The following is a 50,481-nucleotide window of genomic DNA, read 5'->3' on the forward strand; positions in this document are numbered from 1 at the left end:
TGGCAGACTGGGAATGAGGTGTTTCCCAAACAAAAAGATATTAAGAAACAGCCCATGTTTACCTGCTTGCAAACAAAAGAATATTGCTACTAGACTAAGAGATACTACATAAGTGTGTTGGTATCTCTTTTTTGTTGCCGTGAAACAGCAGACTATTTCATTTCTGCTTGATTACCTTAAAACTTATTAGTCTATGGTTTGTCAAGGGCTTGTTGCGTGAGAAATGCTGAATATCACCCTTTACAAAACATAGGCTGATAAGTAACTTTTCAAAAGCAGAAAAGAAATGGCAATGCTTATAACAATATGATATAATGCAGATGAAGACAAAAAAGGAATTTGTCGAGCTGGTTAGTTCGAGATAATTTTGAGTTTGTTAAGATGTGGTGCACTTGATGGAATCACAGGTACGACATCATATTATGGAGGATGAAATAGATGATAGGTTTGATTGTTGCGAGGTCAAAGAATAATGTTATAGGCAAGAATGGTAATATACCATGGAAAATAAAGGGAGAACAAAAGCAATTTAGAGAGTTAACAACGGGTAATGTGGTTATTATGGGGCGAAAGTCTTATGAAGAAATCGGTCATCCGTTGCCTAATAGAATGAATATTGTTGTTTCCACCACAACAGAGTATCAAGGAGATAATTTAGTTTCAGTTAAATCATTAGAAGATGCATTATTATTGGCTAAAGGACGAGATGTATACATATCTGGTGGATATGGACTATTTAAGGAAGCTTTGCAAATAGTAGATAAAATGTATATCACAGAAGTAGATTTAAATATTGAAGATGGAGATACATTCTTTCCAGAATTTGATATCAATGATTTTGAAGTTTTGATAGGGGAAACACTTGGTGAGGAAGTGAAATATACGAGAACATTTTATGTAAGGAAAAAATGAATTGAGTAAATTTTGGATTTAGGGTGTTTTCATAAATATATTGCTTTTTATGCATATATAAATTGTTGTAAGACAAATTCCAGTTTGTATGGGGCGATAAAATCAGAATTTGAGAGAGGATTGAATATGAATAAGGAATGGTCTGAACTTAATAAAACAATGCAGGCACAAATAAAAAAGAAAGATACTTATAAGAGGGGTATTGATACTTTACTTACTTTACGAAGTCAGTTAATACAAACCTTAGTATCTTTCAAAGAAGAATTATGCAGAGAAGATTTTAACTCAATCCCCTTCATAAACGCTGATGGTTATCATAGTAAGACGATTGCTTATTCTATTTGGCATATTTTCCGCATTGAAGATATAGTTGTGCATACAGTGATAAATGAAGATGAACAAGTATTTTTTGCAGGCAATTATCAAGAGCGTATCAATTCACCTATCATTACAACAGGAAATGAACTCATGAAACAGCAGATTGCAGACTTTTCAAAACAGCTTAATCTGGAAGAATTATATTTATATATTTTCGAAGTATGGGAAAGCACTGAGAAAATGCTTGAACGGTTATCTTATGATGAATTGAAAAGAAAAATACCGAAAGAAAGAAAAGGATACTTAGAATCGTTGAATGTAGTAAACGACAATGAAAAAGCAATTTGGCTGATTGATTATTGGTGTAATAAAGATATTTGTGGACTAATTCAAATGCCGTTTTCAAGACATTGGATTATGCACACAGAAGCCTGTTTGCGTATAAAGAACAAGATACATTCATAGGCAAAAATTTCAGTTTGTAGAACTAAGGAAATTGGAATTTAAGGAGGAATAAAGTATGGTTAGTGATTTTATAAGAGCAGCATTTCCATGGATTTTAATGGGTTTATTTGTAGCAATCAGTTGTTCCCTTATGAGTAAAAAAGAGAAATAAATTCCTGTTTGTATTTATAAAAGAGAAAAAATGAGAAAAGTAGTTTTATTTATTGCCATGAGCCTTGACGGATATATTGCGGACGGTAATGGTGGAGTAGCTTGGCTAAATGGTCATGGAAATGACAATGAAAACATCGACACTTATACAGAATTTACCAAAGATATAGATACTGTCTTAATGGGGTGGAATACTTCTCATCAGGTTGTTACTGAACTTTCTCCGCAAGAATGGGTATATAATAAATTTACAACTTATGTATTAACACATAAAGAGTGCAATTCTTCCCAACAAATTCATTTTACAAGTGAAAATCCTGTTTTATTATTGGAACGGCTAAAACAAGAAGCAGGAAAGGATATTTGGATTTGTGGCGGAGCAAATCTTGTTCAGCAGTTGGTAAGCAAAAATATGATTGATAAATATTACATTTCTGTTATTCCTACTCTGTTAGGAAATGGGGTTCGTCTTTTGGGCAACATAGACAGGGAAATAAAGTTAAGGCTTTGTAAAACACAGACTTATAACGGAATAACCGATTTGATTTATATGCGTAGATAACTAGAGAGAAACAGAAAAGCTGTTAAACCGACGGAGCGATCCGACCACGTTGGCGGGAAAATCCTTAAGATTTTTCCGCCATGCTTGCAAGGGGGCGGTTCGCTTCGGCGGTTCGGCGAGCTTGCGAGCCGTTCAAAGCCCCCGTTATCTAACAGGGGGGTACTATTACAAAAGACAAGAGCAAAAACAAATACAAAACTGCTGATATGCAACGATTTACAAGGTTATAAGAACTTATTTCACTTCACATCCTATTTTTTCGATCCGACAGGTCTAAAACAGCATATCAATAGCAAATAATGATAAGATACAAGGCGTATGCTTCTATGAGTATATGCCTTTTTTGATTGGAGGAATAAAGCATGAATGATATGAAATTTATTGAAACATTAAAGCAAAAGAGAAAAGACTGTGATTATTCGCAATCACGACTGGCACAGGAATTGCAAATCAGCAGGCAGAACTTAAATGAAATTGAAAACGGAAAAACAAAAGCCAGTAAAGAAATGAAACATATACTTCTACATTATCTTGATTATTGTAATTGTACTCAGCCTTTCACTTTAACGATTGACTACCTGCGTGTTCGTTTTCTCACCACAGACGCATTGGAAATTATAAAAAATGTACTGGCAATGAAGAGCGAATATTTTATCCATGAAGATTACGGAATGTATGGCTATGAAGAACAGTATGTCTATGGGGATATTAGTGTAAATGCTTCTAAAGATAGTTCTATGGGTGTTTTATTGGAATTAAGAGGTATGGGGTGTCGGAACTTGGAATATGTTTTACAGGCAAGAGGGATAGACTGGTATTACTTTTTAAGATGTTGTATAGATTATCAAGGTGTTTTTAAACGCATAGATTTAGCGGTCAATGATATGGGCGGACTGCTGGATATAGAAATTCTAAGGGAACGCTATTATGCCAACAAGGTATGGAAACGTTCAAGAACCCATGAAGCAGTAGACAGCGGGAAATTATCGGGTACACATGGAGATACTGCAAAAACCTTTTATATCGGTTCAAAGAATAGTTCCATCTACTTTTGCCTGTATGAAAAAGAAAAGGAACAAAAAAGCAAAGGTATAAAAACAAACATTAAGAACCGCTTTGAAATTCGTTTAAAAAATGGAAAAGCAGAACAAACGATAGAACAACTTGTTTTTACAAGAAATCCCGAACAGACCATAGCAAGCCTTATCCTCACACAGATAGATTTTCCCGATTATATTTTATGGGATATATTTTTAGATAATGTAACGACCTCACTTCCGTTTATTATGACGCCTGTTGCTGTCAATATGGAGAAAACAAAACGCTGGTTAGAAAGACAGGTCATGCCCTCTTTATTGATGATAAAAGAGATTGAAAAGAAAACAGGAGCAAATTATCTGGAAGAAATCGACAGACATACAAGACTAACAGAAAAGCAGGAATTAAAAATTAAACAAATGACAACAGACATAGCAGATATGATTGAGAAAGATACCGCTGTTCCACAAGGGAATGACGGTATTTTTTAATTTCTTCAAAAAATCTGCAACAAAACGGTTACTTGCGTACAGATATGGTGCAAGGAAAGGAAATCTGACTTTTTTTGAAAACAGGTCATTAAATCGGTGGTTGCTGTCCCTATATGATGTGAAAGAAGAAACGATTTTCAATTTCAACTTAACAATCCGTAGTTTCCATTCCCTATATGGAGCAAAGAAAATCTTTCATTCCATAGTTGGTAGTAATAGTGTTGCATGGGTAGTTAGGGTGTGAAAAGAAAATCAGATTTTTTCATCACCAACTTAGCAGAATGACACTTTCTTTCCCTATATGGTGCAGGAAAAGAGAAAAGTTTTGAAGATTGGTTACGCTTCTGCTCTTTTCCAACGCGGTATATAGGAAAGACGATTTTCTTCTTTCATGTTCTTTGACAACTGAATAAAGCAGTTCAATACGTTTGACAGACAGCGAGCCGTTGAAACAGATACGCCATGACCTTTCCCCTGCAAAAGCGAGCGACAACTTATTTGTGTTCCTGTAAAAGATTTGTTCTCTTTTATCGCCATGACCTGTCCTGTCTGATAATGATACTCCCGTACAGCCACAGCTTGAGCGTTCAGAGCGTCGCACGCAATGGGTACGGCTACATAAGAACTATGCAGAGGTGGAACTCCTGTGGGCTATGACAAAAGCCGTTGAATTGCTTAGAAAAGATTTTTACAGAAAGGGGGTATGTGTTATTGCTGATATTGTAAAAACAAGGCAGGAAAAGACAAATAATAAGCGTGGCATTGGCAACAGAGGAAAAACAAAGATTGTTATAAAAGAGCATTTTTCCGAAAAGGGAAAGACAATGGGAGAACTTCTGACAGATGTTATGCTGGAAAAAGCAAAGCAGACAATCGCATAAAATCGGTGCAGTTGTAAGAAATAGATTGAATGACAAAAAGTACCCGTGTTATACTTTACTTGCAAGCAGGTATTGTAAACACGGGTTAGTTATAAAGGAGGATAACTGACAATGAAACAACAGATTTACAATACTGCACTTTATCTTAGGTTAAGCCGAGATGATGAATTACAGGGCGAAAGTTCCAGCATTACCACACAAAGAAGTATGTTGCGTCTATATGCAAAAGAACATCATTTGAATGTGATTGATGAATATATTGATGACGGCTGGTCGGGAACAAATTTTGAAAGACCGAGTTTCCAGAGAATGATTGAAGATATAGAGGCAGGAAAAATCAACTGTGTTGTAACGAAAGACCTTTCCCGACTTGGCAGAAATTATATTATGACAGGACAATATACAGAATTGTATTTTCCCAGCCATAATGTCCGTTACATAGCGATTGACGACGGTGTAGACAGCGAAAAAGGCGAAAGTGAGATTGCACCATTTAAAAATATCATTAATGAATGGGTGGCAAGAGATACAAGCCGTAAAGTGAAATCGGCATTTAAGACAAAATTTGCAGAGGGTGCGTATTATGGGGCTTATGCTCCGTTAGGATATAAGAAACACCCCGACATCAAAGGAAAACTGCTGGTTGATGAGGAAACAAAATGGATTGTTGAAAAAATCTTCTCCCTAGCCTATCAAGGTTACGGTAGTGCAAAAATCACAAAGGTACTGCGAGAAGAAAAAGTTCCGACAGCGTCTTGGCTGAATTTCACAAGGTACGGTACTTTTGCACACATCTTTGAGGGAAAGCCCGAAAGCAAGCGTTATGAGTGGACGATTGCTCATGTCAAGGCAATCTTAAAAAGTGAAGTCTATATCGGAAACAGCGTTCATAATCGACAATCAACAGTTTCATTCAAGAGCAAGAAAAAAGTGCGTAAGCCCGAAAGTGAATGGTTTCGAGTAGAAAATACCCATGAACCGATTATTGACAAGGAAGTGTTCTATCGTGTGCAGGAACAGATAAAATCAAGGCGTAGACAGACAAAGGAAAAAGCAACGCCGATATTTGCAGGGCTTGTCAAGTGTGCGGATTGTGGCTGGTCTATGCGGTTTGCGACAAATAAGGCAAATAAAACGCCATACAGTTATTATGCTTGCAGTTACTACGGGCAGTTTGGCAAAGGTACTTGTTCTATGCACTATATCCGTTATGATGTGTTGTATCAAGCCGTATTGGAACGATTGCAGTATTGGGCTAAGGCAGTACAGCAGGACGAAGAAAAGGTGTTGAATAAGATACAAAAGGCTGGCAATGCAGAGCGAATACGGGAAAAGAAGAAAAAGGCAAGTGCCTTGAAGAAAGCCGAGAACCGACAAAATGAGATTGACCGCTTGTTTGCGAAAATGTACGAAGATAGAGCCTGTGAGAAGATAACGGAACGAAACTTCATCATGCTGTCGGGGAAATATCAGAAAGAACAGATAGAACTGGAACAGCAGATAACCAACCTAAGAGAAGAATTAAGTAAAATGGAACAGGATATGATAGGTGCTGAAAGGTGGATTGAGTTAATCAAGGAGTATTCCGTACCAAAGGAACTGACAGCACCGTTATTAAATGCAATGATAGAAAAAATCCTTATTCACGAAGCAACAACGAATGAGGAGAACGAAAGAATACAGGAAATAGAGATATATTACCGATTTATTGGAAAAGTAGACTGATAAAGAGGGTTCATATCTTTAACTAAGGGAAACTGGGATATCGCAGGGGGACATAAGAATCACATCTCCTGGTTTTCGGATAGTGACAGTGCTTTTTCCTTTGGAAACATCAATACCAACAGCGTTCATAACAGATACTCCTTTGTAATGTATTAGCAATGGTCAATACCAGTTTTCTCATTGCCTATTCAATCTACTGGGTGTTTCACACGAACGTATCAAGGTTCAACCTGCATAAAACGAATGCTGCGAAAGAGTGGCTGGTTGGCTGACTATTTTACGGACGTAAAGTCCTGAGAGAAGGAGGCCAGACCTATTGCTCCACTCATTCTAACAGCTTAAGCAACAAGATGGATAATTCCTTACTGGCTGTAAGGGATATTAACCATAAATATATTGTAGTAGTAGAAGAGAAAAGGCAGATTATTAAACAGCTTATCAATACAGAAGTGGAGGAATAATCATGAGAATTGAACATGTTGCACTTTATGTAAGTGATTTGGAAAGTACAAAAAAATTCTTTATGAAATATTTCAGAGCAAAATCTAATGATGGATATCACAATCAGAAAACAGGCTTTTGTTCTTATTTTCTCACATTTGAGGATGGTGCACGTATTGAAATTATGAATATACCGGAAATGGCTGATTTACCGAAGAAACCAGCTCGTACTGGATATTCACATATAGCTTTTAGCGTGGGAAGTAAGGAAAAAGTGGATGCATTGACAGCAGAACTAAAAGCGGATGGTTATGAGGTTATTAGTGGACCTCGGATTACGGGGGATGGATATTACGAAAGCTGCATTGTTGTGGTTGAGGATAATCAAATTGAGATTACAGTATAATGGGAAAATGCAGGTATTTGAAAGGACAAAGACATGGCTTCTAGCAAAGAATATTTACAATTTATATTAGAGCAGTTATCTGATTTGGAAGAAATTAGTTATCGTGCAATGATGGGAGAATATATCATATATTATCGTGACAGGATTGTCGGAGGCATATATGATGACAGGTTACTTGTGAAACCGACAAAATCTGCAGTTTCTTATATGGCAACTGCGATTTATGAATTACCGTATGAAGGGGCAAAAGAGATGCTGTTAGTAGAAGATGTTGACAGTAAAGAATATTTGGCTGGACTTTTTAAAGCAATGTATGATGAATTGCCAGTACATAAATCAAACAATAAAATAATGAAGTTTTGATAAGGCATTCACCCGGAATGGGTGAGTGTTTTGCTTTCAAGTATTCAAATAACCGGGAAAATTTTTTCATCAAGAACGACCTACCATTGGTGGCAGGCACAACAGATTTATTAGAGAAAATTAAGTTTTACAAATAAGGTCGCTTACAAGTGTAAAGAAAACAGAAACTTAAATATTCACAAAGAGAAAAGGCTATGGTATAATACAGAGTACTGAATTTAGATAATTATACTGAAAATCAAAGGATTTATAGGAGGAAATAGAGAAAATGAAACTTGGTATCGTAGGATTACCTAATGTAGGAAAAAGTACTTTATTTAATTCACTGACAAAAGCAGGAGCAGAATCAGCCAACTACCCATTCTGTACCATTGATCCAAATGTGGGTGTTGTTACTGTACCGGATGAACGTCTGGATGTGCTTGGTGAGATGTATCACACCAAAAAGATCATCCCGGCAGCGATTGAGTTTGTAGATATTGCAGGCCTTGTAAAAGGTGCATCCAAAGGAGAAGGTCTTGGAAACCAGTTTCTCGCAAATATCCGTGAGGTTGATGCAATTGTTCATGTAGTACGTTGTTTCGAGGATAGCAATATTGTCCATGTAGACGGAAATATCGATCCGCTGCGTGACATTGAGACGATCAACCTGGAGCTGATCTTTTCAGACCTTGAGATCCTGGAAAGAAGAATTTCCAAAGCAGTCAGAGCAGCAAGAAATGACAAGACGATCGCAAAAGAGCTGGCACTGATGGAAAGAATTAAAGCACATCTGGAAGATGGAAAGATGGCAAAGAGCTTTGATGATATCAATGACGAAGATGAACAGCAGTGGCTGGAAAGCTACAATCTTCTGACCTACAAGCCGGTTATTTTTGCTGCAAATGTGGCAGAAGATGATCTTGCAGATGATGGTGCGAGTAATGCAGGAGTACAGGCGGTCCGTGAGTATGCAAAAAAAGAGGACTGCGAAGTATTCGTTGTATGTGCGGAAATTGAGCAGGAGATCGCGGAACTTGATGATGATGAAAAGAGTATGTTCCTGGAAGAACTGGGACTTAAGGAATCTGGTCTTGAAAAGCTGATCAAGGCAAGCTACAGCCTTCTTGGACTGATCAGTTACCTGACAGCAGGAGAACCGGAAGTCCGTGCATGGACGATCAAAAAAGGAACGAAAGCACCACAGGCAGCAGGAAAGATCCATTCTGATTTTGAAAGAGGATTCATCCGCGCTGAGATCGTATCCTATGATGACTTGATGGCATGTGGCACTTATAACGCTGCAAAAGAAAAAGGCCTGGTGAGACTGGAAGGTAAGGAGTATGTTGTACAGGACGGAGATATTATCCTGTTCAGATTCAACGTATAATATTTGTTAAAAAAGTAAGTGATAATGTATGACGAGAGACGGACAGATGTCCGTCTCTTTTGTAATGCAAGATAGTCAAAACTTACTATAGTTTACATAAAACAACCTTCTAAAATGCAGGGTTTGTACGTCAAAAGGAACAATCAGAACATTAAAATGACTGGACTTTTCATATATGAACAGCTATAATAATATCGAACGAAAGTGTAGAAAAATTTTAACACAAGTAAAAGTTTTGACACAATCTAAGGAGGAACAAAGAAAATGGCAAGATCAATGAAGACCATGGATGGTAACCATGCAGCTGCTCATGCTTCTTATGCTTATACAGAAGTTGCTGCTATTTACCCGATCACACCTTCATCTGTAATGGCTGAAGCCACAGACGAATGGGCAACACAAGGAAGAAAGAATATTTTTGGTCAGACTGTTCAGGTAACAGAAATGCAGTCTGAAGCAGGTGCAGCAGGTACTGTACACGGCTCACTGTCAGCAGGTGCGCTTACTACTACTTACACAGCTTCCCAGGGCTTACTTCTTATGATTCCTAACTTATATAAAATTGCTGGTGAACAGCTTCCGGGTGTATTCAACGTATCTGCCCGTGCAGTAGCTTCACACGCTCTTAATATTTTTGGTGATCATTCAGATGTTTACGCCTGTCGTCAGACTGGATGCGCAATGCTCTGTGAATCCAGCGTACAGGAAGTTATGGACCTGACACCGGTTGCACACTGTGCAGCACTGAAAGGTAAAATTCCATTCATTAACTTCTTCGATGGTTTCCGTACATCACACGAAATCCAGAAGATCGAAACATGGGATTACGAAGATCTGGAAGATCTCGTAGATAAGGATGCAATCAAGGAATTCCGTGCACATGCACTGAACCCGAACCATCCATGTGAAAGAGGATCAGCTCAGAACCCGGATACATTCTTCCAGGCTCGTGAAGCATGTAACCCATACTACGATGCTATGCCGGCAATCGTACAGGAATACATGGACAAAGTTAACGCTAAGATCGGAACAAACTACAAACTGTTCAACTACCATGGTGCAGAAGACGCTGAAAGCGTAATCATCGCTATGGGATCTGTTTGTGACACAATCGATGAAACAATCGATTACTTACTTGCTCAGGGCAAGAAGGTTGGCGTTGTTAAAGTTCGTCTTTACAGACCATTCTGTGCACAGGCACTTGTAGATGCAATTCCGGATACTGTTAAGTACATCAACGTTCTTGACAGAACAAAAGAACCAGGATCTCTTGGAGAACCTCTGTACCTTGACGTTGTTGCAGCTCTTAAAGGAACAAAATTCGATGCTGTTAAGATCAACTCAGGACGTTACGGACTTGGTTCTAAAGATACAACACCGGCTCAGGTTGTTGCTGTATTCGAGAACGAAGCAAAAGCTAAATTCACAATCGGTATCGTTGATGATGTAACAGGACTTTCTCTTGAAGTAGGTGCTCCACTGGTTACAACACCGGAAGGAACAATCAACTGTAAGTTCTGGGGACTTGGAGCTGACGGAACAGTCGGAGCTAACAAGAACTCTATCAAGATCATCGGTGATAACACAGATATGTATGCACAGGCTTACTTTGATTATGATTCAAAGAAATCCGGTGGTGTTACAATGTCTCACCTCCGTTTTGGTAAGAAACCGATCAAATCTACTTACCTGATTCATAAAGCAAACTTTGTTGCATGCCACAACCCGTCATACATCAACAAATACAACATGGTTCAGGAACTTGTAGATGGTGGTACATTCCTTCTTAACTGCCCATGGACAGTAGAAGAACTGGACAAACATCTTCCGGGACAGGTAAAAGCATTCATCGCTAACCATGACATCAAATTCTACACAATCGATGGTATCAAGATCGGTAAAGAAATCGGACTTGGCGGACGTATCAATACAGTTCTTCAGTCTGCATTCTTCAAACTGGCTAACATCATTCCGGAAGAAGAAGCTATCGACCTTATGAAGAAAGCTGCAAAAGCTACATACGGTAAGAAGGGTGATAAGATCGTACAGATGAACTACGATGCTATCGATGCCGGAGCTAAACAGGTTAACGCTGTTGAAGTACCGGAAAGCTGGAAGAACTGCGAAGACGAAGGTCTGTTCACACCAGAAGTTAAGGGTGGAAGAGAAGATGCAGTAGCATTCGTTAAGAATATCCAGGCTAAAGTTAACGCTCAGGAAGGTAACACACTGCCTGTATCTGCATTCAAAGATTATGTAGATGGATCTACACCGTCAGGAACAGCTGCTTACGAAAAACGTGGTATCGCAGTAGATATCCCGATCTGGCAGTCAGAGACATGTATCCAGTGTAACCGTTGTGCATATGTATGTCCGCACGCTGCAATCCGTCCGGTAGCTCTTACAGAAGAAGAACTTGCAAAAGCACCAGAAGGACTGAAAGCAATCGACATGATCGGTATGCCGGGAATGAAGTTCACAATGACTGTATCAGCTTATGACTGTACAGGATGTGGCTCTTGTGCAAATGTCTGCCCAGGTAAGAAGGGTGAAAAAGCTCTTGTTATGGGTAACATGGAAGAAAACGCTGGAGAACAGGTATACTTCGACTTTGGTACAGAAATCGAAGTAAAACCAGAAGTTGTTGCTAAATTTAAAGAAAATACAGTAAAAGGATCTCAGTTCAAACAGCCACTGCTTGAGTTCTCAGGAGCTTGTGCTGGATGTGGAGAGACTCCATACGCTAAACTTATCACACAGTTATTTGGTGACAGAATGTACATCGCTAACGCAACAGGATGTTCATCTATCTGGGGTAACTCATCACCGTCTACACCTTACACAGTAAACTCTAAGGGACAGGGACCGGCTTGGTCTAACTCACTGTTCGAAGATGCTGCTGAGTTTGGTTACGGTATGTTACTTGCTCAGAAAGCAATTAGAGAAGGTCTGAAAGCTAAAGTTGAAGAAGTTGCTGCATCAGATAAAGCCAGCGAAGAAGCAAAAGCTGCTTGCAACGAATGGCTTGAAACATACGGATGTGGAGCTACTAACGGAACAGCTACAGACAAACTTGTTGCTGCATTAGAAGGATGCGACTGCCCGACATGCAAAGATATCGTTGAAAAGAAAGACTTCCTCGCTAAGAAATCTCAGTGGATCTTCGGTGGTGACGGATGGGCTTACGATATCGGATTCGGTGGTGTTGACCACGTACTTGCAAGTGGAAAAGACATCAACGTAATGGTATTCGATACAGAAGTTTACTCTAACACAGGTGGACAGTCTTCTAAGTCTACTAAGACTGGTGCTATCGCTCAGTTCGCAGCAGGCGGAAAAGAAACTAAGAAGAAAGACCTTGCTTCTATCGCAATGAGCTACGGTTACGTATACGTTGCACAGATCGCTATGGGTGCTGACTTCAACCAGACTGTAAAAGCTATCGCAGAAGCTGAAGCATATCCGGGACCATCCCTGATCATCGCTTACGCTCCATGTATCAACCATGGTATCAAGAAAGGTATGAGCAAAGCTCAGACAGAAGAACAGCTTGCAGTTGAATGTGGATACTGGAACAACTTCCGTTTCAATCCAGAAGCAGAAGGATCTAAGTTCACTCTTGACAGCAAAGCACCAGACCTTGCTGGATACGAAGAATTCCTTAACGGAGAAGTTCGTTACAACGCTCTTGCAAGATTCAATCCTGAAAAGGCTAAAGTTCTGTTTGCTAAGAACGAAGAAGAAGCAAAAGCTAGATATGCATATCTGCAGAAACTCGTTACACTGTACGGTTCTGAAGAATAAGATTGACTTGAATGAGGAGTCAGGGACGAAAGTCTCTGGCTCCTTTTGTCGTGGCACATTCAAAAGTCTGGGAGTGGTATGTGGTGGAAAGGGACTGGCAATTTATGTATAAATAGTAATTATCTCTTGCAAAAATGAAAATTTTATAGTATGGTTGATAAAGAAAATGATGAATATTCAGCTTGATAGAGGCGCGGGATTTATCAGTACCGTCTGAGTGATATGGCAGGGAAGCCATCAGATGGGAAAGGAGAAACCGCCGAAGGAGCCGGAACCCCAACCCCGGTTTCTGGGACGATGCAGAAGATGCAGCGTACTGTCACACACGTGGAGCGCTATCGGAAGAACATTTAAGGAAGACTAAACATGCCATGAATGCGTTTTGCCGGTGCAAGCGTTATTCATGGCATTTTTATGTTTTAAAACAGGAGGTTTTTTAATTGAGAGAAAAAATGAGAAAGTTAAGCAGTCTGCTCGCAGCTGTAATGATCTGCGTAATGGCAAGTCCCCTTGTCACTTTTGCAGCGGACGCAGAGGAGTATGTACCGAAGATGTACGCCAGTATCTGGTCACTGGTTCCACCGGTGGTTGCGATTGCGCTGGCACTGATCACAAAAGAAGTGTACAGCTCTTTATTTGTAGGTATTTTAGTAGGTGGAATGTTCTATTCTGGATTTTCATTCGAGGGAACCATCACCCATATTTTCCAGGAAGGGATCGTAAGTGTGCTTTCTGACAGCTATAATGTGGGAATCCTGATCTTCCTGGTTATCTTAGGAACCATGGTCTGCCTGATGAATAAGGCAGGAGGATCTGCCGCATTTGGTGAATGGGCAAGTTCCCATATCAAGAGCCGTGTCGGTGCACAGCTTGCAACAATCATTCTTGGTGTGCTGATCTTTATCGATGACTATTTTAACTGTCTGACAGTCGGAAGTGTGATGCGTCCGGTAACGGATGCGCAGAATGTTTCCAGAGCAAAGCTTGCGTATCTGATCGATGCGACAGCAGCTCCGGTATGTATCATTGCCCCGATTTCATCCTGGGCAGCAGCTGTTACCGGATTCGTAGAAGGGGAAGATGGATTTTCGATTTTTATTCGTGCGATTCCATATAACTTCTATGCAATCCTTACCATCCTGATGATGGTTGCAATGGTTGTGATGAAGGTTGAGTATGGTCCGATGAAGGTTCATGAAGATAATGCGAAAAAAGGTGATATTTACACCACACCGGACAGACCGTATGCAAATGCGGAGGAAGAGACAGTGGATAACTGTAAAGGAAAAGTAATGGATCTTCTGATCCCGATCATTTCACTGATCATCTGCTGTGTGATCGGAATGATCTACACTGGTGGGTTCTTTGACGGAGTCGGTTTTGTAGAAGCATTTTCAGGAAGTGATGCTTCCCAGGGACTGGTGTACGGAAGCTTCTTTGCTTTTGTGATCACAATCGTGCTGTATCTGGTAAGACGTGTGCTGAAATTCGATGAGTGTATGGCATGTCTCCCGGATGGATTTAAGGCGATGGTTCCGGCAATCCTGATTCTTGTTTTTGCATGGACGCTGAAATCTATGACAGACAGTCTTGGAGCTGCAGAATATGTGGCAGGTATTGTGGCAGGAAGTGCGGAAGGCATGGTCAATCTTCTTCCGGCAATCATCTTCCTTGTGGGATGCTTCCTTGCATTTGCGACAGGTACAAGCTGGGGAACATTCGGAATCCTGATCCCGATCGTGGTACATGCATTTGAAGGAAAGAATGAGACGATGATGATCATTGCCATCTCCGCATGTATGGCCGGAGCAGTTTGTGGTGACCACTGTTCACCGATTTCGGATACAACGATCATGGCATCTGCCGGTGCACAGTGCAATCATATTAATCATGTCAATACACAGCTCCCATATGCGGCAAGCTGCGCGGTGATCTCGTTTATCACTTATATTGTTGCCGGATTTGTACAGAGTGCATGGATTGCACTTCCGGCAGGAATTGTTATGATGCTTGCATTTTTGACCTTTATGAAGTTTTCACAGAAGAAGCAGACAGCAGCGGATTTTTCACAGAAGAAAAATGCATAATACAGAAAATGAGGAATGGCTTTCGTAGCTGTTCCTTATTTATTTTCTGTCATAAAAATTCGGTAGACAAGTGACAAAGCAAATTCTTTTTTACTGCCAGAAAATTTATATATAGGATGAGCCTGTGATCGGGATTTAAGGAAAACATTTCCCACCAAGACCTTGTATCAAATCAAAGAAATGTGTACAATGTTATTTATGAGACTAACTACAGAATTTGGAGGAAATCATATATGGATTTAACAAAGCTTACAGCATATGAGATCATCGAGCACAGACCTCTTCCGGATCTGAAATCGGAAGGTGCACTTCTGAAGCACAAGAAGAGTGGTGCGAGAGTGCTTCTGATCTCCAATGATGATGAGAATAAAGTATTTAACATCGGATTCCGTACTCCGACTACGAACAGCACCGGAGTGCCGCATATCATGGAACATACCGTTCTGTGCGGTTCGGAGAAGTTCCCGACCAAGGATCCGTTTGTGGAACTGGTAAAAGGATCGCTGAATACCTTTTTAAATGCGATGACTTATCCGGACAAGACCGTGTATCCGGTTGCAAGCTGTAATGAAAAGGATTTTCAGAATCTGATGGATGTGTATATGGACGCAGTCTTGCATCCGAATATTTACAAACATGAAGAGATCTTCCGTCAGGAAGGCTGGAATTATCGCCTGGAGGAAGCAGATGGGGAGCTTTCTTATAACGGAGTTGTTTATAATGAGATGAAGGGAGCTTTTTCTTCACCGGATGGTGTTCTGGACCGTATGATCCTGAATTCCCTGTTCCCGGATACGACTTATGCAAATGAGTCCGGCGGAGATCCGGATGTGATCCCGGAACTGACTTATGAAGAATATCTGAATTTCCACAGAACCTATTATCATCCGTCCAACAGCTATATTTACCTTTATGGCAATATGGATATGGAGGAAAAATTAAACTGGCTGGATCAGGAATATCTGTCTGCCTATGACAAAAAAGAGGTAGATTCCGAGATCCATCTGCAGAAACCGTTTGAAAAGATGCATGATATCACAAAGCCGTATTCCATTGCAAGCAACGAATCGACAGAGGATAATACCTATCTTTCTTACAATAAAGTCATCGGAACTTCTCTGGATGAAAAGCTGTACCTGGCATTCCAGATCCTGGACTATGCGCTGCTTTCTGCACCGGGAGCACCGATCACAAAGGCACTTCTGGAAGCCGGAATCGGAAAAGATATCAGCGGTTCCTATGACAGCAGCACCTATCAGCCGATCTTTTCCATCGTGGCAAAGAATGCCAATGAAGAGCAGAAGGCAGAATTTGTGAAGGTGATCGAAGATACATTAAAGAGTATCGTGGAAAATGGAATGGACAAAAAGGCACTGGAAGCCGGAATCAATTATCATGAATTCCGTTACCGCGAGGCAGACTTCGGAGGTTATCCGAAGGGGCTGATGTACGGACTGCAGATCTTCGACAGCTGGCTTTATGATGAGACAAAGCCATTTATTCATGTAGAGGCACTGGATACTTTTGTGTTCTTAAAAGAGCAGATCAGTACCGGATATTTTGAAAAACTGATCCAGGCTTATCTTCTGGACAATCAGCACGGCGCACTGGTTACGATCGTACCGGAGCCGGGACGTACAGCCAGACTGGATGAGGAGTTAAAAGCAAAACTGCAGGCATACAAAGAAAGCCTGAGCAGAGAAGAAATTGACAAACTGGTTGCGGATACGAAACATTTACAGGAGTATCAGGAAGAACCGTCAAGTCAGGAAGATCTGGAGAAGATCCCGATGCTGACAAGAGAAGACATTTCCCGTGAGATCGCACCGATTTACAATGAAGAGATGAAGATCGCAGAGATCCCGACCGTTTTCCATGAGATTGAGACCAATGGAATCGGTTATCTGGATCTGCTGTTTGATCTTTCCGATGTACCGGAGAAGGATCTGCCGATGGTGGGACTTCTGCAGGCAGTTCTCGGAATCATTGATACGGAGCATTATGAATACGGAGAGCTCTTCAATGAGATCAACAGACACACCGGAGGAATCGGGACTTCATTGGAGCTTTATCCGGATGTGACAAAGGTCAGAGAAAAAGAATTCAAGGCAACCTTTGAGATCAAGGCAAAAGCACTTTACGGACAGATTCCGTTTGCCATCTGTATGATGAAAGAAATTCTGACTGCATCGAAGCTGGATGATGAAAAGCGTCTGAAAGAGATTCTTTCGATGACAAAGACAAGACTACAGGATCGTTTCCTCTCCGCAGGACATTCGGCAGCAGCACTCCGGGCAATGTCTTATAAATCGCCGATTTCAAAATTTAAAGATACGACAAATGGAATCGGATATTATCAGAACATCCGTGAGATGGAAGAACATTTCGAAGATAAGAAGGAAGAGATTACAAATAGCTTAAAAGCTTTAGCCGAACTGATTTTCAGAAAAGGCAATATGATGATCAGTTACACAGCCACAAGAGAAGGACTTGCCGTTTTAGAAGAGGAGATCGGAAGCTTAAAAGAAGCACTTTATTCGGAGAGAACACCAGAAAGCAGATGCGTACTGCACTGTGAGAAGAAGAACGAAGGATTCAAGACTTCTTCCAAAGTACAGTTTGCGGCAAAGGCAGGCAACTTTATTGATGCCGGAGAAGAATATAACGGAGCACTGCAGATCCTGAAGGTGATCATGAGCTACGAATATCTCTGGATCAATATCCGTGTGAAAGGTGGAGCTTATGGCTGCATGAGCAACTTTAACCGTCTTGGCGAGGGATATTTTGTATCCTACCGTGACCCGAACCTTGGAAGAACGCTTGAGATCTATGATGGAGTTCCGGAATATCTGGAGAACTTCACGGTCAGCGAGCGTGATATGACCAAATACATCATCGGAACGATCAGCAATATCGACCAGCCGATGACACCGGCAACCAAAGGTGACCGTTCCATGAATCTATATATGAATCATGTGAGCGCAGAGATGATCAGAAAAGAAAGAGAGCAGATCCTTACAGCAAACCAGGAGGATATCCGTGCACTTGCAAGTGTGGCACGTGCGGTGCTTGCAAATGATCAGATCTGTGTGATTGGAAATGAAGCAAAGATAGAAGAAGAGAAAGAACTGTTTATGACAGTTGAGAATTTATTTTAAAAGGAGAATGCATGAGAGCAGATTTTAAATCAGGATTTGTAACTTTGATCGGAAGACCGAACGTGGGAAAATCCACCCTTATGAACTATCTGATCGGTCAGAAGATTGCAATTACATCGAATAAACCGCAGACCACCAGAAACAGGATCCAGACGGTGCTTACGACCGAGGAAGGACAGATCGTATTTGTCGATACACCGGGAATCCATAAGGCGAAGAACAAGCTTGGAACCTACATGGTAAATGTGGCAGAGCGCACTTTAAATGAAGTGGATGTGGTGCTGTGGCTGGTTGAGCCGAGTACCTTTATCGGAGCCGGAGAGCAGCACATTGTGCAGCAGCTCGGAAAGGTGACAACTCCGGTCGTGCTGGTCATCAACAAAGCAGATACTGTGAAGAAGGAAGACATCCTTCCGTGTATCGCAAAATACAACGAAGTATACCAGTTTGCAGATATCGTTCCGGTATCTGCAAGAACCGGTGAAAATACGGACGAGCTTTTAAAGGTCATTATGAAATATCTTCCGTATGGACCGCAGTTTTATGATGAAGATACCATTACCGACCAGCCGGAAAGGCAGATCGTGGCAGAGCTGATCCGTGAGAAAGCACTGCATTGTCTGAATGAAGAAATCCCGCACGGAATCGCGGTATCGATCGAGAAGATGAAGGCACGTAAAAAAGTGATGGACATTGAAGCAACGATCATCTGTGAGCGAGACTCCCACAAGGGAATCATCATCGGTAAACAGGGATCCATGCTGAAAAAGATCGGCAGCACGGCAAGATATGAGATCGAGCAGATGCTCGGATGTAAGGTAAATCTCCAGCTTTGGGTAAAAGTAAAGAAAGACTGGAGAGACAGTGATTTTCTGATCAAGAACTTCGGATATAGAGAAGACGAGTAAAAAATGTCAAGGTGTTTCTCTGAAAAACAGCTGGCAGATATTACGCAGTATAGCATCTGAGAATATGGGAGAACCTAATCTTAAAAGGCATAAGAAAAAGATGAGGTGACCGAAGGATGAATCAGGAATACTGGGATCGGTTTGCAAGGACAGGACGGGTGGAGGATTATCTCTCCTACCGGGAAAAGGAAGTCTGCAAAGCGAAAACGGAGAAATACGGGGACAAATGCAGTGAATCAGTTAACAGCAATGACAGGGATGATTCTGTCGGCAGCACCGATCGGTGAATATGATAAAAGAGTCGTGATCCTGACAAAAGAAAAAGGGAAAATATCAGCGTTTGCAAAAGGAGCAAGACGACCGAACAGTCCGCTTGCAGGGGCATGTACGCCTTGTAATTTCGGGAAATTCATGCTGTATGAAGGAAGAAATTCCAACACCCTCCAGTCGGCAGAGATCGAGAATTATTTTGCAGAGCTCCGCACGGATGTGGAAGCGGCATACTATGCATTTTATTTTCTCGAATTTGCAGATTTTTATACAAGGGAAGCTAATGACGAGAGGGAAATGCTGAAGCTTCTTTATCAGACGATGCGCGTGCTGACGAAAAAGATCATTCCATTTGAGCTGGTACGCTACATATTTGAACTGAAGGCACTCAGTGTCAGCGGGGAAGGACCGCAGGTATTTCAGTGTGTCAGATGCGGGAACAGGGAACGTCCCTGTGTGTTCAGTGTGAAGGAGGGCGGTCTGGTCTGCAGTGAATGTGGTCAGAATGTCTATGACGGAATGCGGCTGAATACGTCTACCCTTTATGCCATGCAGTTCATTGTCGGGACACCGGTGGAAAAGCTCTATACCTTTACCTTAAGCGATGAAGTTTTAAAGGAACTGGGAAAGGTAATGGGGCGTTATCTGGATGTATACGTGGATCACAGATTCAAGTCGCTTGAGATTCTGGAGCAGCTCACAGGGCTGAAATAACCGGAAAATTGTATATTAGATTAGAAAATAAAGACAAATTTGGCGAAAATTAGCAGGATAAGCTTGCAAAACCTATATGCAGTAGGTATAATAGGTGAATCAGAGAGGAATAAATGTTATCGCGATAAGTAGCGTTGTTCTTCTAACGAAAAATAAAAAGAATGCGAGGATTAGTGTTATGGTAGAAAAGACAATGGACAAAATTGTAGCTTTGGCAAAATCAAGAGGCTTTGTATATCCGGGGTCTGAAATCTACGGTGGGCTTGCAAATACATGGGATTATGGTAACCTGGGTGTTGAACTTAAGAACAACGTAAAGAGAGCATGGTGGAAGAAATTTATTCAGGAGAATCCGTACAACGTAGGTGTTGACTGTGCGATCCTGATGAATCCGCAGACATGGATCGCTTCCGGACATCTGGGAGGATTCAGTGATCCGCTGATGGACTGTAAGGAATGTCACGAACGTTTCCGTGCAGATAAGATCATTGAAGATTATGCACATGAGCATGGAATTGATATTCCGGACAGCATTGATGGATGGTCACATGAAGAGATGGAAGGATTTATCAAAGAACATGAAGTTCCGTGTCCGACCTGCGGAAAACATAATTTCACAGAGATCCGTGAATTTAACCTGATGTTCAAGACTTTCCAGGGTGTAACAGAAGATGCAAAGAACGTTGTTTACCTTCGTCCTGAGACTGCACAGGGAATCTTCGTAAACTTTAAGAATGTACAGAGAACTTCAAGAAAGAAGCTTCCATTTGGTATTGGTCAGATCGGTAAATCATTCCGTAACGAGATCACACCGGGTAACTTTACATTCCGTACCCGTGAGTTTGAACAGATGGAGCTTGAATTCTTCTGCAAACCGGATACAGACCTTGAATGGTTTGCTTACTGGAAGAAATTCTGTCTCGATTGGCTGTTCTCTCTTGGACTTAAGGATGAGGAGGTCCGTTACAGAGATCATGACAAAGAAGAGCTTTCTTTCTACAGCAAGGCTACAACAGACGTAGAATTCCTCTTCCCATTCGGATGGGGCGAGCTGTGGGGAATCGCAGACAGAACCGATTATGACCTGACACAGCATCAGAATGTATCCGGACAGGATCTGACTTACTTTGATGATGAGACCAATGAAAAATACATTCCATACGTTATCGAGCCATCACTTGGTGCTGACCGTGTGGTACTTGCGTTCCTTTGCGCAGCATATGATGAGGAAGAACTGGAAGACGGTTCTACACGTACCGTTATGCACTTCCATCCGGAACTTGCACCGATTAAGATCGGTGTGCTTCCGCTTTCCAAGAAGCTGAACGAAGGTGCTGAGAAGGTTTATGCAATGCTTAGCAAATACTACAACTGCGAATTCGATGACAGAGGAAATATCGGTAAGAGATATCGCCGTCAGGATGAGATCGGAACACCGTTCTGCGTAACTTATGACTTCGATTCTGAAGAAGACGGAGCAGTTACTGTTCGTGACCGTGATACGATGCAGCAGGAAAGAATTAAAATTGAAGATCTCAAAGCATACTTTGAGAAGAAATTTGAGTGGTAGAGATTTGAAAAGATCCGGATTTCCCTGGTTTGGGAAGTCCGGATCTTTTTGTGCGAAAAAGTTTGTTGGGGAAGTTGTGAGACAAATGGAAGTAGTCAAATTTTTTGATGGATGGGAAAAAGCGGTATGACAGGTTGATGTGGTGAAGCAATGAAAGATAGATTTTCTGAATAAGTGATATTTATGTAGAGGCTTGAAAAATTTGGAATAAAAATGGTAGATACTAGGGAGTGTAATCGTGATAGGTTGGCTAGAATGCGTGGATTTTGAGAAAAAAATTTAATTTGTGAAAATAGACAAAGAGAATGGATGATACAGTTAAAAAATAGTCAATAAAAACGATGATTATAGAGCGAAGCTATTAAATATTCTGACAAATAATAAACAATAAAGAAAATTATTTAACGCTTGACTAATTGTGACGACAATTATATAATGTGTTTAAGTTAAGGTTGGATGATGAATATGTGAGATACTTGTTGTACAGACGGCGCGCACCGTTATTTAATGTACAGCATGAGCCGAAGGGGCAGGCAGAAACTCTCAGGCAAAAGGAACATATTCGGACAACACTCTGGAGAACAATATATATGTATTGTACCGAAGAAGTAGTCTGGACTATATAGCGCAAAAGTCCAGGTGATCTTTCAGGTGAACGGACAGAGGCAGACAAAAAAGGATTCAATGACGAAAACTTTTTTGCCTGTTTTTTTTGTACCCTAAAAAGCGGAATATTCAGAAAAATATAGATACAAATGATAAAATTCTGAATTTAACACACCGAAAAGGGAGCAAAAAAGACAAGGTAGTTGGTTCTAAGGAGGTAAAAGAGAATGAACAGAATTGAAGATGTAACAAATTACATTACTGAATGTGATGAAGAAGTAGGAAAAGCGCTGCAGTTAGAACTTGGCCGTCAGCGCAGAAACCTTGAACTGATCGCATCAGAGAATATCGTAAGCCCGGCAGTTATGCTTGCGATGGGAACTGTACCGACAAACAAGTATGCAGAAGGTTATCCGGGAAAACGTTATTATGGTGGATGCGAGGATGTAGATATTCTTGAAAATCTTGCAATCGAACGTGCAAAGAAATTATTTGGATGTGATCATGTATGTGTACAGCCACATTCAGGAGCAAATGCGAATACAGCTGTATATCAGGCGCTGATCAAACCAGGCGATACAGTTATGGGATTGAACCTGGCACACGGCGGACATCTTACACATGGTTCACCGGTAAATCTTTCCGGTATCCTTTACAATTTCGTACCTTACAATGTCAATGATGACGGTGTTCTGGATTACGATGCAATCAGAAAGCTTGCTCATGAATGTAAACCGAAGATGATCGTAGCAGGAGCTTCGGCTTATCCAAGAGAGATCCGTTTTGATATTTTTGCAGATATCGCAAAAGAAGTTGGAGCTTATCTTTTCGTAGATATGGCACACATTGCAGGTCTTGTTGCAGCAGGACTTCACCAGAGCCCGGTTCCTTATGCTGATGTAGTTACAACAACAACACATAAGACACTCAGAGGACCTCGTGGTGGAATGATCATGTGCAAAGAAGAATATGCAAAAGCGATCAACAAAGCAATCTTCCCGGGAACACAGGGCGGACCTCTGATGCACATTATCGCAGCAAAAGCTGTATGCTTCGGAGAAGCCTTAAAACCGGAATTCAAAACCTATCAGGAACAGGTTGTCAAGAATGCAAAAGCACTTGCAGAAGCCATGGTTGAAGAAGGATTCAACCTTGTCAGCGGTGGAACAGACAACCATCTGATCCTTGTAGATCTTCAGAACATGAACATCACAGGAAAAGAACTTCAGAACAGACTAGATGAAGTTTACATCACAGTTAATAAGAATGCAGTTCCGAATGATCCTGCAAGCCCGTTTGTAACCAGTGGAGTTCGTATAGGAACACCGGCTGTTACAACAAGAGGTCTGAAAGAAGAAGATATGAAGACCATCGCAAAATTAATCAAGATGACCATTACAGACTTTGATACCAAAGCAGATGAAATCCGTGCTGAAGTTACAAAGATCTGCGATAAATATCCACTTTATCAATAGGAGGAAAGAAAGATGGAATTAAAGACACCACTCTATGAGGCTCATGTAAAAGCAGGTGGAAAGATCGTACCGTTTGCCGGATACCTTCTTCCGGTTCAGTATGAGACAGGCGTGATCAAAGAGCATATGGCAGTTCGTACCCAGGCTGGACTTTTTGATGTATCTCATATGGGTGAAATCCTTTGTGAAGGAAAAGATGCTCTTGCCAATCTGCAGCACATCCTTACAAACGATTTTACAAATATGGTAGACGGACAGGCAAGATACAGCCCGATGTGTAATGAGAACGGCGGAACCGTTGATGACCTGATCGTATATAAAAAATCAGATGACCACTATTTTATCGTAGTAAATGCAGCAAACAAAGATAAAGATTATCAGTGGATGCTTGCACATCAGTCAGGAGAGGTTACATTTACAGATGTATCCGATCAGTATGGACAGATCGCCCTTCAGGGACCGAAAGCGATGGAAATCTTAAGAAAACTTACAACAGAGGAAAATATTCCGAAGAAATATTATCATGCAGTATTTGACGCAGAAGTTGCCGGAATGCCTTGCATCGTATCCAAGACAGGATATACCGGTGAAGATGGAGTAGAAATCTACCTGGCAAGTGATCTTGCAGAAAAGATGTGGGAGACACTTCTTGAAGCAGGAAAAGAAGAGGGACTGATCCCTTGTGGACTTGGTGCACGTGATACACTTCGTATGGAAGCTGCAATGCCTCTTTACGGACATGAAATGGATGATGAAGTATCACCTCTTGAAACAGGCCTGAACTTCGGTGTTAAGATGAAAAAAGACGAATTCATCGGAAAGAAAGCCATGGAAGACAGAGGAACACCAAAGATCGAAAGAATTGGTCTTAAAGTAACAGGAAGAGGAATCATCCGTGAACATCAGGATCTGTATGTTGGAGATCAGAAGATCGGACATACAACATCCGGAACACATTGTCCTTATCTTGGATATCCGATCGCTATGGCACTTGTTGATGCCGGAAGCGTAGCAGTTGGTGACAAGGTAGAAGCTGATGTACGTGGAAGAAGAGTGGAAGCAGAAGTTGTGCAGCTTCCGTTCTATAAGAGAGCAAAATAAAAAAATAATAACGAAAACAGATTAACAGGCCGGTCGCGGAAAAAGCGATAGAGAGTGTTTGGAAAAGGCGGCCGGCAGTTGAAAAGAAAAGGAGATTAAAATCATGGAAGTTAGAGCAGAATTAAAATATACAAAATCACACGAATGGGTAAAAGAAGAAGGCGGAGTCTGGACAATTGGTCTTACAGATTATGCACAGTCAGCACTCGGTGATCTCGTATTCGTAAATCTTCCGGAAGTTGGAGACAGCGTAGAGGCCGGAGAAGTATTTGGAGATGTTGAATCTGTAAAAGCGGTATCAGATGTATATTCACCGGTAACAGGAGAAGTTGAAGAAATCAACGAAGAACTTCTTGACGCACCGGAAACGATCAATGGCGCTCCATATGATGCATGGTTCATCAAAGTAAAAGATGTATCCGGAACAGAGGAACTTCTTTCAGCAGAAGAATATGAGGCATTTGTAGCAAGTGAAGAATAATCAGGGAAAGGCGGTGGACCATTCATGGGAAGCTATGTACCGAATACAAAAGAGCAGCGTCAGGAAATGCTGAAAGAGATTGGGTTTCAGTCAATTGACGATCTGTTCGCACACATTCCGGCAGAAGTAAAGATCCAGGGCGGTCTTAATATTCCGGAAGGAAAAACAGAATTAGAAGTACGTCGTGATATGGAAAATATTGCTGCAAAGAATCAGATCTTTAAGACGATTTTCCGCGGCGCAGGTGCTTACCGGCATTTTATTCCGGCAACAGTAAAGAGCGTGATTTCAAAAGAAAATTTGTTAACTGCATATACTCCTTATCAGGCAGAGATCAGCCAGGGAATCCTGCAGTCGATCTTTGAATATCAGACCATGATCTGTGATCTGACAGGAATGGATATTTCCAATGCCTGCGTATACGATGGCGCAGAAGCATCCGCAGAAGGTGTGGCAATGTGTCGTGACAGAAAGCGCAGCAAAGCACTTGTTTCAGCTACCGTGAATCCATATGTTCTTGAGACGATCAAAACATACTGCTTCGGAAATGAAATGGAAGTAGAAGTGATTCCGGAAAAAGACGGACTTACAGATATTGAATATCTGAAGGAACATGTAGATGCACAGACAGCATGTGTACTGATCCAGCATCCGAACTATTACGGTAATCTGGAAGAAGCAGCCGAGATTGGTGAGATCACACATGGAGCAGGGGCAAAATATGTAATGAATGTCAATCCGATTTCTCTCGGTGTAGTAAAGACACCGGCAGAATATGGAGCTGATGTGGCAGTTGGCGAAGGACAGCCACTTGGACTTTCTATTGCATTCGGCGGACCATATCTTGGATTTATGGCTGCAACACAGAAGATGATGAGAAATCTTCCTGGACGTATCGTTGGACAGACAGAAGACCACAATGGAAAGAAAGGTTATGTACTTACTCTTCAGGCAAGAGAACAGCATATCCGTCGTGAAAAAGCATCCAGCAATATCTGCTCAAACCAGGCACTCTGCGCACTTGCAGTAGGCGTTTATCTGGCAACAATGGGCAATGAAGGAATTAAGAAAGCAGCAACACTTTCAACTTCAAAAGCACATTATCTTTCAGCAGAACTTGCAAAGGTTGGATACCAGACCGAGAACAAAGGAGAATTTTTCCATGAATTCGTAACTGTATCAGAGGTTCCGGTCGCAAAAGCACTTGCAGCACTTGAGGAAAAAGGAATCCTTGGAGGATTTCCGCTTGATGAACACAGAATTCTGTGGTGCTGTACAGAAGTGAATACCAAAGAAGAGATGGACGCAGTTGTTCAGATTCTGAAGGAGGTGCAGTAATGTTAATATTTGAAAAAAGCAGACCTGGAAGAGGTTGCGATTTACTGCCAGAATGCGATGTAGAAGTAACACTTCCACAGGAAAAAGATAAAAGAGAGAAAAAACTTCATCTGCCAGAGCTTTCTGAGATTGAACTGAGCAGACATTATACAGAGCTTGCAAAGAAATCACATGGTGTGAATGATGGTTTCTATCCACTCGGATCTTGTACAATGAAATACAATCCGAAGATCAATGAAGATATGGCAGCACTTCCGGGATTCACAGAGATCCATCCACTGCAGCCGGCACATACGGTACAGGGATGCCTGGAAGTCATCAAAGAATCTGAAAATCTGCTCTGCGAGATCACGGGTATGGATCGTATGACATTCCAGCCGGCAGCCGGTGCTCACGGAGAATTTACAGGGCTTCTTCTGATCAAAGCATATCATAAGAGCCGTGGAGACGAAAAGAGAAAGAAAATCATCGTTCCGGACTCTGCACATGGAACCAACCCGGCAAGTGCGGCAATGGCAGGATTCCAGGTAGTCAGCATTGAATCTGCACCGGATGGTGGTGTTGATCTTGAAAAATTACAGGAAGTATGCGGAGAGGATACAGCAGGACTTATGCTTACCAATCCAAATACGGTAGGACTTTTTGATAAGAATATCCTGAAAATCACGGAGATCGTTCATAACTGCGGCGGACTTTGCTATTATGACGGAGCAAACTTAAACGCAGTTATGGGAACTGTTCGCCCTGGAGATATGGGATTTGATGTGATCCATCTGAATCTTCACAAAACCTTCTCAACTCCGCACGGTGGCGGTGGTCCTGGAAGCGGACCTGTTGGATGCAAGAGCATGCTGGTTCCGTTCCTTCCATCTTATGTAGTAGATGGGGAAGAAGAACTGAAATTTGTAAAAGAACCACAGAGCATCGGTGAGATGAAGAGCTTCTATGGAAACTTTACAGTCATCGTAAAAGCACTTACCTATGTGAAGACACTGGGACGCGAAGGTATTCCGGAAGCGAGCCGGAATGCAGTTTTGAATGCAAACTACATGATGAACAAACTGAAAGACCTTTATACAATGGCGTATGATGAGGTATGTATGCATGAATTCGTAATGAGTCTTGCAGATCTGAAAAAGAAAACAGGAATTTCTGCAATGGATATTGCAAAAGGACTTCTTGATAACGGTATCCATCCACCGACAATGTACTTCCCGCTGATCGTTGAGGAAGCACTGATGGTAGAGCCGACAGAGACAGAGTCCAAAGAAACTCTGGATGAAGCAGTAGAGGTATTACGCAAACTGTATGAAATCGCAGAAACAGATGCCGAACAGCTTCATCAGGCTCCTGTTACAACACCGGTTACAAGAATGGATGAGGTTGGAGCAGCAAGACATCCATATCTGCGATACGAATGGCAGGACTAATAAGTTATAGCTTAAAGCGAGGGAAAAACTATGATTGAAAAGATTACTTATATTGAAAGCAATCAGTTCAGTCCATATAGAAATCTTGCAGTGGAGGAGTATTTGCTCCTCCACTGCGAGGATAAAGAATGTATTCTTTATCTGTGGCAGAATCAGAATACAGTTGTTATCGGACGGAATCAAAATGCTTGGAAAGAATGTAGAACAACAAAGCTGGAAGAAGAAGGTGGTCATCTTGCCAGGCGTCTGTCAGGTGGCGGAGCTGTGTACCATGATCTGGGAAATATGAACTTCACATTTCTGATCAATAAAGAAGAATATGATCTGGACCGGCAGCTTCAGGTAATCATAGGAGCGATGGAGATCCTTGGATTGAAGGCTGAAAAATCCGGGCGTAACGATATCCTGATCGATGGAAAGAAATTCTCAGGAAATGCGTTTTATGAGCAGGAAAAACATTGCTATCACCATGGCACGATCATGGTAGGAGTAAACATGGAAACCTTATCCAGATATCTGACTGTATCAAAGGATAAACTGAAATCAAAGGGGGTTGATTCGGTAAAATCCAGAGTGACAAATTTAAGAGATTATCTTCCGGAGCTTACAATGGAAGAACTGAAGGTGGCACTTAAGCAGTCATTTGAAAAGGTATACGGATTAAAGGTACGTGATAAAAAAATAGAAGACCTTGATACCGGAGTAATTGCAGAAAGAGAGAAATTTTTCTCTTCATGGAACTGGCTCTATGGCAGAAAAATTGATTTTCAGTATGAGCTTTCCCACCGTTTTGGATGGGGAGGAATTACACTTCAGTTTGCAGTAGAATCAGGAAAGATCAAGGATGCAATTGCATGGTCGGATGCACTGAATCCGGATTTCATACATACACTTCCAAAGTATCTGAAAGGACTGAAGTACAGAAAGGAAAGTATCTGTACGGAATTGGGGCTGTTCTGGTCAGATAATCCACAGGAAGAAGAGATGATGAAAGACATTATCGAATGGATTCAGGGCGAGGAACTGTAGGAGGATGAAATAAAATGAGCGAGAAGTTTGATGTAGTAGTAATTGGAGCCGGTCCGGGAGGATATGTGGCAGCAATCAAATCTGCGAAGCTTGGAATGAAGACCGCAGTGATCGAAGAGAGAGAAGTCGGGGGAACATGCCTGAACAGAGGATGTATTCCGGCAAAAGCAATGATTCATGCATCGACATTATATCGTGAAATCAAAGAAGCGGACCGCTTCGGAATTTCAGCATCAGATGTTACTTATGATTTTGAAAAAATTCTGGAATATAAGGAGCAGACAACCGGACAGCTTGTTCAGGGAGTAGAACAGCTCCTGCAGGCAAACGGCGTAACAAGATATTATGGAAAAGGCACACTTTTTGAGGGGAAAAAAGTTAAGATTACAGGGAATGAAGAACAGTCTGTCGAAGCAGAGAATGTCATTCTGGCTTCTGGTTCCAAACCACTGATTCTTCCGATCCCGGGAATGGATCTTCCGAGAGTTCTGACAAGTGATGAACTCTTCAAGATGAGAGAAGTTCCAAAGAGTCTGGTTATCATCGGGGGCGGTGTGATCAGTGTAGAATTTGCTACCGTATATTCCGCACTTGGATCTAAGGTTACCATTCTTGAAGCAATGCCGCGGCTGGTTCCAAATATGGATAAAGAGATCGCACAGAACCTGAAACTGATCCTGAAGAAACGTGGCGTAGAAAGCCATACATCAGCAGCAGTACAGGGTGTGCATATGGAAGGGGATACCTGTGTATGTACCTTCGTCGAAAAAGAAAAAGAACAGACTGTAGAAGCAGAATATGTTCTGTGCGCAGTCGGAAGATGCCCGAATACCGACGGATTATTTGCAGAAGGTGCTGCTCCGGATATGGAAAGAGGACGTGTTCTTGTAAATGATAAATTCGAAAGCAGTATTCCGGGAGTCTATGCGATCGGTGATCTGATCTTTGGCGCACAGCTTGCCCATGCAGCAAGTGCACAGGGAATCGTTGTTGCAGAACAGCTGGCGGGAAAAGAACCTTCTGTGAATCTGAATGTGGTTCCGGGATGTGTTTATACAGATCCGGAAATCGCATCAGCAGGTATTACAGAAGATGCAGCCAAAGAACAGGGAATCAAAGTGAAGACTGGCAAATTTATCATGAGTGCCAATGGTAAATCTCTTATTACAAAAGAAGAAAGAGGATTTATCAAGATCGTGGCAGATGAAGAGACAGATGTGATTCTCGGAGCACAGATGATGTGTGCAAGAGCCACAGACATGATCGGTGAATTTGTAACTGCGATCGCAAATAAAATGACGGTTGCACAGCTTTTAAAGGGAATGCGTGCACATCCGACGTATAACGAAGGAATCGGAGAAGCCCTGGAAGAAGCAGAGGGTGGAGCGATCCACGTTGTACCAAAGAAAAAGAAATAGAACTGTACAGTAGTAAAGGAATATGATAAAATATTCAGATATCAGCATATGCTGAAAAGTACAAAAAGGAAAATTAAATCATGTTATACGAAGAAGCAAGGGTATATTTGGATCATGTATCGAAATACGGAAGTGTACTTGGCTTAGATAGTATAAAGAGCTTATTGGGTGAGCTTGGGAATCCGCAGAAAGATTTGAAATTTATACATATAGCCGGGACTAATGGAAAAGGATCGATTCTCGCCGGACTCTCCGGTATCCTGCAACATGCAGGGTACCGGACCGGAAGATACTGTTCTCCGACCGTGATGGGATATATGGAACGATTTCAGGTTGATGGCCAATGGATGGCGGAGGACGAGCTCGCCCCTTTTGTATCTCAGGTGAAAGAGGCAGCAGAAAAAGTAGAAGAAAAAACGGATCTCACCGTAACCGTTTTCGAGATGGAAACGGCGATCGCATTTCTCTATTTCAGAGAAAAACAGTGTGATTATGTCGTTCTGGAAGCCGGAATGGGTGGGCTTCTTGATGCGACAAATGTAATAGATACTACTGTTCTGAGTATTTTTGCATCGATCAGTATGGATCATATTGGTGTACTTGGAAATACACTGGAAGAAATTGCGGAAAACAAAGCCGGGATTATAAAGCCATCCTGCCAGGCGGTGGTGACAGCGCCGCAGAAACCGTTTGTGATCCGAATTTTACAGGAAAAGACAGAAGAATGTGGCTGCCAGATCCGGATTGCGCATCCGGAAAAGGCAAAAGTGAAAAGAGAATTGATGGATGGTCAGATTTTTTCTTATGAGGAGTATGAGGACATTCATCTGAATCTGATCGGAAGATATCAGATCGACAATGCAGTGACGGTATTGGAGGCTGTGAAAGCCCTGAATGAGAATGGAGCGGTTATTCCGGAGGATGCGGTAAGAGCAGGATTTGCAAAAGTAATCTGGCAGGGAAGATTCCAGGTTCTTGAAAGAGAACCGTTGATGATCGCAGATGGCGCACACAATCAGGATGCAGCGCTTAGGCTTGCAGAAAATGTGAGAACCTATCTTGCAGGAAGACGGATCATCGGAGTGATGGGTGTTTTTAAAGATAAAGAGTACCGGAAAATGGCAGAGATCATGGCACCGTATCTTACGAAAGTGTATACGATCGATCTCCCGAATCGGGAGCGGAGTCTGGCGAAAGAAGAACTATGCAAAGTATTGGAAGAAAATGGAGTACAGGCAGAACCGGCAGAAGGAATCCGGGAGGCACTTACAGCAGCAAAAGCAGACTGTAAAAGGGATGATGTGGTTCTGAGTTTTGGTTCCCTGTCTTATCTGGGGGATGTGATTCGGATTTGCAGGAAAAGGAAATAGACTGAGAAAAGAAAGAGAGAACATTATGGTAGATCATAAAAAAGTAGAACAGGCAATCCGGCTTTTGCTGGATGGAATCGGTGAAGATCCTGACAGAGAAGGACTGGTTGAAACACCGGACCGGATTGCAAGAATGTATGAAGAAATCTGTGGCGGAATGAATGAGGATGCAGCGGAACACCTGAAAAAGACATTTACAGCAGAAAATAATGAAATGGTTGTGGAAAAAGATATTACATTCTATTCCATGTGCGAGCATCATATGCTGCCATTTTACGGCAAAGTTCATATTGCCTATATTCCGGATGGAAAGGTGGTGGGACTTAGCAAGCTTGCGCGGACTGTGGAAGTATTTGCGAGAAGACTTCAGCTTCAGGAACAGATGACAGCACAGATCGCGGATGCCCTGATGGAGAATCTTCGTCCAAAGGGAGTGATGGTACTTGCGGAGGCCGAGCATATGTGTATGACCATGCGTGGAATCAAAAAGCCGGGAAGCAAGACGGTCAGTGTTGTTACAAGAGGTGCATTTGAAGAGAATGAAAAACTGCAGAACATGTTTTTCCGTATGATAGGTTAGTGCGATGGAAATAAAACGAAAACTGGAAGAGCAGAGGAGGATGCAGAGAGTCTGGAGAATATATGAGCATCCTCTTTTTGAAGAGGGACTGGCAAAGAATAAAGATGCAGAAAAGGAAAGAAAATTCTGCCATCATGATATGAATCATTTTCTGGACGTGGGACGTCTGATGTATATTTTTTCGATGGAGCGTGGATATGCCCTTGGGAAAGAAGAGATTTATGCGGCAGCATTACTTCATGACATCGGGAAATGGCAGCAGTATAAGGCGGGAATCCCCCATGAAATAGCGAGTGCTGAAATTGCAAAAAGGATTCTGGAAGAGACTGGATTTACAAAGGCGGAGTCGGACAGGATTCTTTTTGCAATTTTAAGCCACCGGGGCAAAGCAGAAGAGACAGAAAATGCAGGGCAGGATAAGCGGCAGTTTGCAGAGCTCCTTTATGATGCGGATAAGATTTCCCGCGTGTGCTACGCGTGTCCGGCTGAAAAGGACTGCAACTGGAGCAGGGAAAAGAAAAACCAGAAGATCATCTGGTAGAAAACGAGGAACGAAAATGAGAATTGGAAATAAAGAATTTGACACAGCAAAACATACTTATATAATGGGAATCCTGAATGTGACACCGGATTCTTTTTCAGACGGGGGAAAGTGGAACGGTTATGATGCGGCAATGCGTCATGCAGAAGAACTTTTAGAAGGCGGAACCGATATCCTGGATATCGGAGGAGAGTCTACAAGACCAGGACACCGGCAGATCACATCGGAAGAAGAGATTACAAGAACTGCACCGGTGATCGAAGCTGTCAAAAAGAATTTTGATGTGCCGGTTTCGATTGACACTTATAAAAGTGATGTGGCAGAGGCGGCACTTCAGGCAGGGGCAGACCTGGTGAATGATATCTGGGGATTCCAGTACGATGAAAAGATGGCAGGCCTTGTGAAAAAATATGATGCGGCATGCTGTCTGATGCATAATAAAAACGAAGCAGTGTACAAGGATTTCCTGAGGGATATGTATGCAGAACTGCAAAAATGTGTAGATACCGCGAAGGCAGCCGGGATTGAAGATGACCGGATCATGCTGGATCCGGGGGTTGGATTTGGAAAGACCTATGAAATGAACCTGGATGTGATGAAGCATCTGGATCTTTTTAACGGACTTGGATATCCGATGCTTCTTGGAACTTCCAGAAAATCCATGATCGGTCTGACACTGGATCTGCCGGTAACTGAAAGAGAAGAAGGAACTCTTGTCACAACCGTGATGGCAGTACAGAGTCATTATGGATTTGTGCGCGTTCATGATGCCGAGAAAAACCGCAGAGCGATCAAGATGACAGAAGTGATTCTGGCAAGAGAGTAAGCAGGAGAAAAAGATGGATCAGATAAAAATTGAAAACCTGGAAATATTTGCAAATCATGGGGTGTATCCGGAAGAAAACAGACTGGGACAGAAGTTTCTGGTTTCCAGCATTTTATATGTGGATACACGCAAGGCGGGAAAAACGGATGACTTGGAAGCGTCTGTAAATTACGGAACCATTTCCCATCTGATAAAAGAAAAGATGGAAGAGAAGAATTACAGGCTGATCGAAGCAGTAGCAGAGCAGCTTGCAGAAGAGATCTTATTATTTGATGAAAAGATCAGGAAAGTCATGGTGGAAGTAAAGAAACCATGGGCGCCGTTAGGACTGCCGCTTGAGACGGTTTCCGTGAAGATTGAACGTGGCTGGAATGAAGCGTATATCGCACTCGGATCGAATATGGGGGACAAGAAAAAATACATTGAGAATGCGGTAGAAGAGCTGAAAAAAGAAAGACTTTGCAGAGTCCTGAAGGTATCGAAGCTGATCGGAACCGAGCCATATGGCGTGACGGATCAGGATGAGTTCCTGAACGGAGCACTGAAAATGGAAACACTGCTTACCCCGCATGAGCTTCTGGAGCTGTTACATCGGATTGAGCAGGAAGCCGGTAGAAAGCGGATCCGCAGATGGGGACCGAGAACACTGGATCTGGACATCATTTTCTATGGGGATCAGATCATTGAAGAGGATGATTTATGTGTACCACATATCGATATGCAGAACAGGGAATTTGTGCTTGGACCAATGTGTGAGATCGCACCGCATAAACGGCATCCAGTTTTGAAGGAAACGATGACGGAAATGCTTGTAAAGTTAAAGGGTAATAATTGACTTATTATCGGTAGAGGATTATACTGAAAGTATTGTGGGGAATCCCAACTGAATTGAAGAGAGGTATAGAAATGGAAGAAAAAAAGAATCTCTGGAGCTCTTATGATGAAGCTGCCAAAAAAGAACTTCACGAAATCAATGAAAAGTACAAAGCCTGCCTGGATGCCGGAAAGACAGAGCGAGAATGTGTAAAGCTTGCGGTTGAGATGGCGAAGGAAGCAGGATATCAGGATATCAAAGATGTTCTGAAAGAAGGAAAGAGCCTGAAAGCAGGAGATAAAGTATATGCGGTATGCATGGAAAAAATGCTTGCCATGTTCCGTATGGGCGAAGAGCCGCTTTCAAACGGTATGAATATCCTTGGAGCTCATATTGATTCACCACGTATTGATGTAAAACAGAATCCATTATATGAAAGTGAAGGAATGGCTTATCTGGATACACATTACTATGGCGGAATCAAAAAATACCAGTGGGTAACAGGACCGATGGCACTTCATGGTGTTGTTGCGAAAAAAGATGGAAGCGTAGAGGAGATCAGCATTGGGGAAAAAGAGTCTGATCCGGTATTTGTTATTACAGACCTTCTTGTTCATCTTGCAGCAAACCAGATGACAAAGAAAGCAAGTGAAGTGATCGAAGGAGAAAAACTGGATCTTCTGATTGGAAACAGTCCGCTTGATAAAGCGGAGGGACTTGATGAAGAAGAAAAAGAAACGATCAAGGCTAACGTACTTCATATTTTAAAAGAGAACTATGGAATCGAAGAAGATGATTTTGCATCGGCTGAACTGGAAATTGTTCCGGCCGGAAAGGCAAGAGACTGTGGATTTGACCGCAGCATGATTCTTTCTTATGGACAGGATGACAGAGTCTGTGCATTTACTTCTCTGTTCGCTATGCTGGATGTGGAAAATGCAAAGCGTACAGGATGCTGTCTGTTAGTAGATAAAGAAGAGATCGGAAGCGTCGGAGCAACTGGAATGCATTCTCGTTTCTTTGAAAATACAGTTGCAGAGCTTGTTGCACTTACAGAAGGTGAATCTGAACTGAAGGTACGCCGTGCACTTGCTAATTCAAGAATGCTTTCTTCTGACGTAAGTGCTGCTTATGATCCGATGTTTGCAGAGGCATTTGAAAAGAGAAGTGCCGCATTCTTTACGAAGGGACTTGCATTCAACAAGTTTACAGGAAGCCGCGGAAAGAGCGGATCCAATGATGCAAATGCAGAATATCTTGCAAAACTGCGCAAGGTAATGGATGATGCAGGTGTTACTTACCAGTTCGCAGAACTTGGTAAAGTCGATGTAGGCGGCGGCGGAACCATCGCATATATTATGGCAAATTATGGTATGGAAGTGATCGACAGCGGTGTTGCTGTACTTTCCATGCATGCACCTTATGAGGTCAGCAGCAAAGCTGATGTGTATGAAGCAGTAAAGGGATACAGAGCATTCCTTCTGAATATGTAAGAGATGAAAAGAACTCAAGCAAAACAAAGGATACGGTCCGGTTTTGCCTGAGTTCTTTTTTGATAATAACAAAATTTTTAGTATATAAAAGAAATTTTATCACGGAGATTTTCTTTATAGAAAAAATCACTTGAAGAAATTGAACTCTTCTATAAATTCACTTTTTTGTACGAAAAAAAGTACATAAGGGTTGACTATCACAGTTAAAACATTTACAATATTAGTGCGGTAAAATCCGTTTTTTAAGGGCGATATAAGATATGAAAAGAGCAGACAGTTACCAGTCTGACTGTGATTTTCAAGTTTTATATATATCAATTACCAATAACGAGGAGGAATTGTAAAATGGCAACAAAATGGGTTTACATGTTTACAGAAGGTAATGCCGATATGAGAAACCTGCTTGGTGGAAAAGGCGCTAACCTTGCTGAAATGACAAACTTAGGTCTTCCAGTGCCACAGGGCTTCACAATCACAACAGAAGCTTGTACTCAGTATTATGAGGACGGAAGACAGATCAATGAAGAAATCATGGCTCAGATCATGGAAGCTATTACAAAGATGGAAGGAATCACAGGAAAGAAATTCGGTGATAAAGAGAATCCACTTCTTGTTTCCGTTCGTTCTGGTGCAAGAGCATCTATGCCTGGTATGATGGATACAATCCTGAACCTTGGTCTTAATGAAGACGTTGTTAACGTACTTGCTGAAAAATCAGGCAATCCACGTTGGGCTTGGGACTGCTACAGAAGATTTATTCAGATGTACTCAGATGTAGTTATGGAAGTAGGTAAAAAGTACTTCGAAGAACTGATCGACAAGATGAAAGCTGAAAGAGGCGTTAAACAGGACGTTGAACTTACAGCAGAAGATCTTCACGAATTAGCTAACCAGTTCAAAGCTGAATATAAAGAAAAAATCGGTGCTGATTTCCCAACAGATCCAAAGGAACAGTTAATGGGAGCTATCAAAGCCGTATTCCGTTCATGGGACAACCCGAGAGCAAATGTATACCGTCGTGACAACGATATCCCGTATTCATGGGGAACAGCTGTTAACGTACAGATGATGGCATTTGGTAACATGGGTGATGACTGTGGTACAGGTGTTGCATTTACCCGTGACCCGGCTACAGGAAATAACGGACTGTTCGGAGAATTCCTTACAAATGCACAGGGAGAAGACGTAGTTGCCGGTGTTCGTACACCAATGCACATTTCAGAAATGGAACAGAAATTCCCAGAAGCATTCAAACAGTTCAAAGAAGTATGCAAGACTCTGGAAACACACTACAGAGATATGCAGGATATGGAGTTTACTGTAGAACATGGTAAACTGTACATGCTTCAGACACGTAATGGTAAGAGAACAGCTCAGGCTGCTCTTAAGATCGCTTGTGATCTCGTTGATGAAGGAATGAGAACCGAAGAAGAAGCAGTTGCTATGATCGATCCTCGTAACCTTGATACACTGCTTCATCCACAGTTCGATGCAGCTGCACTGAAAGCCGCTGTACCGATGGCTAAAGCACTTGGAGCATCTCCAGGAGCTGCTTGCGGTAAGATCGTCTTCACAGCTGATGATGCTGTAGAATGGGCTGCAAGAGGAGAAAAAGTTGTTCTTGTACGTCTTGAGACATCACCGGAAGATATCACTGGTATGAAGTCTGCTCAGGGTATCCTGACAGTACGTGGTGGTATGACATCACACGCAGCCGTAGTTGCACGTGGTATGGGAACATGCTGTGTATCTGGCTGTGGTGACATCAACATGGATGAAGAAAACAAGAAATTCACACTTGGTGGAAAAGAATTCCATGAAGGAGATGCAATCTCTCTTGATGGATCAACAGGTAATATCTATGACGGAATCATCCCGACTGTAGATGCTACAATCGCAGGTGAATTCGGAAGAATCATGGGATGGGCTGACAAGTACAGAACTATGAAAGTTCGTACAAATGCTGATACACCATCTGATGCTAAGAAAGCTCGTGAACTTGGTGCTGAAGGTATCGGACTTTGCCGTACAGAGCATATGTTCTTCGAAGGCAACAGAATTGATGCATTCCGTGAAATGATCTGCTCTGAAACAGTAGAAGAAAGAGAAGCTGCACTTGCTAAGATCCTTCCGGAACAGCAGGGAGACTTCGAAAAACTTTACGAAGCACTGGAAGGAAATCCGGTTACTATCCGTTTCCTTGATCCACCGCTTCATGAATTCGTTCCAACAGAAGAAGAAGATATCAAGAAACTTGCTGATGCTCAGGGCAAATCTGTTGACCAGATTAAAGCAATCATCAGCTCTCTGCACGAATTCAACCCAATGATGGGACATCGTGGATGCCGTCTTGCTGTAACTTATCCGGAAATCGCTAAGATGCAGACAAGCGCAGTTATCCGTGCTGCTATCAATGTTAAGAAAGCTCATCCGGATTGGAATGTTAAACCGGAAATCATGATCCCGCTGGTTGGTGATATCAAAGAGCTTAAATATGTTAAGAAGTTTGTAGTAGAAACAGCTGACGCTGAAATCGCTGCTGCAGGAAGCGACCTTGAGTACGAAGTTGGTACAATGATCGAAATTCCTAGAGCTGCTCTTACAGCTGATGACATCGCAAAAGAAGCTGACTTCTTCTGCTTCGGTACAAACGACCTTACACAGATGACATACGGATTCTCACGTGATGATGCTGGTAAGTTCCTTGACGCTTACTATGACGCTAAGATCTTCGAGAACGATCCATTTGCTAAACTTGACCAGACAGGTGTTGGTAAACTTATGAAGATGGCTATCGAACTCGGAAAACCGGTTAATCCGTCACTTCACGTTGGTATCTGTGGAGAACATGGTGGAGATCCAAGCTCTGTAGAATTCTGCAACAGCATTGGTCTTGATTATGTATCTTGCTCACCATTCCGTGTACCGATCGCTCGTCTGGCTGCTGCTCAGGCTGCTATCGCACAGAAGAATGCGAAATAAGCATATTGCGTATAGCAAGAAATAAATAATAAGAGGGCGTGTGAAAAAACGAAAGTTTTTTTACACGCCCTCTTATTTTATCTAGTTATAGATTAGAAATATTAAATTATGATTAAAATGAAAATTATACTGTTCTTTTCAGAATATATATGATACACTGAATCCACCAAATCAAAAAATCTTTTATCAAATCATTTTTGCAAAGAGTAAATTGATTGCAAATTATTACAAGCTAAAACAAATCAAGACAGTCTAATTAAATAGGTTGATTATAATTCCAAAAAAATGAAAATAAATCAAGAAGTTTCCAGAAATGGATTGATTATAATTCCTGAAAATGAAAATAAATCAAGAAAATTTCAGAAATAGATTGATTGCATACCGGAAAAATGAAAATAAATCAAGAAGATGCCGTAAATAAATTGATTGTATTTTCAAAAACCCAAAGAAAATCAAGAAGATTACAGAAATGAGTTGATTGTAATTGACAAAACTCAAAACAAATCAAGAAGATTATAGAAATGAGTTGATTGTAATTGACAAAACTCGAAACAAATCAAGAAGATTATAGGAATGAGTTGATTATAATTTTCAAAATTCGAAACAAATCAAGAAAATTCTCGAAATGAATTGATTAGGATTTGAAAAATAGAAAAGCAAAGGAGAAATGTTTATATATATGTATGAATTAGAAAACATGCTTCTTCAGATGCAGGAACATTTGGAGAAAGTTGTTACGCAAGCTAAAGCTGATTTGAATACAACAGTACCAGAAGGACACCTCAGAATTTCAATAGATAAAAATAAGCCGCGCTATTATCAATGTATAGATGATAACAAAGGAGTCTACATTCCAAGAGATAATAAAGAATTGCCAAAGCGCCTGGCGCAAAAAGGTTATAATAAGGCAGTGGTAAAAAAGGGAGAAGCAAGGCTTAAACAAATAAAGAGAATAACAAAAAATTATTCAGATGATGAGATTGAGAAAATTTATACGTCTATGAATAAAGCAAGACAATTACTGGTAACACCGATAGAACCAACATGGGATCAGCTGCTTACAAAATGGTATGAAGAAGAATATCAGGGGAAAGAGTTTAAGGAGGGAACACCATTAATTCTTACTGAGAAGGGAGAACGTGTCAGATCAAAGTCAGAGAAGATATTAGCAGATTATTTTTATAGAAAGAATATTCTTTACAAATATGAAAAGCCACTTCATCTGAAAGGGTATGGTACCGTGTATCCGGATTTTACATTTTTGTCAAGAAAGACTTACCGGGAAATATATTGGGAACATGAAGGAATGATGGATAAACAGGATTACGCAAGAGCAGCTGTGCGAAAAATAGAATTGTATCAAATAAATCATATATATCCAGGCGATCGGTTGATTATAACTTTTGAGACAGAACAAAATGTATTGAATTCAAAGATAATAGAGAATCTGATAGAAAAATATTTGATATAAGAGGACTTATGATATAATTAGCTTGTTGGGGGAGAAGGAAATTCAGGTTGGAACGAGGTGGAATGTTATGATGTATCCGTACATGATACTTGCAGATGAAACAGAAATTGTTCACTCTCAGATTATTGAAAAAGATGGAATGAAAAAAATTATAGTTAATTTTGAGCGTCCAACAGAAAACGGATTTGATTCAGCAAGATGTGAATTACCTGATCATAAATGGACAGAACGAGAAGGATATTCTGATGAAGAGATAGAGCTGTTTGGAAAAATCTTACACCGCGATGAACATTTGCTATACAAGTATGCAGAGAATGAAATGTTTAAAAAGAATAAAGTCTAGGACGGAGGAGAACTACATGGAATTACTAAACGGAAGACCTACAAACACACAAGACAGACTGGACAAGGAGATCCGAGTGTACGATTTCTTGGATTCACTAGGTGTATCTTACCAGAGAATCGACCATGAAGCCGCAATGACAATGGAGGCATGCGAGGAAATCGACCGGACGCTGGAGGCGACGATCTGCAAGAATCTGCTTTTATGCAACCGACAGGAGACACAGTTTTATTTACTGATGCTTCCGGGAAATAAGGTGTTTAAGACAAAAGATTTGTCAGCGCAGATCGGTTCGTCCAGACTCTCTTTTGCAAAAGCAGAGTATATGGAAAAATATCTGGACATTACGCCGGGATCTTTAAGTGTGCTTGGTCTTATGAATGATAAGGACAGGATGGTACGGCTTCTGATCGATGAAGAGGTGCTTGAGGGAGAATATATCGGATGCCATCCATGCATCAATACATCAAGTCTCAGACTTAGGACAAAAGATCTGATTGAGAAGATCATTCCGGCGATGGAACATGAGCCGACCATCGTGAAGCTGTAAATCCGCCAGAAAACGAAAAGGGTAGCAGAAACAGCAATATAGAAACAGAAAGATTTTTGACAGTGCAAATATAAAAACTGGATAATGAAAAATATCACAAAATCTATATAAAAAAACAAAATAAATTCATGCAAAATTCATATAAAAAAAGAAAGAAACACCTTGACGAAATGCAAGATTTCTCTTAAAATATGAAAGGTTGTGCAAAAGAAGAACAACTGCCGTGCAGAATCATCTGGATACAGACAGATATGCGGCAGTTTTATTATGTGACATAATATAGAATTGCACATACATTACAGTCTATATTTATGGCACAGGCAATTTAGTGAAAATTATATTTTATCATGCAAATAAAAGGAGAGATACACGGATGAAGTATGATGTAATTATTATCGGTGCCGGACCAGGCGGAATTTTTGCTGCTTATGAGTTGATGAAAAAGAAACCAGACTGCAAGATTGCAGTATTTGAAGAAGGTTATCCGCTGGAAAAGAGAAAATGTCCGATTGATGGCGAAAAAGTAAAGAGCTGTATCAACTGCAAACGCTGTTCGATCATGTGCGGATTTGGCGGAGCCGGTGCATTTTCAGATGGAAAATACAATATCACCAATGATTTCGGCGGAACCTTATTTGAGTATATCGGTAAAAAACAGGCTGTTGAGCTGATGAAGTACGTCGATGAGATCAATATGGAAAATGGTGGAGAAGGTACAAAACTGTACTCCACAGCCGGAACAAAATTTAAAAAGCTTTGTCTTCAGAACAAGCTGAATCTTCTGGATGCATCTGTACGTCATTTGGGAACAGATATCAATTACGTCGTTCTTCAGAATCTTTATGATCAGATGAAGGATAAGATGGACTTCTTCTTTGATACACCGGTTGAGACGATTGAGATCATCGACGGTGGATACCGTATCGTATGTGAAAAAAATTCTTACGAATGTGAGAAATGTATCGTTTCCGTTGGAAGAAGTGGAAGTAAATGGATGGAAAAAGTCTGCGAAGATCTTGCAATCCCGACCAAGTCCAACCGTGTGGACATCGGTGTCCGCGTAGAACTTCCGGCGGTTATTTTCTCACACCTGACAGATGAGCTTTACGAGAGCAAGATCGTATACCGTACAGAAAAATTTGAGGACAATGTGCGTACCTTCTGTATGAACCCGAACGGTATTGTGGTAAATGAAAATACCAACGGAATCATCACAGTAAACGGACACAGCTATGAAGGAAATGAGAAAAAGACAGATAACACCAACTTTGCCCTTCTGGTTGCAAAGCATTTCTCTGAGCCATTTAAGGACAGTAACGGATATGGTGAAAGTATCGCAAGACTCTCCAACATGCTTGGCGGCGGTGTGATCGTACAGCGTTTTGGTGATCTGGTACGTGGAAGAAGAAGTACCGAAAAGCGTATTGAAGAAGGTCTGGTAACACCAACCTTATCCGCAACACCGGGTGACTTAAGTCTTGTTCTTCCGAAACGAATCATGGATGGAATCATTGAGATGATCTATGCGCTTGACAAAGTAGCACCGGGTACTGCAAATGATGATACCCTTCTTTATGGTGTGGAAGTAAAATTCTATAACATGGAAGTAGAGATTGACAAGAATCTGGAAAGCTGCCACAAGGGACTGTATGTGATCGGTGACGGAAGTGGAGTTACACATTCTCTGTCCCATGCATCTGCAAGTGGTGTTTATGTTGCAAGACATATTATCGGCGAAGCAGAATAGTCTGCGAATAAAAAGGCAGAGCGAAGCTGGAAAAGTAAGATAAAGAGAAAATAAAAAACCGTAAATCCGAAGGATTTGCAGGTGTGTACTGGAAGAAAGTACCTATCTGCAATTTCGGATTTACGGTTTTTATTGTACAGAAAATTCAGCTAAATTTCTTTTGCAAGGATACTCCTAGTGTTGCGCAGTCGCCCGTCGGTAAGTCAGATAAGCAATCACTGCGGTCGCAAATTCGGTGATTCCAAAGGCATACCAGACGCCGGAAGCTCCCAAAAAGCGGCTTAAGATAAAGGCTGCCGGAATAATAATGACAGTAAATCGGCACAGTGAGATGACAAGGGAAGGTCTTCCTTTTCCAAGCCCCTCCAGCGCACCGGAGCTGGTGATGGACACGGAAGAAACTAAAAATCCGAGGCTGATGATCCGAAGTGCAATTCCTCCTGCCTGAATAGTTTCCGGATTGGAACTGAACAGTGCAATCAGTGAATCCGGGAAAAGCTGGCAGAAGATTGTGCCAAAGAGCATGATCCCAAGACTAAGGTAAAGGGTATCGGCAAACAGCTTATGGACACGTTTTGTTTCTCCGGCTCCGTAGTTGTATCCGATCAGCGGACGCATTCCCTGAATAATCCCGTTTGCCGGAAGATACAGGAAGGTCTGCAGCTTGTAATAGATTCCGAGCACCACCACGTAAACCTGGGAGTAGGCGGCAAGGATCCCATTCAGTGCGGTGATAAGCAGGGATGGAAGTGCCATATTCAAAGTGGCAGGGATTCCGACCGCGTAAAGCCGTCCGGCCATGGCACGGTCTACGTGGCAGCTTCTATGAATCTTCACCGGAAGAGGTCTGGTAAAATAAAAGGCAAGGTACAGTACCAGTGTGACAACCTGACCAAGACCGGTTGCAAGTGCGGCCCCTTCAATTCCCATTTTCGGGAACGGTCCGATTCCGAAGATCAGAAGTGGATCCAGTACGATATTGAAAATACATCCGCTCATCATGCAGATCATGGACACGCGCATCCGTCCGACTGCCTGGAAAATTTTTTCCCAGGTAATTTCAAGAGAGATTACAATGGAAAATCCAAATGCGATCTGGGAGTAGGCATTTCCCATCTGAATAACGGTCACGTTTTTTGTAAAAATCTGTAAAAATAGCGGCATTACGGCAATTGTGACTACGGTAAGAACGATACCGTGGATGACAGAGAGAAAAAGTCCCTGTGTGGCAGCTGCATCCGCTTTTTTCTGATCCTGGGCGCCAAGGAAAAAGGCAATGGCAGCATTAATCCCAATTCCGAAGCCGACACCGACCGAGGTGATAAAATTCTGGATCGGGTAGACCAAAGACAGCGCAGTCATGGCTTCTTCGCTGATTCTTGCGACAAAATAGCTGTCAACAATATTATAAAGAGAGTTGACCATCATTGAGATCACCATTGGCAGAGCCATGGAAAGCAGAAGCGGCAGAATCGGTTTTTCTTTCATGAAAGTCTGGTTCATAAACATTCCTCCTGATAAATATAAAGCATAAGGTACAAAATCTGTAAAAAAGGGCAGAAACCCGATACATAAAAAGCCACATAACTGCCGCTGTCTGCAACAAGTTATGTGGCGAAAAGTAGACATCTATTTTGATATCCAGAAAAATCCACAAAGATTTTGGTATAAAATTACACAGATAATTATTTTAAAAATTTTCCTTCCATTTGTCAATATCTTTTTGAAAAAATACCAATTAAAATATTGACAAAAAAGTAAGCTTAAACTAACATAAGTGTATGAAATATAACATTACTACGATGCAAGTAACTAAAGGAAGGAGTAGAGGAATGTTTTTAGAGATTAAAGGGATCAAAAAATCGTTTGGAACAGGCGACAGCCGGGTAAATGTTCTGAAAGGACTTGATCTGGAAATTGAAAGAGGAGAATTTTGTGTGCTTCTGGGACCATCCGGTTCCGGAAAATCGACTCTTCTGAATATTATAGGCGGCATTGACGGGGCAGATGAAGGAAGTATTACGATTGACGGAGAACAGCTGGAGGATATGACAGAGAAGAAGCTGTCATTGTACCGGAGAAAGCATTTGGGTTACATTTTCCAGATGTACAATCTGATTCCGAACCTGACCCTCAGGGAAAATATTGAGGTTGGTGCTTATTTGAGTGACCGTCCGCTGGATGTGGATGAGCTGATGCACACACTGGGAATTTATGAGCATCAGAACAAGCTGCCAAACCAGCTTTCCGGAGGACAGCAGCAGAGGACAGCAATCGGGCGTGCAATCGTGAAAAATCCGGATATTCTGCTCTGTGATGAACCGACAGGTGCGCTGGATTATAATACTTCTAAGGAAATCCTGAAGCTGATCGAGACCGTCAACCAGAAATATGGAAATACGATCGTGATGGTTACACATAATGATGCGATCAAGGATATGGCGGACCGGGTAGTAAAGCTTCGTGACGGTATGATCCGCAAAAATTATTGTAATGAACACAAGCTATCAGCAAGTGAGCTGGAATGGTAAGGAGGACGCATGTTATGAAGAGTCCTTTAAGAAAAAGACTTCCACGGGAATTGAAAAGTGAGACTGGAAAATATCTGGTGGTGCTGATTCTTATGATCGCAACGATCGGATTTGTATCTGGTTTTCTGGTTGCAGATGGAAGTATGCTGAAAGCATATAATGAAGGCTTTGAAAAGTACAAAATCGAAGATGGAAATTTCCGGGTAAAGAAGAAAATCACGAAGTCACAGAGGGAGAACATTGAGAAAAATGGTGTAACACTGTATGAGAATTTTTATCTGGAAGAGGCTCTGGACAATGGAAGTACCATGCGTATTTTCAAAAACCGGGAAGAGGTCAACCTGGTGTGCCTGATGGAAGGAAAGTTTCCTGAAAAAGCCGGAGAGATGGCTATTGACCGTATGTATGCGGATAACAACGGCATTTCTGTTGGAGATACACTGAAAAGTGGCTCAAAAGAATGGAAAGTAACTGGATTTGTAGCACTTTCTGATTATAGCTGTCTGTTTCAGAACAACAATGACAGTATGTTTGATGCAGTCAAATTTGGAGTATCAGTTGTTACGCCGGAAGAGTTTGAATCCCTGGATCAGGAGAAGCTTCAGTACAGCTATTCCTGGGTGTATGACAAAGCACCGAAAAATGAAAAACAGGAAAAAAAGATGTCGGAAGATCTGATGGAAGCACTAGGGGAAGAAGTCACTCTGGAGTCATTTGTGCCACAGTATCTGAACCAGGCAATTACATTTACCGGTGATGATATGGGTAGTGACCGTGCCATGATGACAATGCTCCTCTATATGATCATTGTGATCATGGCGTTTGTATTTGGAATCACGATCAGCAATACGATCCGTAAAGAAGCAGGCGTGATCGGAACTCTGCGGGCTTCCGGGTATACAAGAAAAGAACTGATCGGACATTACATGGCGCTTCCGGTGATCGTTACGCTGATCGGTGCGGTGGTCGGAAATATTCTGGGCTATACAGCACTGAAAAATGTATGTGCGGGGATGTATTATGGAAGCTATAGTCTGCCGACCTATGTGACGGTGTGGAATGCAGATGCTTTCTGGATGACAACGGTGGTTCCGGTGTTGATCATGCTGGTAGTCAACTATGGAATCCTTCGCTACAAGCTGAGGCTTTCACCGCTGAAATTCCTGAGAAGAGATCTTTCTGGAAGCAGGCGGAAAAGAGCAGTCCGGCTAAGTCCGAAGCTTGGAATCTTCCATCGGTTCCGACTGCGTGTGATTTTCCAGAATATGAGCAATTACATCGTACTTTTTATTGGAATTATATTTGCGAATCTGCTTTTGTTCTTTGGACTTTTGCTGCCGTCAGTACTTTCGCATTATCAGCAGGATATCCAGAGCAATATGCTTGCAAAATACCAGTATATGCTGGAGGTTCCGGTAAGTGCGATGAGCGGAAACAAACTGGACAGTATGCTGGAGCTTTTACAGTTCTCTTATGGAACAAAGACGGAAAATGAAGATGCGGAAGCGTTCAGCGCTTACTCATTGGAAACATTGCCAAGCAAATATAAGACAGATGAAGTGATCCTGTATGGAATCAAACCGGACAGTAAATATATCGATGCAGATCTGGAGGACGGTGACGGTGTCTATATTTCCAGTGCCTATGCAGAGAAGTTTCTGTTGAAGTCGGGAGACTCGATCACGTTGAAAGAAAAATATGAAAAGACAAAGTATACATTCGAGGTTAAAGGAATCTACAAATACAGCGGTGGAATCTGTGTCTTTATGCCACAGGAGCAGTTGAATGATACCTTTGATCTGGGAAACGATTATTTCAGTGGATATTTTTCCAATTCGAAGATCAAGGATATTGACGGGAAATACATCGGTTCGGTGCTTGATCTGGAAGCACTGACAAAGATTTCGAGACAGCTGGATGTATCTATGGGAAATATGATGGGGATGGTCAATGCTTTTGCAATCGGTATTTATATGGTTGTGATCTATCTGTTATCCAAGATCATTATTGAGAAAAATGCACAGGCTATTTCCATGACGAAGATCCTGGGATATACCAATGGAGAGATCAGCAGGCTTTATATCTGGTCGACAACGATCGTGGTGATCATCTGTCTGCTTCTCAGCCTGCCGATTGAGAAAGCAGTTATGAATGTGCTGTTCCGGGAAATGATGCTGACCAGTATTTCCGGCTGGATCGCACTTTGGATCGATCCGAAGATCTATGTGGAAATGTTCCTGATCGGAATCGGAACCTATGCAGTTGTGGCAATTTTAGAATATCGAAGGATTAAACATGTGCCGATGGGTGAGGCACTGAAAAATGTAGAGTAAGGGGCAGAAAAGAAGAGAATTAAGGTGCGGATCAGGGCAGACTAAGCTGCCCTGTAGATTGCCGGGACGATTTCGCGGAGGAGAGCAAGAAGCGCCTGAAACTGTGCATGATGATAAATGTTTTTCCGGTAGACGGCACAGATGTCCCTGGTGTCATGAAAGTGATCCGGGGTAAAGAAATGAATGTCCGGAAAGGAAGTAGTCCGTGCATAAATTTCAGGAAGAAAGGCAATCCCCATTCCGCGTCTTGCAAGAGAAAAGGCAGTATTACTGCTGGTGCAGATGCAGCGTATATTCGGATGGAAAGCGGCAGTCTCGCAGATCTTGCGGCTGATCTTTTCGAGATCGTGATCCTCTGAAAGCAGAATAAATGGAACTGCAGATAGCGCAGGAAGATGAATCTGAGGAGTGGCAGAAATGCCATCCTCTTTTTTGGATTTCACAATGTTTCTGAAAAAATTCCGGTTACTGGTCTCGGATACAGATTCTGCCTGGCTGTCTGAAACCAGAGTAGCAGAAGAAGACAGGTGCGCTGGCGGATCAGAAAATGGACACAGCGAATCCGGGATTGCCAGGACAAAACTTTCCTTCACCAGCAGCTCGCTTTCAAAGTTAATCGTATCCGGGCTGGAGATATCCAGGATCAGATCCAGCTGATCTGCTTCCAGCATTTGTCGCAGGATATAAGTTGGCTGTTCAATGATCTGAATATCACAGTTCTCATACATGGAATAAAAGCGCTCCAGAACCGGCACGAGAAGCCGCTCACTCCGGTGGGGACTGAGACCCAGACGGATCAGTTTTCGTGAACCGGAGGCAATATCGCCAAGCTTCCACTCCAGCTGGGTATGAGAATGAAGGGTAGAAACCGCCCATTCGTAGAACAGGGAGCCGGCATAGGTAAGCTTCATCTCGCCACGGCTCCTCTCAAAAAGAGGGACTCCGGTTTCCTTTTCCAGAGCCTGAATGCTTAAGGAAAGGGATGGCTGTGAGATATAAAGCTTCTGAGCCGCTTTGGTGATACTTTTTTCTTCGGCAATGGTGATGACATATTGCAGCTGATTCCAGTTCATAAAACTCCTCTATAGGTTAAAACTATATTTTTAATAATAAAACATATATTTCACAAATGTCAATAGAGATGATAAAGTAAAGGGCAGGAGGAGGAACGGATGAAAAAAGAGAAAATAAAAAATGGACTGATGCTGTTTGCGTTTTTCTTTAAGATAGGCTGCTTTACATTTGGCGGAGGATGGAGCATTCTGGCGCAGATGGAGCAGGAGTTTGTCGATAAAAAGAAATTGATCACAAAGGAAGAACTGCTGGATATGGTTGCGGTTGGAAAGTCAGTTCCCGGAATTATGATCACCAATATCAGTATGCTGTTCGGTTATTATGTAGGCGGCTGGTTCGGTGGAGTCTGTGCGGTACTTGGAATGACCTGTCCGGCGGTGCTGATCCTGTCGTTTGTGACTGCATTTTACAAGGTGCTGAAAAGCAATGTCTGGTGCTATGCAGCCCTTCGGGGAATCCGTTGCGCGGTGGTCCCGATCATGGGAAGTGCGGCATTGTCCCTTGGAAAGGAAGCATTCCGAAAGAAGATGGCAGTTCCAATCTGTGCGGTGGCATTGGTGCTGTGTGTCTTCACGGACATCAGTAATGTGCTGATGATCGTGGCTGGAATCATATTGGCACTTTCGGTAAGAGCGGTGAAAAAGGCGAAGGGAGGACAGATGGCATGATTTATCTCAGACTGTTTGCGGCATTTATGAAAATTGGGTTTACCAGCTTTGGCGGGATGTCGATGATCCCGGTTATCATGCAGGAGATGAAAGTGAACCAGTGGATGACGGCGGAGGATCTGACCAACCTGATCGCCATTGCGGAAATGACACCGGGACCACTTGGAATCAACTGCGCAACCTTTGCCGGGATGCAGACGGCAGGTGTGCTTGGCGGAATTGCGTCTGTTATGGGTGTGCTGATGCCTGCGTATACGCTGACGCTTGGTGTGGCGGTGTGTTTTGCAAAGTTCCGTGGGAATGACATTATGAGCTGTATGCTGGATGTGATCAAGCCAATCTGTATCGCGATGATTCTTGCGGTGATCCTGAATCTGATGCAGGAAAATTATTTCCCGAATGCGCGGATTGACTGGTTTGGATGCGGGATCGGAATTGTGATGTTTTATCTGATCTTGAAGCGGAACTGGTCGGTACCGAAGGTGATCACACTTGCGGCAGTGCTTGGAATGGCCGGGTATGGTGTGCTTGCAATGGCATAGATCCATGGGCAAAACAGGAGAGTTATTCTTTTGCAAATTTGAAGATTTGTAAGAGGGTAACTCTCTTTTTATTTCATAGGAAATTCCGAAGGAACTTCCTATGAAA

The 50,481-nt window shown here is 41.9% G+C and carries 39 protein-coding genes, 1 pseudogene and 2 riboswitches; of the genes and pseudogenes, 38 read left to right on the forward strand and 2 right to left on the reverse strand.

Features of this window, described 5'->3' with window-relative positions; all coding sequences use genetic code 11:
- The first annotated feature begins 438 nt into the window (after positions 1–438).
- The 34 genes and pseudogenes from dfrF to ACYQ5K_RS15530 all read left to right on the forward strand — a co-directional run bounded on the left by dfrF (position 439) and on the right by ACYQ5K_RS15530 (position 43,227).
- Positions 439–934, forward strand: a pseudogene (gene dfrF, locus ACYQ5K_RS15365) (trimethoprim-resistant dihydrofolate reductase DfrF).
- Between the two features lie 104 nt (positions 935–1,038).
- On the forward strand, positions 1,039–1,695 hold the full coding sequence (locus ACYQ5K_RS15370) for a hypothetical protein (RefSeq protein ID WP_002303420.1): 657 nt from the start codon (positions 1,039–1,041) through the stop codon (positions 1,693–1,695).
- A 181-nt stretch (positions 1,696–1,876) separates the two neighbouring features.
- Positions 1,877–2,407, forward strand: a complete 531-nt coding sequence (locus tag ACYQ5K_RS15375) for a dihydrofolate reductase family protein (RefSeq protein ID WP_002303421.1) — start codon at positions 1,877–1,879, stop codon at positions 2,405–2,407.
- 362 nt (positions 2,408–2,769) lie between these two features.
- The gene (locus tag ACYQ5K_RS15380; protein WP_009273376.1) at positions 2,770–3,936 is read left to right on the forward strand and encodes an XRE family transcriptional regulator; all 1,167 of its coding nucleotides are present in this window, start codon (positions 2,770–2,772) and stop codon (positions 3,934–3,936) included.
- Positions 3,937–4,589: 653 nt separating this feature from the next.
- The gene (locus ACYQ5K_RS15385; RefSeq protein WP_009273378.1) at positions 4,590–4,817 is read left to right on the forward strand and encodes a hypothetical protein; all 228 of its coding nucleotides are present in this window, start codon (positions 4,590–4,592) and stop codon (positions 4,815–4,817) included.
- A gap of 111 nt (positions 4,818–4,928) precedes the next feature.
- Entirely contained in the window at positions 4,929–6,542 is a 1,614-nt protein-coding gene (locus tag ACYQ5K_RS15390; protein ID WP_009273379.1) for a recombinase family protein, read from the forward strand.
- A gap of 463 nt (positions 6,543–7,005) precedes the next feature.
- Entirely contained in the window at positions 7,006–7,389 is a 384-nt protein-coding gene (locus ACYQ5K_RS15395) for a VOC family protein (RefSeq protein ID WP_173689029.1), read from the forward strand.
- A gap of 33 nt (positions 7,390–7,422) precedes the next feature.
- Positions 7,423–7,752 (forward strand): TfoX/Sxy family protein, encoded by a 330-nt coding sequence (locus ACYQ5K_RS15400; RefSeq protein WP_459777883.1) that lies wholly within the window; start codon positions 7,423–7,425, stop codon positions 7,750–7,752.
- 268 nt (positions 7,753–8,020) lie between these two features.
- Positions 8,021–9,121 (forward strand): redox-regulated ATPase YchF, encoded by a 1,101-nt coding sequence (gene ychF / locus ACYQ5K_RS15405; RefSeq protein ID WP_173689087.1) that lies wholly within the window; start codon positions 8,021–8,023, stop codon positions 9,119–9,121.
- Positions 9,122–9,385: 264 nt separating this feature from the next.
- The gene (nifJ, locus tag ACYQ5K_RS15410; RefSeq protein WP_173689088.1) at positions 9,386–12,925 is read left to right on the forward strand and encodes a pyruvate:ferredoxin (flavodoxin) oxidoreductase; all 3,540 of its coding nucleotides are present in this window, start codon (positions 9,386–9,388) and stop codon (positions 12,923–12,925) included.
- Positions 12,926–13,103: 178 nt separating this feature from the next.
- Positions 13,104–13,271, forward strand: a riboswitch (Lysine riboswitch).
- 139 nt (positions 13,272–13,410) lie between these two features.
- Positions 13,411–15,012, forward strand: coding sequence for a Na+/H+ antiporter NhaC family protein (locus ACYQ5K_RS15415; RefSeq protein WP_243259216.1), 1,602 nt, complete (start codon positions 13,411–13,413; stop codon positions 15,010–15,012).
- 233 nt (positions 15,013–15,245) lie between these two features.
- On the forward strand, positions 15,246–18,170 hold the full coding sequence (locus ACYQ5K_RS15420) for an insulinase family protein (protein ID WP_459777884.1): 2,925 nt from the start codon (positions 15,246–15,248) through the stop codon (positions 18,168–18,170).
- Positions 18,171–18,181: 11 nt separating this feature from the next.
- Positions 18,182–19,078, forward strand: coding sequence for a GTPase Era (era, locus tag ACYQ5K_RS15425; protein WP_173689090.1), 897 nt, complete (start codon positions 18,182–18,184; stop codon positions 19,076–19,078).
- Between the two features lie 116 nt (positions 19,079–19,194).
- Positions 19,195–19,365, forward strand: coding sequence for a hypothetical protein (locus ACYQ5K_RS15430; protein ID WP_173689091.1), 171 nt, complete (start codon positions 19,195–19,197; stop codon positions 19,363–19,365).
- Positions 19,310–20,062 (forward strand): DNA repair protein RecO, encoded by a 753-nt coding sequence (gene recO / locus ACYQ5K_RS15435; RefSeq protein ID WP_173689092.1) that lies wholly within the window; start codon positions 19,310–19,312, stop codon positions 20,060–20,062. The genes ACYQ5K_RS15430 and recO overlap by 56 nt, the downstream gene beginning before the upstream one ends.
- Before the next feature lie 178 nt (positions 20,063–20,240).
- Positions 20,241–21,632 (forward strand): glycine--tRNA ligase, encoded by a 1,392-nt coding sequence (locus tag ACYQ5K_RS15440; RefSeq protein ID WP_173689093.1) that lies wholly within the window; start codon positions 20,241–20,243, stop codon positions 21,630–21,632.
- Between the two features lie 456 nt (positions 21,633–22,088).
- Positions 22,089–22,201: riboswitch (glycine riboswitch) on the forward strand.
- Positions 22,202–22,465: 264 nt separating this feature from the next.
- On the forward strand, positions 22,466–23,713 hold the full coding sequence (locus tag ACYQ5K_RS15445) for a serine hydroxymethyltransferase (RefSeq protein ID WP_173689094.1): 1,248 nt from the start codon (positions 22,466–22,468) through the stop codon (positions 23,711–23,713).
- 12 nt (positions 23,714–23,725) lie between these two features.
- Positions 23,726–24,814 carry a glycine cleavage system aminomethyltransferase GcvT gene (gene gcvT / locus ACYQ5K_RS15450; protein WP_173689095.1) on the forward strand — a complete coding sequence of 363 codons (1,089 nt, stop codon included), beginning with the start codon at positions 23,726–23,728 and terminating at the stop codon, positions 24,812–24,814.
- Positions 24,815–24,917: 103 nt separating this feature from the next.
- Positions 24,918–25,295 (forward strand): glycine cleavage system protein GcvH, encoded by a 378-nt coding sequence (gcvH, locus tag ACYQ5K_RS15455; RefSeq protein WP_173689096.1) that lies wholly within the window; start codon positions 24,918–24,920, stop codon positions 25,293–25,295.
- A gap of 24 nt (positions 25,296–25,319) precedes the next feature.
- Positions 25,320–26,633 carry an aminomethyl-transferring glycine dehydrogenase subunit GcvPA gene (gcvPA, locus tag ACYQ5K_RS15460; RefSeq protein ID WP_173689097.1) on the forward strand — a complete coding sequence of 438 codons (1,314 nt, stop codon included), beginning with the start codon at positions 25,320–25,322 and terminating at the stop codon, positions 26,631–26,633.
- Entirely contained in the window at positions 26,633–28,063 is a 1,431-nt protein-coding gene (gene gcvPB, locus ACYQ5K_RS15465) for an aminomethyl-transferring glycine dehydrogenase subunit GcvPB (RefSeq protein WP_173689098.1), read from the forward strand. Before gcvPA ends, gcvPB begins: the two co-directional genes overlap by 1 nt.
- 30 nt (positions 28,064–28,093) lie before the next feature.
- Positions 28,094–29,092, forward strand: coding sequence for a lipoate--protein ligase (locus ACYQ5K_RS15470; protein WP_178025835.1), 999 nt, complete (start codon positions 28,094–28,096; stop codon positions 29,090–29,092).
- Positions 29,093–29,106: 14 nt separating this feature from the next.
- The gene (gene lpdA / locus ACYQ5K_RS15475) at positions 29,107–30,510 is read left to right on the forward strand and encodes a dihydrolipoyl dehydrogenase (RefSeq protein WP_178025834.1); all 1,404 of its coding nucleotides are present in this window, start codon (positions 29,107–29,109) and stop codon (positions 30,508–30,510) included.
- An 80-nt stretch (positions 30,511–30,590) separates the two neighbouring features.
- Positions 30,591–31,880 (forward strand): bifunctional folylpolyglutamate synthase/dihydrofolate synthase, encoded by a 1,290-nt coding sequence (locus ACYQ5K_RS15480; RefSeq protein ID WP_178025833.1) that lies wholly within the window; start codon positions 30,591–30,593, stop codon positions 31,878–31,880.
- Positions 31,881–31,905: 25 nt separating this feature from the next.
- On the forward strand, positions 31,906–32,460 hold the full coding sequence (folE, locus tag ACYQ5K_RS15485) for a GTP cyclohydrolase I FolE (RefSeq protein ID WP_178025832.1): 555 nt from the start codon (positions 31,906–31,908) through the stop codon (positions 32,458–32,460).
- 4 nt (positions 32,461–32,464) lie between these two features.
- Positions 32,465–33,001, forward strand: coding sequence for an HD domain-containing protein (locus tag ACYQ5K_RS15490; RefSeq protein WP_178025831.1), 537 nt, complete (start codon positions 32,465–32,467; stop codon positions 32,999–33,001).
- A 16-nt stretch (positions 33,002–33,017) separates the two neighbouring features.
- Positions 33,018–33,827: a dihydropteroate synthase gene (folP, locus tag ACYQ5K_RS15495; RefSeq protein ID WP_178025830.1), complete on the forward strand. Its 810-nt coding sequence runs from the start codon at positions 33,018–33,020 to the stop codon at positions 33,825–33,827.
- 13 nt (positions 33,828–33,840) lie between these two features.
- Complete coding sequence (folK, locus tag ACYQ5K_RS15500; protein WP_459777885.1) at positions 33,841–34,662, forward strand: 2-amino-4-hydroxy-6-hydroxymethyldihydropteridine diphosphokinase; 822 nt, start codon at positions 33,841–33,843, stop codon at positions 34,660–34,662.
- 71 nt (positions 34,663–34,733) lie between these two features.
- Complete coding sequence (locus ACYQ5K_RS15505; RefSeq protein WP_178025828.1) at positions 34,734–36,134, forward strand: aminopeptidase; 1,401 nt, start codon at positions 34,734–34,736, stop codon at positions 36,132–36,134.
- Positions 36,135–36,479: 345 nt separating this feature from the next.
- Complete coding sequence (ppdK, locus tag ACYQ5K_RS15510) at positions 36,480–39,116, forward strand: pyruvate, phosphate dikinase (RefSeq protein ID WP_173689106.1); 2,637 nt, start codon at positions 36,480–36,482, stop codon at positions 39,114–39,116.
- Positions 39,117–39,795: 679 nt separating this feature from the next.
- Positions 39,796–40,587, forward strand: coding sequence for a hypothetical protein (locus tag ACYQ5K_RS15515; protein ID WP_195480003.1), 792 nt, complete (start codon positions 39,796–39,798; stop codon positions 40,585–40,587).
- Positions 40,588–40,669: 82 nt separating this feature from the next.
- Entirely contained in the window at positions 40,670–40,930 is a 261-nt protein-coding gene (locus tag ACYQ5K_RS15520; RefSeq protein ID WP_243259212.1) for a hypothetical protein, read from the forward strand.
- Positions 40,931–40,946: 16 nt separating this feature from the next.
- Complete coding sequence (locus ACYQ5K_RS15525) at positions 40,947–41,480, forward strand: prolyl-tRNA synthetase associated domain-containing protein (RefSeq protein ID WP_459777886.1); 534 nt, start codon at positions 40,947–40,949, stop codon at positions 41,478–41,480.
- A gap of 373 nt (positions 41,481–41,853) precedes the next feature.
- Positions 41,854–43,227, forward strand: coding sequence for an NAD(P)/FAD-dependent oxidoreductase (locus ACYQ5K_RS15530; protein ID WP_459777887.1), 1,374 nt, complete (start codon positions 41,854–41,856; stop codon positions 43,225–43,227).
- 174 nt (positions 43,228–43,401) lie between these two features.
- Here ACYQ5K_RS15530 and ACYQ5K_RS15535 read toward each other — a convergent pair whose 3' ends face one another.
- Positions 43,402–44,730 (reverse strand): MATE family efflux transporter, encoded by a 1,329-nt coding sequence (locus ACYQ5K_RS15535; protein ID WP_459777888.1) that lies wholly within the window; start codon positions 44,728–44,730, stop codon positions 43,402–43,404.
- 329 nt (positions 44,731–45,059) lie between these two features.
- Between ACYQ5K_RS15535 and ACYQ5K_RS15540 the strand changes: the two genes are divergently transcribed.
- Both ACYQ5K_RS15540 and ACYQ5K_RS15545 read left to right on the forward strand, forming a co-directional pair.
- Entirely contained in the window at positions 45,060–45,758 is a 699-nt protein-coding gene (locus ACYQ5K_RS15540; protein ID WP_055157500.1) for an ABC transporter ATP-binding protein, read from the forward strand.
- Between the two features lie 14 nt (positions 45,759–45,772).
- Positions 45,773–48,091: an ABC transporter permease gene (locus tag ACYQ5K_RS15545; protein ID WP_195231039.1), complete on the forward strand. Its 2,319-nt coding sequence runs from the start codon at positions 45,773–45,775 to the stop codon at positions 48,089–48,091.
- A 41-nt stretch (positions 48,092–48,132) separates the two neighbouring features.
- Here ACYQ5K_RS15545 and ACYQ5K_RS15550 read toward each other — a convergent pair whose 3' ends face one another.
- Positions 48,133–49,164 (reverse strand): LysR family transcriptional regulator, encoded by a 1,032-nt coding sequence (locus ACYQ5K_RS15550; RefSeq protein WP_459777889.1) that lies wholly within the window; start codon positions 49,162–49,164, stop codon positions 48,133–48,135.
- Between the two features lie 99 nt (positions 49,165–49,263).
- Between ACYQ5K_RS15550 and ACYQ5K_RS15555 the strand changes: the two genes are divergently transcribed.
- Together ACYQ5K_RS15555 and ACYQ5K_RS15560 are read left to right on the forward strand one after the other, a co-directional pair.
- Positions 49,264–49,833 (forward strand): chromate transporter, encoded by a 570-nt coding sequence (locus ACYQ5K_RS15555; RefSeq protein ID WP_173689114.1) that lies wholly within the window; start codon positions 49,264–49,266, stop codon positions 49,831–49,833.
- Entirely contained in the window at positions 49,830–50,375 is a 546-nt protein-coding gene (locus ACYQ5K_RS15560) for a chromate transporter (protein WP_459777890.1), read from the forward strand. Before ACYQ5K_RS15555 ends, ACYQ5K_RS15560 begins: the two co-directional genes overlap by 4 nt.
- Positions 50,376–50,481 lie beyond the last annotated feature (106 nt).

The organism is Allocoprococcus similis, from assembly GCF_054660775.1.

What these genes read in the sequence shown, in the direction of transcription:
- ACYQ5K_RS15370 (WP_002303420.1), top strand. Translation starts at nt 1,039, where the DNA reads ATGAATAAGGAATGGTCTGAACTTAATAAAACAATGCAGGCACAAATA.
- ACYQ5K_RS15375 (WP_002303421.1), top strand. Translation starts at nt 1,877, where the DNA reads ATGAGAAAAGTAGTTTTATTTATTGCCATGAGCCTTGACGGATATATT.
- ACYQ5K_RS15380 (WP_009273376.1), top strand. Translation starts at nt 2,770, where the DNA reads ATGAATGATATGAAATTTATTGAAACATTAAAGCAAAAGAGAAAAGAC.
- ACYQ5K_RS15385 (WP_009273378.1), top strand. Translation starts at nt 4,590, where the DNA reads ATGACAAAAGCCGTTGAATTGCTTAGAAAAGATTTTTACAGAAAGGGG.
- ACYQ5K_RS15390 (WP_009273379.1), top strand. Translation starts at nt 4,929, where the DNA reads ATGAAACAACAGATTTACAATACTGCACTTTATCTTAGGTTAAGCCGA.
- ACYQ5K_RS15395 (WP_173689029.1), top strand. Translation starts at nt 7,006, where the DNA reads ATGAGAATTGAACATGTTGCACTTTATGTAAGTGATTTGGAAAGTACA.
- ACYQ5K_RS15400 (WP_459777883.1), top strand. Translation starts at nt 7,423, where the DNA reads ATGGCTTCTAGCAAAGAATATTTACAATTTATATTAGAGCAGTTATCT.
- ychF (WP_173689087.1), top strand. Translation starts at nt 8,021, where the DNA reads ATGAAACTTGGTATCGTAGGATTACCTAATGTAGGAAAAAGTACTTTA.
- nifJ (WP_173689088.1), top strand. Translation starts at nt 9,386, where the DNA reads ATGGCAAGATCAATGAAGACCATGGATGGTAACCATGCAGCTGCTCAT.
- ACYQ5K_RS15415 (WP_243259216.1), top strand. Translation starts at nt 13,411, where the DNA reads ATGATCTGCGTAATGGCAAGTCCCCTTGTCACTTTTGCAGCGGACGCA.
- ACYQ5K_RS15420 (WP_459777884.1), top strand. Translation starts at nt 15,246, where the DNA reads ATGGATTTAACAAAGCTTACAGCATATGAGATCATCGAGCACAGACCT.
- era (WP_173689090.1), top strand. Translation starts at nt 18,182, where the DNA reads ATGAGAGCAGATTTTAAATCAGGATTTGTAACTTTGATCGGAAGACCG.
- ACYQ5K_RS15430 (WP_173689091.1), top strand. Translation starts at nt 19,195, where the DNA reads ATGAATCAGGAATACTGGGATCGGTTTGCAAGGACAGGACGGGTGGAG.
- ACYQ5K_RS15440 (WP_173689093.1), top strand. Translation starts at nt 20,241, where the DNA reads ATGGTAGAAAAGACAATGGACAAAATTGTAGCTTTGGCAAAATCAAGA.
- ACYQ5K_RS15445 (WP_173689094.1), top strand. Translation starts at nt 22,466, where the DNA reads ATGAACAGAATTGAAGATGTAACAAATTACATTACTGAATGTGATGAA.
- gcvT (WP_173689095.1), top strand. Translation starts at nt 23,726, where the DNA reads ATGGAATTAAAGACACCACTCTATGAGGCTCATGTAAAAGCAGGTGGA.
- gcvH (WP_173689096.1), top strand. Translation starts at nt 24,918, where the DNA reads ATGGAAGTTAGAGCAGAATTAAAATATACAAAATCACACGAATGGGTA.
- gcvPA (WP_173689097.1), top strand. Translation starts at nt 25,320, where the DNA reads ATGGGAAGCTATGTACCGAATACAAAAGAGCAGCGTCAGGAAATGCTG.
- gcvPB (WP_173689098.1), top strand. Translation starts at nt 26,633, where the DNA reads ATGTTAATATTTGAAAAAAGCAGACCTGGAAGAGGTTGCGATTTACTG.
- ACYQ5K_RS15470 (WP_178025835.1), top strand. Translation starts at nt 28,094, where the DNA reads ATGATTGAAAAGATTACTTATATTGAAAGCAATCAGTTCAGTCCATAT.
- lpdA (WP_178025834.1), top strand. Translation starts at nt 29,107, where the DNA reads ATGAGCGAGAAGTTTGATGTAGTAGTAATTGGAGCCGGTCCGGGAGGA.
- ACYQ5K_RS15480 (WP_178025833.1), top strand. Translation starts at nt 30,591, where the DNA reads ATGTTATACGAAGAAGCAAGGGTATATTTGGATCATGTATCGAAATAC.
- folE (WP_178025832.1), top strand. Translation starts at nt 31,906, where the DNA reads ATGGTAGATCATAAAAAAGTAGAACAGGCAATCCGGCTTTTGCTGGAT.
- ACYQ5K_RS15490 (WP_178025831.1), top strand. Translation starts at nt 32,465, where the DNA reads ATGGAAATAAAACGAAAACTGGAAGAGCAGAGGAGGATGCAGAGAGTC.
- folP (WP_178025830.1), top strand. Translation starts at nt 33,018, where the DNA reads ATGAGAATTGGAAATAAAGAATTTGACACAGCAAAACATACTTATATA.
- folK (WP_459777885.1), top strand. Translation starts at nt 33,841, where the DNA reads ATGGATCAGATAAAAATTGAAAACCTGGAAATATTTGCAAATCATGGG.
- ACYQ5K_RS15505 (WP_178025828.1), top strand. Translation starts at nt 34,734, where the DNA reads ATGGAAGAAAAAAAGAATCTCTGGAGCTCTTATGATGAAGCTGCCAAA.
- ppdK (WP_173689106.1), top strand. Translation starts at nt 36,480, where the DNA reads ATGGCAACAAAATGGGTTTACATGTTTACAGAAGGTAATGCCGATATG.
- ACYQ5K_RS15515 (WP_195480003.1), top strand. Translation starts at nt 39,796, where the DNA reads ATGTATGAATTAGAAAACATGCTTCTTCAGATGCAGGAACATTTGGAG.
- ACYQ5K_RS15520 (WP_243259212.1), top strand. Translation starts at nt 40,670, where the DNA reads ATGATACTTGCAGATGAAACAGAAATTGTTCACTCTCAGATTATTGAA.
- ACYQ5K_RS15525 (WP_459777886.1), top strand. Translation starts at nt 40,947, where the DNA reads ATGGAATTACTAAACGGAAGACCTACAAACACACAAGACAGACTGGAC.
- ACYQ5K_RS15530 (WP_459777887.1), top strand. Translation starts at nt 41,854, where the DNA reads ATGAAGTATGATGTAATTATTATCGGTGCCGGACCAGGCGGAATTTTT.
- ACYQ5K_RS15535 (WP_459777888.1), bottom strand. Translation starts at nt 44,730, where the DNA reads ATGAACCAGACTTTCATGAAAGAAAAACCGATTCTGCCGCTTCTGCTT.
- ACYQ5K_RS15540 (WP_055157500.1), top strand. Translation starts at nt 45,060, where the DNA reads ATGTTTTTAGAGATTAAAGGGATCAAAAAATCGTTTGGAACAGGCGAC.
- ACYQ5K_RS15545 (WP_195231039.1), top strand. Translation starts at nt 45,773, where the DNA reads ATGAAGAGTCCTTTAAGAAAAAGACTTCCACGGGAATTGAAAAGTGAG.
- ACYQ5K_RS15550 (WP_459777889.1), bottom strand. Translation starts at nt 49,164, where the DNA reads ATGAACTGGAATCAGCTGCAATATGTCATCACCATTGCCGAAGAAAAA.
- ACYQ5K_RS15555 (WP_173689114.1), top strand. Translation starts at nt 49,264, where the DNA reads ATGAAAAAAGAGAAAATAAAAAATGGACTGATGCTGTTTGCGTTTTTC.
- ACYQ5K_RS15560 (WP_459777890.1), top strand. Translation starts at nt 49,830, where the DNA reads ATGATTTATCTCAGACTGTTTGCGGCATTTATGAAAATTGGGTTTACC.